This window comes from Marinoscillum sp. (genome assembly GCF_965229915.1).
Lineage (GTDB): Bacteria > Bacteroidota > Bacteroidia > Cytophagales > Cyclobacteriaceae > Marinoscillum.
The window spans coordinates 3,387,501-3,445,171 of sequence record NZ_CBDDJZ010000001.1; the positions used below are offsets into that span (position 1 = coordinate 3,387,501).

A 57,671-nucleotide genomic window follows, 5' to 3' on the forward strand; every position below is an offset into this window, starting at 1 on the left:
AAAAGTGTAACGGAGGCTTTCAAAGGTACCCTCAGCATGTTTGGTAATCATGCGTGGAGTGCAATAGCATAAGGGTGCTTGACTGTGAGACTAACAAGTCGATCAGGGTCGAAAGACGGATATAGTGATCCGGTGGTTCTGTATGGAAGGGCCATCGCTCAAAGGATAAAAGGTACTCCGGGGATAACAGGCTGATCTCCCCCAAGAGCTCACATCGACGGGGAGGTTTGGCACCTCGATGTCGGCTCGTCACATCCTGGGGCTGGAGAAGGTCCCAAGGGTTGGGCTGTTCGCCCATTAAAGTGGCACGCGAGCTGGGTTCAGAACGTCGTGAGACAGTTCGGTCCCTATCTGTTGCGAGCGTAAGAAACTTGAGAAGATCTGACTTTAGTACGAGAGGACCGAGTTGGACTAACCGCTGGTGTACCAGTTGTCTCGCCAGGGGCATTGCTGGGTAGCTATGTTGGGAAGGGATAAGCGCTGAAAGCATCTAAGCGCGAAACCCACTTCAAGATGAGGTTTCTTTAAAGGGACGTTATAGATGATGACGTTGATAGGCTGCAGGTATATAGGTAGTAATATCAGAGCTGAGCAGTACTAATTACCCGTAAGCTTTCTTGTCGAGCCCACTTTATGCAAGTGGGGATGATGAACTTGCTTCGAATTTTTCAGAGAATCTTTCACATATATATGTCAAAACCGACACTAGTCGGGAGTCAATAGTTTATAGAAGATAGACTAAGACTTAAAAATATCAAGACCATGACGCTGACTTACGTTCAGTCATGGCAGGTTTTATGGTGATTATTGCGGTGGGGTCCACCTTTTTCCATTCCGAACAAAGAAGTTAAGCCCACCAGCGCCGATGGTACTGCAGTAACATGTGGGAGAGTAGGTCGTTGCCAGTTTATTACAAACCCTGATTGGTTTTCCAGTCAGGGTTTTTTGTTTTTAAAGCTTTATTAAATTTAAACATACTACTCTTATGCACATAGCCCTGGGCGGAGCAGTCGTTTTTTGTTTTTAAAATATACCAAATAAGAACGACGATCTTCTCGCAAGAGTTGGGGTTAATTCAGTACATCATGGGTGCTATGAGTCAATATTTGCTGTCTACATTATGGATTGTAAAGTTTAACAGGTGCCGATGGTACCTCGATGTGAACTCTTTTTGTGTTTTATTCTTTTAAGTCCTACTCTTAGCAACTACCTATTAATACGTAGTAAAATACGTAATTGGTGGTATTGAGGTGGTTGGGCCTTTTCACGTGATTTGGATAAAAATCTATTATCACCATGGAAGCCAAACTATTGCTATCAACTTGTTTAGTACTACTAATCTTTGTAGGCTATGGACAATCTGGAAATTCCTATTTCGAAGAACAAGATTATTACAATGCCACTAGATACTATGAAGTAGAGGTAAAAACCGCACCATCAAAGTATTTGAATTTAGCAAAAAGCTATTTTGCTTTAAAGCAATTCGATAAAGCTGTCGACGCGTTGGATAGTTATAAATCTGAGTATTCAGGCGCAGACCTAACCTTAGCCAACAAATGGTTGGAGTTGCTTCGGCGAGATGATGACGAAATAGAAATGAGACCCATTGAGATTCTCAATTCGAATCAATATGAAATCATCCCTCAGATTACCAAAAATGGGCAACGACTTTTCTTTGTTAGTAAAAACCGACCCGATGGTAAGGGGGGTGAAGATATTTATTATTCTGACCGGCTATTAGATGGTGGTTGGTCTGAACCCCAGGGCTGGGATGTGTTCAATTCTAAAAGCCACGAGGGTGTACTGGCTATCTCAGCGGATGAAAATGTGGTTATACTCTTTGGAAACTATCCCGGGTCTTTTGGGAATGGCGATCTTTTCTATTCTATAAAAGTGGATGGGGTATGGTCATATCCTTGCAACCTTGGCGGTACCATCAATACGAACAACTGGGAAGCACAGGCAAATTTGAGTGCCGATGGACGTTTCTTATTGTTTACCAGTGATAGGGAAGGTGGACAAGGCAATGAAGATTTATATGTTACCGAATTGACTGAAGAGGATGGATGGACTACTCCTAAAAATCTTGGACCGGTTATTAACACCACTGGAACTGATCTATCTCCTTTTTTGGCGGCTGATGGTAAGACGTTATACTTTGCTTCCACTGGACATTTTGGATTTGGGGAGCGCGATATGTTTGTTTCCAAACGATTGGATGATACCTGGACCAATTGGAGCAAACCGGTGAACCTGGGAAGGTATATTAATACCCTCCACGATGATAATTATCTGACAATACCTGAGTCAGGTACAAAGGCTTACATGGTGGGTATTGGTGGGATTGAAACGGAAGGGTCGAAAGATATTTTCGAGTTTATTCTTCCCCCTTCAATGAGGCCAGAGGCGCTCTTTCATGTATATGGTACCGTACTGGATGAACAAGACTCATCGGCGAGTGTGATCATTCGATACTATGATTCAGCAGACGGTACAGAGGTTGCGAAAACTCTAAGTAGTGAAGTGGATGGTTCGTATGCAGTGTCTTTGCCTTCATTTAGAAAGTACGACGTGATCATTGACATGAAGGGCTTTTTATACTATGAAACTACTCTTGACTTAACAGACCCTAGCAAATATTTTAAGAAGAAGTCATTTAAAGAAGTAATGGGCGATGAATTTGAGTTGCTTGCAGAATCGAATGAGCGAACAGATAGATATGGTGTGACTTATGATACTTTACTTGAGGCGGATCAAGAGAAAGATATGGTGGCCAATTTTGAGCAACTCATCGCTCTATCTGGTCAATATTCAAGAGAAGGTAAAGAGATGGATCGTATCCTCCGAAATGCTCGATATAAATACTTAAGTGAATTAGAAACACAGCGTGAAGTGGTTCAAGACCATGACGTAACTCGAATAAAAGTAGGAGCCAAATTTGAGGTCAAGAATATCTTTTTTGAATTTGGCAAAGCTACTTTGACAAGTCAATCTAGGGCTGAGCTCGATAAACTTTATGACATCATGAATCGAAGCGAGATTGTAGTGGAATTTGGAGGACATACAGATAATGTTGGTTCTGAAGAAGCTAACCAAAACTTATCTCAAGAACGTGTAAATTCTGTCAAATCCTACTTGGTAGATAAAGGAATCAATACGGCTCGTATAGCTGCAGTTGGCTATGGTGAGTCGCAACCTGTGGCTACCAACGAAACTGATGAAGGTCGCCAGAAGAATAGGCGAGTTGAGCTAAAGATCACAAAGTTGAGGTTAGAAAGAGAAGGATCTGATGAGATTACTAGCAATGAAGACTTTGATGGACTCCAAGAAGAATCAGCTTTTGTTACAGGTTCTACCATCCAGGCCGACCTCCTGGAGCGATTCAGAAAGGCGGCTGAAAAAGGTGGATTGCCAAGTGGTGCAGATTGCAACGATGATGCGGAAGTCGTAACCACAAATACCACCCCAGCGAAGACCAAGGATTATTCTTCAAGTTCATTCGATTTTGAAGGATTCGACGCAATTGATGATTTAGATGATTATATCTATATGTCCTTCAATCCTTACATGAATACCTATGGTACTCCCTTTGGCGGGGCATTAGGAGCAGGTTTAGCTTTCGTTAAAGAAGAGAACCTTCGTGAGATTCACCTACAGTACAATTTTATCAACCCAGACACGGTAACATGGTCAGGCTCTGCACAGATTCTTTGGGCGATTCGACCGCTTTCACCATTTCATTTGCACTTTGGTGCCGAAATGGGCCTTTTAGGAATCAAAGACGATAGTGAAGGACTTGGGTACATCAATGTTCCGGTGGGAGCGCGATATATTTTTGATGTAGCAGGGATACAATTGGGTCCAGAATTCATGTATAGTTTTCAGGCAGTAGCGAATGATCGAATTGAATCGTTTTATGGTAAGACTAAATACATTCGTTTGGGTGTTAACGCCCGTTGGAATTTTATTCAGGGTGGAGTCTTTTTGAATAAGGGTGATTTTGTTGATTACATGGGGTTGAGAGTTGGATTTGCTTTTTAACTTATTTCCATAGTTGCTAGTTTGATTCGGGTGATTGCTTGCATTCACCCGAATTTTCAATTTTAAAAAGAAATCATGCGAGTTTTTTTCACCATTCTTAGTTTGTTCTTGACCTATTCAGCTATTGGTCAGTCTGGTGCTTTCAAAAAGGCTCAGCAGGACTACTATAACTTTCAGTATGTGAGTGCAATCGACGGATTTAAGTCATTTGTAAATGGTGCACCTAAGATTGCTGTAAAAGCCAGGCACTACTTGGCAATGTCATACTTTGAGCATGGTTATATCGATGAAGCGATTAATCATGTCATTGATGGTTCGAATCTAGCCATCGAGACTTTTGGTGAGGAATCTGCCGAAGCAGCATACGGATACATTGGTTATGGGAAGTTTTATCATGAGCGCCAGAGCTATGATACCGCCAAGATGTTTTATCAGGCGGCTTTGGCTTTAATAGATAAGAGGGATCGAATGGTTCTTGCTGAAATACATGCCAATATGGGCTATGCAATGGACTTTAATGAAGAGTTCGACTCGGCACTGATATCTTACCAAAAGGCCGCCGAGATCATGGAAGGTGAGCTTGGCTTATATCATACTTACGTTGATTGGCTGTATGGTTCTATGCCATTTGTGGCAGAGAATGCCGGCTTATATGAGCAGGGTGTAGAGGTGGCTCTGAAGAGTTTAGATATTAAAACCAAGCTCTGGGGAGAAAATAGTGAAGATCATGCTACGGCTCTACGAAGTGTAGCTGTTGCTTATGAGCATTTGGAAGACTATCAGTCAATGCAACCTTATGTTCTACAATTGTTGGAAGTTGGTCAAACAGTGTATGGGGTGACGTGTATGCAGTATGCTGATTATTTACGTATTTATGGTTCTATGAATCAAGGATTACTTCAGCATGATGTGGCCATTGAGAACTACAAAAGGGCATATGAGATTAGCAAAAAAATAGCCGGTGCTAAAGACCCTAAAACACTAAGCTATCTACATTCTATTGCTGACGGGTTGTTCGATAAAGGCGATTTTCAAGAAGCTCTAAAAGTCTATCAGCAATACTTTGGTCTTATAGATAAAACTGGTGATCAGGTGGTACTCATTGAGATTAATGAGGATGTTGCATCATGTTTTGAGGAATTGTCGGATTATCAACAAGCAGAGCGATTCTATCAGAGAGCTTTGGCTTTAAAGGAATCAGAATATCAAAACCTACTACCTTCATCATACATCAGTTTGGCACGAATTGCGGAATTTGAACAGAACTTTCAGAAGGCCCAAGGCTTACTTGATAAGGCGGCTGAAGCGAATAGTCGGTACAATGATAACGATCAGGAGACCCTTGCATTCATTTTGAACAACCGAGGTGTTTTATTTCAAAACATGTATCAATTTGATGAAGCACTTGAGGTTTTACAGCAATCATTAACCATTCGAAAAGAGCTTTTCGGCGAGAATTCCAGGCAATTTGCCCAAACTTCCAATAGCATTGGTAATGTCTATAACTACCTTGGTCAGGATGAAAAGGCACTGACCTATTTCTCAAAAACGTTGGATATAGAGTTGGAAGAATATGGAGAAACCCACCCAAATGTTGCTTCTACACTGGTGAACATGTCTAATTGTCATTCAGATCTGGACCAATACCAGAACTCACTCCAATCTTTGGAACAAGCCGAAAATATTTTAAATAGAAGTCCTCAGAGTCCTGTTTTGGTGAGCGTATATCACAATACGGCTGTCAACTATACCGAATTGGTACAATATGACAAAGCCAAGATCTATGCCATCAAGCACAAAGAATTAGTGGAAAAGCTCCATGGTAAAGGTTCTGAAGATATGGCCAACAACTGGAACTTGATGGGAATGATATTCCACAACGAGGGGCTCACATCCGATGCACTGGAGGCTTATGAACAAGCGATTTCAATTTACAAGGAGTTGGGGTTAAGCAAATCATTGGCATATGCCGGCGTATTGAATAATATAGGCTTGACTACTTTGAACTATGAGGCCTACTCGCTGGCTGATGATTACTTCCATGAGTCTCTCCGAATATATGAGGCTGTTTTGCCCTCAGGTCATCGAGATATCATTACTACCAAAATCAATCTAGGTCTGATTGAAGATGGAAAAGGCAACTATGAGAAGGCAATAAAGTACTATGAGGACGTGCTGGGTGGATTTGGGAAGAGTATGGTTGATACCTTAAGTGCGGCAACTACATATCAGAATCTTGCCATTGCACAAAATATGTTAGGGTGGTATGATGAGGCTATTGCATCGGCAAAAAGCGCATTGCAACTTTTCCAGAGTAAACTTGGAAGTCGTAATGCGACAGTGGCAGCAATATATAATAATCTAGCTATTTATTACCAGAAGGTCGGTTTGCGTAAAGAAGCTATTGAATGTTATAGTTTGGCGCTATCTAATTTTGAATCTGACAATAGTTACAACGGGATGTTGAGAGTGTATTTGGGGCTTTCTGATCTGGCAGTTGAAGCTGGAGATTATCAGCAAGCGATTGACTATGCCGATCTGGCATTAACAAGTGCGGATCAAAAGTCCGGTAGTGAGATTCTTCGATTTTGTGCCATCGTGGCAAAAGTGGATGGATACTATCTTTTGTATCAAAGGGAGAAGGACTTGTCTTACCTGGAGCAATCACTGGATTTGGTAAAAACGGGTGACTCCTATCTTAGGCAAGCTGAGCAGTTTATTGTGAATGAAGAAGATAAAGTACAGTTCGCAACATGGAAAAGTTTATTAACCATCATTGGAGTAAAAGCAAGCTATGCCATGTATCAGGAAAGCATGAATAAGGCCTATTTGGAGGAAGCGTTGTTCTATGCTGAGAAATCGAAATCTAATGTGTTGCTCCAGTCGATTAAGCAAAGTAATGTTCGTTCTTATGCGGGTATAGATCAGCAACTGGTAGAACGCGAACGTGAGATTAGAACAAATATTGAAGGGCTGGAACAGCAGGTATTTAAACTCACCGGTAAGGCAGATCAGCAAGAAAGACGAAATGCACTTTCTTCTAGATTGTTTAGTCAAAAACAGGCATATCAGTTGATTCTTGAAGAGTTACTAGTAAATCCGAAGTACAGACGGCTTAATAATACGCTTGAGATCACTACTCTTGCCCAGATTCAAAACCGGTTGCAGGATCATGAGGCTGTGATTGAATATGCACCGGGAGACTCTACCCTTTACACATTCGTTATTACCAAATCGGATATTGAGGTATTTGCTAACGATTATGGTGACAAATTTGACGGTCTGGTTACTGCACTTCGAAATGCAATTGTGTTCAAATCCGATGGTGCTTTTGAATATGTATCGCGTCAGCTATACGAACTGTCCTTGAGAGATGTTGAAAACTACTTCAAAGAACAGAGCCTCCAGATATCGAAGTTGACGATTGTGCCTGAAGGACCTTTCAATTACTTCCCATTTGAGAGCTTGAAAAGAGGTGGAAGATACTTGATTGAAGATTATGACATCAATTACTCATATTCCATGACTTTGTCTGGGGTGTTGGAAGACAGAGTGAAACAGGATAACGGTCATTTGCTTTCATTCGCTCCTGTATTTGATGATAGGAAAAACAGTCGGTTAACATCCGGAGCCTTGGATGTTTTTGAAGCATCGAGGAACATTTCCACTGAAGAAGTTAGGGGGTTTAGTGTGAACGGTGAATATATCACACCACTACCGGGAACCAAAGAAGAGGTGGAAGCATTGAGTCTGATGGCCAATAAGAATGGGAAACAAGTGGAAACATATGTATTTGACCAGGCTAAGGAAGAAGTGATTAAGTCAGGGGTGCTCAAAGATTACCAGTACATTCACTTTGCTACTCATGGATTTGTCAATGAGGCTAATCCGGCTTTCTCAGGCGTATTTATGAGTCAGAAAGATGACTCTGATGAGGATTGTGTATTATTTGCATCAGAGATTTACAATTTGACTATTAATGCTGATCTGGTCACACTCAGTGCCTGTGAGACCGGACTCGGAAGATTTGCCCATGGAGAGGGAATCGTGGGTTTAACCAGGGCATTCATGTATGCCGGTGCTAAAAGTCTGGTGGTATCTCAGTGGCAGGTCAATGATGCCAGTACCGCCAAACTCATGGTTGATTTTTATGAAGCGGTATTGTCTGGAAAGGATAAATCTTCTGCACTACGTCAGGCCAAATTGAATCTTATTTCCACTGAGGAGTTCAAACAACCGTATTATTGGGCACCATTTGTCCTGATAGGCCAGTAAAAACAAAAGCCACCCGAAGGTGGCTTTTCTGTACATTTCAATAGGAGTTTATCAACTATCTCCTTTTTTCTTTGAACCAGAGCTTCCCTTTTTCTTGCCTCCACCAGCAATCGAATCTCTCATGTCAGTATCGGCTTGGATGTTCTGGAATTTGTAGTAATCCATTACTCCTAGATTACCAGAACGGAAGGCTTCAGCAAGTGCTTTAGGAACTTCTGCTTCAGCCAGAATTACCTTCGCTCTTGCTTCCTGAGCTTTGGCTACCATCTCTTGCTCTTCGGCTACTGCCATAGCACGACGCTCCTCTGCTTTCGCTTCGGCCACTTTCAAGTCAGCAGAAGCCTGATCCGTTTGCAATTTGGCACCAATGTTGGCCCCTACATCCACATCAGCAATATCAATTGAAAGGATTTCAAATGCAGTACCAGCATCTAGACCTCTTTGCAGCACTAATTTGGAAATCTTATCCGGGTTTTCCAGTACATCTTTGTGGCTAGCCGCAGAACCAATAGAGGTTACAATACCTTCACCCACACGTGCAAGGATGGTGTCTTCACCAGCACCCCCAACTAGTTGCTGAATGTTTGCTCTTACTGTTACTCTAGCTTTGGCTACTAGTTGGATTCCATCAGCGGCCACTGCTGCTACAGATGGAGTATTGATCACCTTCGGGTTTACGGAGATCTGTACCGCTTCAAACACATCTCTACCCGCCAGATCGATAGCCGTGGCCTGCTTGAATGTGAGGTTGATATTGGCTTTGTCTGCCGAGATCAACGCTTTGATCACTTGTGGTACGTTACCTCCAGCGAGGTAGTGCGTTTCTAGTTCTTGTGTTTTTAGCGGTCTGGGTGGTGTTCCCTCTGTTTCAGGAATGGTCAAGCCAGCTTTAGTAGCTGTGATCAGTGAGTTAACAATTACAGACGGTGGCACCTTTCGGATGCGCATAAAAACAAGTTCTAATAAGCCAACCCGTACACCAGAAAAAATAGCGGTGATCCAGAGGTTAACCGGAACGAAGTAGAGGAATATGAAAAAGAGAACAATTCCTCCAATGATAAATATGACGAGCATTAGGCTGCTTCCCATGATACTTGGATTAAATAGGTTTTACAATAATTTTATTAGAATCAAGTTTTGTGATTTCGACTTGTTGATTTTCGGAAATATAGGCCCCGTTAGATTTTACTTCCACTATTTGGTCATCAAACATGGCTTTACCATATGGCTTTAGTGAAGAAATGGTCTTGCCTCTTTGAGCTAATTGAAGATTCACTACAATGCCATCGTTGTATTTGCTTCGATGTTCACCCTTTAAAGAGAAGCGTTCCCAGGCTCTTGATTTGAAGCTGTAGAAAATAACCCCAAAACCAAGCAAGACTGAAAAGACCATAATGATGGTGCCGGTAGTAGGGCCGAAGTAGTCATATCCCAGATAAATCCCAACTCCTCCGCAAACGAATCCCATGATCCCGACGATGGTTGTGCCGGGTACAAAGATCACTTCCACGACAATGAGAGCAATGCCAAGAATGATTAACGCAAGAACTGAGATCCACTCCATTTCTAGTAAGCTTTGGCGAAAAGCACTTTACCTTTTGACGGTTTGCCAGAATACATACATGTGCCTTCCTCTGAGTTTGAATTTAACGGAATACAGCGAATTGTAGCCTTGGTTTCTTCTTTTATTTTCTCTTCGGTCTCTGATGTGCCATCCCAGTGAGCGTATATAAAGCCACCTTCTTTTTCAAGTACTTTTTTGAACTCCTCATAGCTTTCAACAGTTCGTGTATTTTCTTCTTTGAATTTAGCTGCTTTGGTGTAGATATTATTTTGGATCTTTTCCAAGAGATTGACCACAAAGTCCACAGTCTCCTCTTGATTGACAAACTGTTTCTCCTTGGTGTCTCTTCTGGCTATTTCTACCGTTCCTTTCTCCAGATCCTTCGGCCCTATGGCGATTCGCACTGGAACTCCTTTTAGCTCGTATTCTGCAAATTTCCAACCTGGTTTGTGCGTGTCACGATTGTCAAACTGCACTGAGATGTTTTTATCCTGTAGCTCTTTTTTGAATTTTTCAGCCACTTCCGATATTGCAGCGAGCTCTTCGTCTTTGCGATAGATTGGAACGATTACAACCTGGATTGGAGCAAGTTTGGGAGGCAAAACTAACCCATCGTCATCTGAATGAGCCATGATCAGCGCACCCATTAGTCTGGTGGAAACACCCCATGAAGTTCCCCATACGAATTCGTCTTTGCCTTCTTTGGTGGCAAACTTCACATCAAAAGCCTTGGCGAAATTTTGTCCCAGGAAGTGTGATGTGCCTGCCTGCAGCGCTTTACCATCCTGCATCATTGCTTCTATGCAGTAAGTCTCCACAGCGCCGGCGAATCGTTCATTCTCCGTTTTCACACCCTTGGTCACTGGCACAGCCATAAACTCCTCTGCAAACTTTGCATAGACATCTAGCATCTGAGCGGTTTCTGCCTCTGCTTCTTGCTTGGTCGCATGAGCTGTGTGACCTTCTTGCCACAGAAACTCGGCTGTTCTTAGAAATAGTCGAGTTCTCATTTCCCAACGCACTACATTGGCCCACTGATTGATCAGTAGAGGTAAATCACGGTAGGACTGAATCCAGTTCTTATAAGAATCCCAAATTACCGTTTCAGAGGTTGGTCTTACGATTAACTCTTCTTCTAATTTAGCATCAGGATCGACAACCACTCCACCTTTTTCTTCATCATTTTTTAGGCGGTAGTGGGTGACCACTGCGCATTCTTTAGCAAAACCTTCCACATGATCTGCTTCCTTGCTTAGAAATGATTTAGGGATGAAAAGAGGGAAATATGCGTTGGAGTGTCCAGTGTCTTTAAACATTTTGTCCAAAGTTTGCTGCATCTTTTCCCAGATAGCAAAACCGTATGGTTTTATTACCATACAGCCCCTTACGGGCGAATTTTCAGCCAATCCCGCCTTCTTCACCAGCTCATTGTACCACAAAGAATAGTCTTCATTTCTGCTTGGAATTGCTTTACTCATGCTAGATTTATGTTTTTGGTATAGTAATTGCTTAATACTAAACTGAATTATAGGGTCACAAATATAGCCGTCCAAAGCGGAAACTAAGTGCCCAGATTCATTGTATTAATGATATAACGTAGGAATTATGGAAGCTTTAAACAAACTCAAACAACTGACAGTGTTCTTTGCACTGGTGCTGATGGTATCAACCTCCTATGCTCAGGAGTATGACGACCTTTACTTTACAAAGAAGGATCGTAAGAAAGTGGAGAAGTTGGAAGAGGCTAAGAACCAAAGTACTTCCACCTATGAGTCTTATACGAACAATACTTATTCAGATAACTACTCAACTCACGAGGTGAACCCTGAGTACATCGCCAGGTACCAATCGGATAGTGAGTATTCCAATGCCGTAGAGGAATATGAAGAGGATGGCTATGTAGAGGCTGATAATGCAAACTACTCACAGCCTTCTATGTCAAATATTTCCTACTTTGATGAAAACATGGCTTATGCTGATCAAGATCAAAATCAAGCTGTAGGGACTACAGTTATTAATAACTACTACGGAAATAATGGTTGGAATAACGGATGGAACAATGGTTGGAATAATTCTTGGGGAAACTCATTCTTTTATGACCCATGGATTGCATCTAATAATGCGTTTTTCTACGATCCATGGTTTGGATGGAATAGTGGTTTGAACATTAGCTTTGGTTTTGGTGTAGGCTGGGGCTGGGGCAACCGATGGAATAATCCTTACTGGGGTTATCCTGGCTTTGCCGGTGGGTTCTATGACCCATACTGGGGCGGACCATTTGGATATGGATATGGTTGGAATAGATGGAACAGATATAATTATGCCTATACCTCCGGCTTCTACTCTGGATACTACTACGGCTCCAATTCCGGAGTTAGCGATACTCCTAGAAGACAAGTGGTGACTGGAAGCAGAATAGCTCGTGGTGGCACAGTGGCTCAGGGGTCACGATCTGGTTCTAGTCGAGTGAACTCTGCCAATGCCTCTAGAAGTGTGGAAGCCAGAGACTATTCCAGAACACAGAATGAATATTTCAGTAGATCTCGCTCTAGTGCCAATGGACGTGTGAGTTCTACTGCATCATCCAGATATAGTGGTAGGTCGGCTTCAGATTATTCAAGCAGCAGATCATCAAGTGGAAGAACTTACAGCAATAGCAGTTACTCAAACAGCCGATCTGCGGCATCATCTTCCAGGTCTAGTGGCGTTTCATCTTCTTCGAGCCGAAGATATAATACAAGTACGTCCAGAAGCAATAGCAACTACTCTAGATCTTCTGGCAGAACCTATTCATCTGGAACTAGCAGATCGAGTTCTTCATCTAGAAGTTACTCACCTTCGAGAAGTTCTTCCAGCAGCTCCAGAAGTTATTCACCTTCACGAAGCTCCAGTGGAAGTAGTAGAAGTGGTGGGTACTCCCCATCTAGAAGTTCTTCTTCTTCCAGATCCTCTGGAGGAGGATCCAGTAGATCTTCTAGCTCTAGTAGAAGTAGTAGTTCTTCCTCCAGATCTGGTAGAGGCGGTAATTAAGAGATCAACTTAGAAGTTTAAACGAACATGAAAAAGCTAGTTTATATATTTTTCACAGGATTGCTATGTCCTTTCATAGCAATGAGTCAGGTAGCTGATGGGGCAATAGGTTACTACAACGATGCATACCTCTTTGGTCAGTCCAACTACACATTTGGAAGTACGGCAAGGATGCAGTCTCTGGGAGGAACTCAGATATCACTAGGTGCTGATATGAGCTCAGCTAGTTCCAATCCAGCTGGATTGGGCATGCTGAACCGTAGTGTGTTTTCATTTACCCCAAGTTTGAATACACACAATACAGTGGGATCCTATATGGGGGGCTCTCTGTCCACTTATCGCAATAACTTCAATTTCTCTAACCTGGGAGTTGCATTCAATACGAACAAGGGAGACTTCACCAGCGAAAAGTTTAAAGGCGGAACATTTGCCATCACGCTAAATCGTACGAATGACTTCAACAACGAATTGACTTACACAGGAAGAAATTCTAGCAATTCCATCATTGATTCATTTATCGAAGAAGCGGGCGTGACTGATCCGAATAACTTGGGTGGATTCGCTTTATCTGCCTATGAAAACTATTTGATAGACCCGCTTTATGATGACGATGATAACCTCACCGGTTATGGGTCATTGGTGTTGGGATTTCCCAATCAAACCGAGACCATTCGAAGAAGCGGAGGGCAATATGACTTGAATTTCGCCTGGGGTGGTAACTATGATGACAAAGTATACTTTGGCGCGAGTCTAGGGTTTGTTACACTCAACTACAATACTAAACGAACCTATATAGAGGACCAGTTTATTTACGATGATGAACAAGGAAATCCAACTGTTGATGATTGGATTAGCTATACGAGAATCACAGACGAATTGACTGTGAATGGAAGTGGAGTGAATGGGGCATTAGGTCTGATCATTCGTCCGGTAAATGTGGTGACCATTGGTGTTACTTATAAAACCCCAACATTCTATTCTTTGGATGAGGAAAGTGGGTTCCGACACGATACTCGGTGGAATAATGTGGAACTCAATGATGGAACCATCCTAAATGATCGCAACTATGAAAGTGATCTGTACGTGGGTCAGTATAACCTCCGTACTCCTGCAAAATTATCCGCTGGTGCATCCTTTTTCCTTGGGAAGTTTGGCTTTGTCAGTGGTGAGGTGGATTTGGTTGACTACTCAAACAGCCAGTTAAAGTCTTCTGATTTTAGCATGGTGGCTGATAATCAGTCCATATTGAATATCTATGAAAACACAATCAACTACCGAGGTGGAGCTGAATTCAGATTAGATAATTTCAGATTCAGAGGAGGGTATGCCCACTTCGGTGATCCCTTTGCTGGTGGTGATGCTGACAGAAGTAGAAGAAATATTACAGGTGGTGTTGGCTTTAGAAATAGTGACTTTTTCATAGATCTGGCAGTGGTCAATACCAAAGCACAAGAACTATATGCTCCTTACTTTATTTCCAATAATCAACCAGAAGTAAAGTTTGAGAAAAGTACCACCACTGTCTCCGCTACGGTAGGGTTTAATTTTTAAGGGACTTAATAGCATTAAGTAAAAGGTCCACTTCTCTATGTGCTATGGAGATTTGGGCCTTTTTATATATTGGCAGTCTCTTCGCCAATAGCTCATCCACTCGCTTTTCAGTATCACCCTGCACAAGTGGGCGGTGGTTTTTTTTAGCAAGTCGCTCTATTAACAAGTCACGTTTTGTTTCCAGGAATACCGTTATGCCGTGAGCATTCATGTAGTCTAGTCCATCCAAAAAACAGGGAGCCCCTCCACCAGTAGAAATAATCTGATGTTTGGATCGTTCAGAAACTTCTTTCAAGGTCAGGTTTTCAACTTCTCTAAAGTATACTTCTCCACTGTCAGCGAAAATATCTGAGATGGCCCTTCCCTCTTTCTCCTCGATCGCCTTGTCAAGGTCAATTAGTTGGTAGTCCAGTTCCTCAGACAGTTTCCTGCCGAAGAATGACTTGCCAGATCCGGGCATACCAATCAAATAGATTCTTCCTAAACTCAAGGCAATAATCTGTTGATATCTGCAGCCTCCGGTGTGTCATTTTGATGCCACTTGCCCAAAACTGTACCATTAGACAATAGCATGATGCCCGGATTAGATCGCACCATTGTTTTCAAGACAGTGGCGTCAGCATAGAAATAGGGTACAGCCAGCTGCACTTCATGTCTGAATCGCTCGAAATCTTCGTAACCCGATGCAGTAAGTACCCACGGCTCTGCTCCTTTTACTTGTGCTGCTAAAGACTTGATTTCATCAATATGGGCAGTAGATGCCTTGTCTACACTGTAGATAATAAAAAGCAGCTTGTCTCCGGTTAACAGTTGCTCCGTAAAGTCTCCATCGTCATTCCAAACGCTGAGGTCGGTTATTTTCGGTTGCGCTTCTGGGTTCACCAGGTTCATGGCTTTGAATTCAAAACTTTTGTCGGATGGGTAGGAGTCAAATGTAAATTCTTCACCCTCTTTGGTCATAACGTATTCATATTTCAGTTCTTCGGATGGCTGCATTAATGTGGGCAAGTGATTACCTATCGCATAAGCTCTGAAGTCAATGAAGGGCAGATGTCTAACCGCATAATTAGCCAATAGGGTAAATACAACAGTAGACCCAATCACTTTGATGTATCCAAATTTTTCAGAAAACCAAGGCTTGAAATTGTGACGATTAATGAAGATGGCTACAATTAATACAAGCAGAATAATATCCTTGTAGAAAGATTCCCAAGGTGTCAATTTGATGGCGTCTCCAAAGCAACCACAGTCAGTTACTTTATTGAAATAAGCAGAGTAGAATGTCAGGAATGTGAAAAATATAATCATTAGCAGTAATGCCCAGCTGGTTCGTGGCATTTTGAACCCAATGATCAGAGCAATACCAAGAACAACTTCCAGTACGCTTAGTAGAATGGCCAGGAAAAGTGCCGCTGGAACAAACCATTCGAAAAATGGTGCGAAATCATAGGCAAACACTTCAAAATATTCCTCTAGCTTGATGGCCGTACCAATGGGATCATTGATTTTGATTATCCCAGAAAAAATGAACAAGGCTCCTACCAGGTAGCGAGCTGCTTCATAAATGTATCTCATGCTTTTCCTTCTTTCAATTTGATCATGCAAAAAACCGAATAGTTAATCATGTCCTGATAATTGGCATCTATGCCCTCGGAGATGATTGTTTTGCCCGAGTTGTCTTCAATTTGTTTTACGCGGAGTAGCTTCATCAGAATAATGTCTGTGATTGAGCTTACTCTCATTTCCCGCCATGCCTCTCCATAGTCATGGTTTTTATTTTTGAGAAGCTCCAACGTATCGTTTGCGGCTTTATCGTACTTGGGTTCGAGTGTTTCGTATGGGATTTCCATTGGATCATTTTCGCTTAACTCCATTTGGATAAGCGCCATAATGCAATAATTGATGATGCCTACAAATTCTGCCGATATATCTTCCTGTACTTTTTGAGAACCTTTTTCCTGAATAGACCGGATGCGCTGAGCTTTAATAAAAATTTGATCAGTAATAGATGGCAAGCGCAGAATTCTCCAGGCGGTACCATAATCCTTGGTCTTCTTAGCGAAGATTTCTTTGCACGAAGCGATAACTTCGCGGTATTGCTCAACAGTCTGATCTTTCAACTTCAGAATTGGTTATATTGTAACTAGTGATTCCAGATGGACAAATCTAATACATTGACAGCTCATACAACCATAAACGTGAAGGGTAGACTCATTGATCTTTCTACACCTAAAGTCATGGGAGTTATCAACGTCACCCCAGATTCATTTTATGCAAGTAGTAGAAAGCAAGATGAGTCTGAGATTTTTCATCAAGTAGAAAAAATGCTGCGAGATGGTGCCACTTTTCTTGATGTGGGCGGGTATTCCTCTAGACCGGGTGCGGAAGACATCAGTGCAGAGGAGGAGTTGCGCAGGGTGATGACAGCCATATCAGGCATCCTGATGCGATTTCCAGAGGCAATCATTTCTGTGGACACGTTTCGTTCGTCAGTGGCTAGAGAAGCTGTAAATGCTGGAGCGTCTATCGTTAACGACATATCGGCAGGGCAGCTGGATAATCAGATGCTGGAAACAGTGGGTAAACTGAAGGTGCCTTACATTGCCATGCACATGCGTGGCACACCGCAGACCATGAAAGAGCAGGTTAAGTATGATGATTTATTGAGAGAGGTGACACAATATTTTTCTGAACGAATTGTTAAGGCTAAAGAATCCGGAATAAAGGATATTATTATAGATCCTGGGTTTGGGTTTGCTAAAACAATTGAGCAGAATTATTCCTTATTATATCGTGTTGACTACCTAAAGCAATTGGGTTACCCGTTGCTTGTCGGAGTGTCTCGCAAATCGATGATTTACAAGTTATTAAATGTAGCTCCCGAAGACGCTTTGAATGGTACAACTGTTTTAAATACACTAGCTTTGCTCAAGGGGGCCTCTATACTCAGAGTTCACGATGTAAAAGAGGCCTCGGAGGCAATTACACTTTTAAATCAAACAATAGCTTGATCTTAGGATTCAATATCGGATTTCTTGAAATAGGGTGGGTAGATATCATCGATATCCTGTTTGTTTCGGTATTGCTGTATCAGGTCTACAAGCTGATGAAGGGCAGTGTAGCGATCAAGGTATTTCTAGGCTTCCTGGTCCTTTATCTGATTTACCTGGTGGTGAACGCAGCACAGATGGAGCTCCTGAGTAATATTTTGGGGCAATTCATGGGTGTGGGAGTAATCGCTGCAATCATTTTGTTCCAACCAGAGATCAGAAAATTCTTACTGCTTCTCGGACGTGCACCGATCTTCAATGAGGGAAATATCTTTGAGAATTTTAAAGCAATATGGACCAATCGAGGAGGATATAAAAAGGCAGACGTCACCCCTTTGATTGAGGCAGCAAAAACACTGGGCGGTACAAATACAGGAGCATTAATTGTGATGTCCAAAAATTCTGAACTCAAATTCTTTGCGGAATCTGGTGACCGAATAGATGCTGTGATCTCCAAGAGACTGCTTATGGCTATCTTTAATAAATACAGTCCGCTGCACGATGGGGCGGTGATTATTTATGATAACAAAATCATTGCAGCTCGGTGTATTCTTCCAGTAACCGAGAGGGACGTGCCAGCACAGTTTGGCCTACGCCATAGAGCAGGTATTGGTATGTCAGAGGCCACGGATACATTGGTGATTGTGGTTTCTGAAGAAACCGGACAGATTTCAACAGTTCGGAATGGTAATATTGCTCATAATCTCTCTACCCAGGAACTGAGAAAGGCGATCAACGAATATCTGTATGAAGAGAGCAAAGAGGTTTCTTCTACCACAGATAATGTGCTGAAAAAGGCAAAAGAAGAAGGCTCCTCCAAAAAGGAAGAGCCTAAGAATTCTGATTCTAAAAAATCGGAGAAGCAATCTGCTCAGGCTAGCTGATCACTCCCAATTCCTTACCCACTTCTGTGAATGCCTGTATGGCTTTGTCAAGATGTGCTCGATCATGAACAGCAGACATCTGCACACGAATTCTGGCCTGCCCTTTTGGAACTACTGGGAAATAGAAGCCAATCACGTAAATGCCTTTATCGAGAAGTTTTTGTGCCATTTTCTGAGAAAGCACCGCATCATAGAGCATGATTGGGACGATGGCATGATCCCCTGGCTTAATGTCAAATCCAGCGGCAGTCATCTGCTCTCTGAAATATTTCGTATTCGTCTCTAGTTTATCTCTAAGCTCGGTAGTTTCAGAAAGCATATCTATCACTGCAATGGACGCACCAGTGATCGAAGGGGCTAGTGTATTCGAGAACAAATAGGGTCTCGACCTCTGCCTTAGTACTTCTATGATTTCCTTCTTACCAGAAGTAAAACCACCGGAAGCTCCGCCAAGTGCTTTGCCAAGAGTGCCAGTGATGATGTCCACGCGATCCATACAGTTTCTGTATTCGTGCACGCCACGTCCGGTTTTACCCATAAATCCTGTTGAGTGACACTCGTCAGTCATCACTACTGCATCGTATTTGTCAGCCAGGTCACAGATTTTGTCAAGTTGAGCAATGGTGCCATCCATGGAGAATACACCATCCGTAACGATTACCTTCACTTTTGCATCAGATGCTTCTTTTAGCTTGGCTTCCAGGTCATTCATGTTGTTATGCTCGTAGCGATAGCGTGAGGCTTTGCATAGCCGCACTCCATCGATGATAGAGGCATGGTTCAAGGCGTCAGAGATAATCGCATCTTCTGGACCCAGCAATGGTTCGAACACACCTCCGTTAGCATCAAATGCAGCAGCATATAAAATAGTGTCTTCAGTACCCAGAAATTCAGAAATTTTCCGTTCGAGTTCTTTGTGAATATCCTGCGTACCACAGATAAATCTGACGGAAGACATGCCAAAACCATGTGTATCAATCGTTTTTTTGGCAGCTTCAATTACTCTGGGGTGTGATGACAGTCCTAGGTAGTTATTAGCACAAAAGTTGATCACCTCTTTGCCATCATTAAGCTTGATCACGGCATCTTGTGGTGAGGTGATGATGCGCTCTTCTTTGAATAATCCAGCCTCTTTGATGTCGGCTATTTCCTTTTCTAGTTTAGACTTTAAGGAGTTGTACATGTCGTCTATTTTTTAATTTTTGGTACTATTTTGGGTTTTACTGCTTTTGGCTTCTTAATCACTTTTTCTTCTGGTTCCTTTTCCAGTTTGTATTTTCTTCTAAGCTTATTGATCAGGAAAAGTTTTTGTGATGTGAAGCTATCGGGATGCATTTGGGTAAAGAGCTTATTAAATTCTTTATATCGCTCAGGATCTCCTGATTTCATCAGATCAGGATCGATTTTTTTGCTAATTAGATAGGTTCTCAAATTCATCTGAACAAAGTTATAAGGATTGGGGATTATAAGTTGTGAGAAAGATCAAATTACTACTTTTGCAGGCATAAACGACATTACCCCATGGAGAAAATATTAGTCATTGGTGCCTGTGGACAGTTAGGTACCGAGTTAACCCTGAAACTGCGCGATCTGTTTGGAATAGAGCAGGTCATTGCTTCAGATTTAAGGGAACCTGCGGATCTCATCAAAGATGGTCCATTCGAGTCATTGGATGTGATGAATAAGGAGGCGCTGGATCAGCTTATTGCTAAGCATCAGATTACCCAGATTTATCACCTTGCAGCTATTTTATCGGCCAAAGGTGAGCAAAACCCAAAGTTTGCCTGGGATCTAAACATGACCAGTTTGCTGAATGTACTGGAGGCTGGCCGAAATGGTGTTTCAAAGATCTACTGGCCATCATCTATTGCAGTATTTGGTCCTTCTACACCAAAAGTGAAAACCCCGCAGGATACCATTATGGATCCGAATACGGTTTATGGTATCAGCAAATTGGCGGGAGAGCGCTGGTGTGACTGGTACTATCAGAAGCATGGGGTGGATGTGAGGTCTATTCGCTATCCTGGCTTAATTGGTTACAAGGCTCAGCCGGGAGGAGGTACTACTGACTATGCAGTGGACATCTTCTGGAAGGCGATATTGGAAGGTTCCTATGATTGTTTCCTAAGACAAGATGCGTTGCTGCCCATGATGTATATGGACGATGCAGTCAAAGCGACTATTGATCTTATGCAAACCGATGCAGATAAAATCAAAGTTCGTTCGAGTTACAATGTATCTGCCATTAGCTTTTCTCCTGAGATGATTTATCAAGAGATTTTAAAAAGATATCCTGATTTCAAGATCAACTATTCTCCAGATTTCAGACAGGTGATAGCTGACAGTTGGCCAAATAGTATCGATGATACCAATGCACGAGGTGACTGGGGGTGGCAGCCAGATTTTAATTTGGAAAAGATGGTTAATACCATGCTGGACAACCTTGAAAACATTTTGGTAGAAGCCAAATAAAATGAATCGAAAAGGGCCGGCAGGCAAATTTGCTATTAAATAAGAAGAGTGATTGGCCCTTAATGGTGAAAATATTTGAAATAATCTTAATTTTAATCTTTCTTTCGAGTTCATTAGAAATCCAACCTTATGGCTGACTTGCAGAATCTCTCCCTTTCTACAGAGGGTAGTATTTTAACTATCACCATCAACAGAGAGAGTAAACTCAACGCACTAAATACGGAAACACTTGCCGAATTGAAGGAGGTTTTCAACTCCATTTATGACGACAAGGATATCAAAGGAGTGATCATCACTGGAGCTGGAGAAAAGGCCTTTGTAGCTGGCGCAGATATTGGGGAGTTTTCTGAGCTCAATGAGATGAATGCTCGAAAATTCTCGGAAGAAGGTCAAGAGATTTTTCAGTTGATCGAGAACTGCCATACGCCAGTGGTAGCTGTGGTGAATGGTTTTGCGCTGGGAGGTGGATGTGAACTGGCCATGGCTTGTCACATGCGGGTGGCCAGTGCCAATGCACGCTTTGGTCAGCCTGAAGTCAATCTGGGGGTTATACCGGGGTATGGAGGCACACAGAGATTAACTCAGTTGATTGGTAAGGGAAGGGCTTTCGAATACTTGATGACAGGTGATATGATGGATGCGAATACGGCATTGAGTTTTGGCCTGATCAACTACATGGAAGCCGACAAAGAAGCGGCTCTGGCCAAAGCAGAGGCCATACTGGGAAAAATTGGAGCGAAGGCTCCCATAGCCATCGGTCTGGTGATTGATAGTGTCAATGCTGTCTTCAATCACGATGAAAACGGCTATCAGACTGAGGCAAATGCCTTTGCTAGATGCTGTGGAACGGACGACTTCACAGAAGGCGCCAAGGCATTTATGGAAAAAAGAACCCCTGAGTTTAAAGGAGAATAGTGAGCCAACTTCGGCAGCTTGCTGGCCAAACGGTGATCTACGGTGCAAGTAGTGTTCTTGGGCGCGTGCTCAACTATTTACTGGTGCCACTTTACACGTCGGTTTTTGCTCCAGAGGAATATGGGGTGGTCACTGAGCTCTACGCCTTTGTGGCCTTTCTCAACATCCTGTACACCTACGGATTTGAGACAACCTATTTTCGTTTTGCCACCAAATCGGAGTCTGGAAAGGATTATTTCCAAATAGCTCAGACATCACTTCTGATTACATCTTTGCTATTCAGTAGTACACTTATTGTCTCCTCCACGTGGATTGTTAATGCATTACATTATCCAGGCAAAGAAACTTACATAGTATGGCTTGCCATCATTCTGGCTATTGATGCCATTGTAGCAGTTCCATTTGCCCAACTGAGACTAGCGGGAAGATCGTTGATGTTTGCTGGTTTGAAGCTTGGAAACATCCTGGTCAATATAGGTCTCAATTGCTTTTTTCTGCTGTTTTGTCCGTGGTGGTTGGCAAGTCATCCAGAGTCAATCGTTGCTGGTGTATATTCCGAGTCCCTGGGAGTAGGGTACGTCTTTCTGTGCAATTTGATTGCCAATGGGCTCTATTTGCTTTTTCTTCCAAAGTCGGTATTCAATATAAGTCCTTCGCTGGGGACTGAATGGAAGCATATGCTAAAGTATGCACTACCCTTGATGCTGATGGGGTTTGCTGGAGTGACCAATGAAATGCTCAGTAGAGCCATGCTGAAATATTTATTGCCTGAGGGATTTTATGCTGGCTTTAACAATCAGCAGATACTGGGCATTTTTGGCGCATGTTATAAGCTCTCTGTATTTATGACACTTGCTGTGCAGGCTTTTCGATATGCATTCGAGCCATTTTTCTTTTCCAGATCAGTAGATAAGAATTCTCCTCAACTATTTGCCACGGTGATGCATGCTTTTGTTGTTTTCGGGGTATTGTCATGGATGATTATTTCTTTATTTCTCCCACTCATCGCTCCAATATTTCTAAGGGATCCGACATATCTCACAGGTCTTGAAATAGTACCATGGTTATTGGCTGGGGGATTACTACTTGGGATTTATTTTAACTTATCAGTTTGGTTCAAACTCACTGATCAGACTAAATATGGAGCTTGGATTTCTGTAGGAGGAGCTGCGGTTACTGTTCTTGGCAATGTCGCCCTCATCCCTCTAATAGGTTATATGGGAAGTGCGATCACCACGGTACTCAGCTACCTGTTCATGGTTATTGTCAGCTATAGATTAGGACAAAAACACTTTTATATTCCCTATTCAACAGGTAAAAGCCTTTTTTACTTGCTATTTGGTGCCCTTTCCATAGGTGCTGTATACATTTACGATTTGGATCAGATGTTGAGATACCTTCTTGCCAGTGGTTTGGTGGCGCTATTTCTGTTCTTGGTTTGGTTACTTGACTACCGCAAAGGGGCATTCAAGGTGGGTAGGTGATTAGTTTGATCTACCGGGTAACTTTACACTGTTGTTGGTGAAACTAACTATGATTCAGAACGATAGTGGCTCATTAGTAGTTAATTTAACTAACTCCCGATCAGTAATCACGTTAAGAAGGAGGGCTCTGAAGATGATTGGTCTTCAGTAGGGTAGAAAACGAAGCGATAATTTCATGAAAGGATACTTATTTGGTGTTTTGCTTTTAGTGGCATTGGGTGCTTTTGCTCAGAAAAAGAAGAAAAACCAGGAGGATTACGAGCCACTTGATGTGACTGAGCTGTCTGCAGGTGATCTGCTCAAGGCAGAAGCAATGATCATTGATGCACAGCGCGAACTGATTCTGGAGAATTATTACAAGGCCCTGGAGTTATACAAAGCAGCCTTAGAGATTACACCAGATGATCCGGTGATCAGCTTTAAAATTGCTGAAATCCTAACTAAAAACGGGGATAACTCAGGAGCACTGCTGTATGCCACCAAGGCTGCCGAATTGGAGCCTTCGAACAAGTATTACTTGCTCCTTTCGGCTGAAATTCATAAATCCCTGTCCAACTACAAAGAGGCCACTAAAATCTATCAGCGAATGATCGATACCGTGGAGGGAACAGATGAGTACCTATTTGATCTGGCTATTTTATACCAGTTCCAGGGAGAAGACCAGAAGGCTTTAGATACCTACAATCGTGCCGAGCAAGTGTTTGGAATGAATGAGATTGTGCTCAGAGAGAAGCAAAAGATCTATTTGAAAAACAAGGATTTCGATGGACTAATTGCAGACTGGGATCGGTTGATACAGGAGAACCCCGGAGAAGACCGATATACCATTGAGCTGGTAGAATTTATGATCTCACGTCAGTTACTGACGGAGGCCAGAGAGCGTTTGTCGGATATTCATAACAGCCGACAAAAAGATCTGCTTCTTAGTCAAATCGCACTTTCTGAGGGTAATGTCACTGAAGCGCTGGAGCTGGTCAAGAGTACTATGAAGGCCACAGATGTGGACTATGCAGCAAAACTGCAGATGCTAAACCGACTTCTTCAAAGTGCCATTTCAAGTGAAGACTTTGATATGATCATGTCTCTGGCAGAGATCCTGGCCGACCAGTACACCTCTACCTACGAAGTGCAGGCCTATACTGGGGATGTGATGTATCAGCTGGAAAACCGTGAGAAAGCACTCAAGTATTATTTGAATGCAGTGAGCATCGATCCGGCAAATTATGAAACCTGGCAGAACATCTTAAGTATAGAAGCCAATCTCAATCAATACGATAGCGTGATCGTGCATGCAGAAAAGGCGTTGGAGTATTTTCCTAATCAGGCACCATTGTACTACTTTGGAGGCACGGGCTACTTGATTAATAAGGAGTTCAAGCGATCTATCCAACTACTGGAGGAAGGTAAGAAATATGCCACTAATAATGAATTGAAAACCATCTTCTATGGACAGATGGGGGATGCATACAATAGTCTAAAGCAATATGACAAATCATACGATTCCTACGAGCAAGCCCTCAAGGCCAAACCAGACAACGACCATGTATTGAATAATTACAGTTATTTTCTGAGTTTGAGAAATGAGCAAATGGACAAAGCACTCACCATGTCTAGCCGTCTGGTAGAGTTGCATCCTGACAATCCCACCTACCTGGATACCCATGGCTGGGTGCTTTATACCTTAGAGAAGTATGATGAAGCGCTGGTTTATCTAAGAAAAGCCGCAAATTTGCAGGAAGATGGCACAGTGATTGAACATTATGGGGATGTGTTGTTTAAACTTGGTAAGGTAGATGAAGCAGTGGAACAGTGGAAACGCGCAAGTTTGCTTAATGACGCCTCTAAAAATATTGAGAAGAAAATTGCAGAAAGAAAGATATTCGAATAGGCTTATCAGCCTGACCCTGTTGCTGATTCTTAGTTTAACTGGGTGTAATAAAAAATTTTCAGACATTTTTGATCGTAGTGGCAACCGCCTGGTGGTAGACGATGTGCAGTTTACTTATCTCTCTGCCAAGGCTAAGGTGGACTTTGACTCTGAGAAGAACAGTCTCTCTGGGACCGCTCAGATTCGCATACAAAAGGATAGCACCATATGGGTTTCACTATCACCTGGTCTGGGAATAGAAGCTGCTCGGGTATTGATTACCAGAGACTCAGTGGCTGTCCTTAACAAACTGGACAAAGTTTACATGGATTATTCATTTGTGGAGTTGAGTAAAAAGCTGGACTTTGACTTGAATTACTCCTTGGTAGAGTCTGTGATCATTGGCAACCTGATTTACCCTTATGTAAGAGAGCGTGTAGTTAAAAATGCAGACATGTATACGTATACGCAGCAACATGGAGTTTATAAGTTTGACAATACCATAGGAGCCAAAACCATGAAGCTGGAAAAGGTGCAGGTGGTCGATACCTTGACCAATAATACTATTTCGGTAAATTACAGTGATTTTCAGTTGGTAGAGGAAGAGGTTTTCCCATTCCTGATCAAGGCGGTGTTGGCTTACAGTCAAACTGGTAAAAAGAAGACAACCATTGATCTGGAATACAAACAAACAAACATTGAAGATAAACCATTAAAATTTCCTTTTAATGTGCCGCAGAGATACGAGCGTCAGTAGTATGCTTCACCTTTTTTTATGGGCAGTCCTGCTGCTAACCTCTGCTACCACACTCCTTGGTCAGAAAACCAAATCTCAGTTGGAGCAGGAAAAGCGTGAAAACCTAAGCAAAATCGCTGAGGCTGAGAAAATCTTGAATGACACAGAGTCAGAGCGCAAAGCTACCGTAGGTCAGTTGCGAGCTCTAAATCAACAAATCAGCGCAAGAGAGGGCCTAATCAGTTCATTGAATCAAGAAATCAAACTTCTGGACGGTGAAATCACTGACCTCAACATCATTGTCACTGCGCTGCAAAGCGATCTGAGGCAGCTGAAGGCAGAATACGCTGCTATGATCTACAATAGCTACAAAGCCAATCAAGGGTATTCGCAACTTACGTTTTTGTTCTCCGCATCCACATTCAATCAATTATTCATGAGGTTGAAATACCTGGAACAATATTCAGATGCTCGCAAAATTCAGGCGGAACAGATAGAGGAGGTCTCCAAAGAACTGGATGGCCAGCGCAACGAGGTTCAAATAAAACGGGCCGAACAGCAGACCTTGCTGGATCAGCAGCTGGCAGAGAACAAAAAACTTGTCAACCTCAAAAACCGCCAGAGTAATCTGGTGCAGGAGTTGACCAAAAAAGAAAAAGAGTTAAAGCAAGAACTAGCCGAACGAAAACAAGCACTTGATCGTTTGGATAAGCTGATAGCAGAGATTGTCAGAAAGGAGTTAGAAAGGTCCAAGACATTGTCCACCAAAGCCCTGGCTGATGAGGAGGAGTTAACAGCTAATTTTGAGCAGATGAAGAGCAAACTATCCTGGCCTGTGGAATCAGGGTTTGTTTCCTCCAAGTTTGGCAAGCAACCCCACCCGGTTCTCAAAGGAATCACGGTAGACAACCGTGGGGTAGAAATACAAACAGGCAAAGATGCCACCATCAAAAGTGTGCACCAGGGCAAGGTCATTACCGTGGCTTTTGCCCCAGGTATGAACAACGTGGTGATGGTACAGCATGGAGAATATTTTACCCTTTATGCTCGCTTAAAGGAAGTTCATGTAAAAAAGGGCAGCATTGTGGGTAAAGATGATTTAATTGGGACTGTATATACTGATAATAGCGGGGTTTCGGAAGTTCATTTCGAGGTTTGGAAAAACTACGCAAAGCTTGATCCAGAAAAGTGGCTTTCTCCGAAATGATTTTTTAGTAGGAACCTTTTATAGCTATCTTTGAAACCAAATTAATTTGAATGATATGAATACGGTGTTAGCATTTGGAATGCCAGGAGGTTGGGAACTGATTGTCATTATTTTGTTCGTCATTATTTTCTTCGGTGCTAAGAAAATTCCTGAAATCGCAAGAGGTATGGGAAAAGGTATCCGTGAGTTTAAGGATGCTACCAAAGAGATTAAGAACGAGATTGACGAAGCTGGTACCAGCAAAGATTCTGGCGACAAAAAGAAATAACACTTGCAAGCTAACTCTTCATTCTCAGAAATCAGAAAAGGGCTGAATAACGGGACATTTACCTGCAGAGATGTAGTGGCTCATTACCTTGCCAACATCCAGGCTAAAAACCCCCAATTGAATGCACTGCTCTCTGTCTACGACGATGAAGCTCTCTATCAAGCAGATGTAATAGATCGCAAGATAAAAGAGGGAACTGCGGGCAAGTTGGCAGGACTAGTGGTGACCATCAAAGATGTCCTGTGTTACAAAGACCACCCACTCCAGTGTGGTAGTAAAATTCTCAATGGTTTTGAATCTCAGTTCACTGCCACTGCAGTAGAACGCCTGATCAATGAAGATGCCATCATCATCGGCAGAAACAACTGCGATGAATTTGCGATGGGCTCATCTAGTGAAAACTCTGCTTTTGATCCGGTGATCAATGCTGACGGTGATAACCGCGTTCCAGGGGGATCTTCTGGAGGGTCCGCTGTGGCAGTACAGGCAGATATGTGCGCCGTATCTTTAGGGACCGACACTGGTGGTTCGGTGCGACAGCCGGCTTCTTTCTGCGGCATACTTGGATTGAAACCTACCTACTCGCGAATTTCCAGACATGGGCTGGCAGCTTATGCAAGTACATTTGACGTCATCGGCATTTTTAGTCACACCGCAGCAGATGCTGCTCTAGTGCTGGAGGTGATCGCTGGTGAGGATGAGTATGACAGCACCGTTTCCAGAGAGCCTGTTCCGACTTATAGCGATCAGTTGACTTTAGATGGACAAAAGAAGATCTGTTATATTCAAGAAACTGTACAAAATGACTCTCTCAACGAAGAGGTAAAGCAAGCTTTCCTTGATAAAGTGGAGGAGTTAAAGGCTGCTGGTCATCAGGTAGAAGAAGTGTCTTTTCCATTGATGGAATATGCCTTACCTACTTACTATATCCTCACCACAGCGGAGGCAAGCTCTAACCTTTCCAGATATGATGGGGTTCGATTTGGACACCGCACAGCCAATCCGAAGAACCTGGAAGCGATGTATAAAAAGAGTCGGACAGAGGGGTTTGGAAATGAAGTGGCAAAGCGAATATTGCTGGGGACGGCTGTCCTTTCGGCCAGTTACCATGATGCCTACTATCTCAAAGCTCAAAAAGTACGCAGAATGATCCAGGAGCAATTAAACGGGTTGCTGGAGCACCATGATTTTGTGGTAATGCCTACAGCACCTACCACGGCATTCGAGTTGGGTTCCAAAACCGATTCTATGGAAATGTATTTGGCAGACTTGTTTACCGTTCAGGCATCGGTGGCGGGAGTACCGGCTGTTTCAGTGCCAATAGGTAGAGACTCTGATGGAATGTCTATTGGTCTTCAGGCCATTGCCAAAGCTTTTGAAGAGCATAAATTATTAGCTTTTTCCCAGTATCTTTCTGGTAATTAATTGCAAGAAGGTTCGTTATGAAAGTCATGAAGTATATAGTGACAGTGCTGACGGTCTGTGTGAGTTATTTCGCCTCAGGTCAGGGATATTTGCATTATGATCCAATTCCCGACGTTACCTACGAGGAGGTAGCCGACCGACTGTCCTGCATCGAATCGGAGGTTCCGCTGAATTTCAATGACAAGGTGAAAGGTTTTATAGACTACTTCACCATCCGGGACAGGCCATATACCAGGCAGGTACTTAGTAAGACGGACTTGTATTTCCCCATTTTCGAAGCTGCTTTGGAGCGGTATGGGTTGCCCGAGGAGCTCAAATACTTGTCTATTGTGGAATCTGGTCTACGGCCCAATGCTATTTCACGAGCCAATGCCGTGGGGTTGTGGCAGTTTGTGTCATCTACAGGGCGCATGTATGGGTTGAATAACGATTGGTATCTGGATGACCGAATGGACCCATATGCTTCCAGTGATGCTGCGGCTAGACACTTGAGAGATCTTTACAGCATGTTTGGTGATTGGGAACTGGCCCTGGCAGCTTATAACTGTGGTCCGGGAAATGTGCGCAAAGCCATCCGCAGAAGCGGATATAAAAAGGAATTTTGGGAAATCTATCGCTACTTACCTAGAGAGACTCGCTCGTATGTGCCTCAGTATGTAGCTGTGCTATATACCGTCAACTTTGCTGCTGAGCACAACTTGTTTCCGGAGCATTATGAGTTATTACCTCAATATGATACCGTGATGGTGAGTCAGTATTTTCACCTGGAAACCTTCGCTAATCAGCTAAACGTTTGCTTGGCTGACCTATTGGCGATGAACCCGAATATTAAGAGAGGAGCTATTCCAGAAGGAACCGAGGATTTTGTTTTGAGAATTCCATCTGATCTGAAGGAGTATGTAGCTGAAAATCGAAGTGTTCTCTATGATACCGCGAGCAAAGTCGGCAAAGAGCATCTCGACTACCTCGCTCGCAATACTCCTGGTAGCACTTATGGTCGGGTGCGACAAGTTTACAGGGTGCGTAGTGGCGATGTGCTCGGTTTGATCGCTGAGCGTTATCATGTGCGGGTCTCAGACATCAAGTCGTGGAATAACCTCTCCAGTAACATGATTCGTGTTGGCCAAAACTTGAATATTTGGGTAATGCCGACCTACAACAGTTCTACGAAGGATTTGTATGTGACCACCTCAGCTCGTGATGTCAATGCGGTGATTCCAGAACCTGGTCAGAAAGTTCATTATGTACAGCCTGGTGACACACTCTGGGAGATTGCCAAAAAATCTGATGTGTCCATCGAAAAGCTGAAATCCCTCAATAACCTGAAAGGAAATACCATCCAACCTGGCCAACAACTTATCATATCTTCTAAGTAATTTCGTTGGTTATATAGCCATCAATGTTAACCTTTACAATTGATCAATAACCCGAATCTGACATGAGATATTCATTTGCCGTTTTATTTTCCTTAATCATTTTTTCATTCGTTGGCTGTAACTCCAAGACCGGAGAAAACTTAAAAAAGGAGTTTATGCCACTAGCCAGGGGCGAGAATGATGAGATCATCTTAGTGATCGACTCCACACAGTGGGAAGGTCAGGTTGGAGAAAAGTTAAGAGACATCTATCAGAGGTATATCCCTATGCTGCCGCAGGATGAATACGAGTTTTCAGTCAATAAAGTGAACCCTCGCAAGCTGAACGATGTGCTGAAAAGTGCGAAGAATATGATTTTTGTGATGACACTGGATTCCAGAACATCAGAGAGCAGAGCCATCAGAGACTATTTCACTGACAGTTCCCTTAAGAAAATACAAAGAGACTCCTCAATCTATTATACCATCAGAAAGGATGAATTTGCCAAAGGTCAGATTGTATTGTTCTTGTTTGCACAGGATAGTGAAGCCCTCGTTCGTAAACTGGATGATAATGAAAGTTCACTCAGGAATCTCTTCACCTCTGCAGTACGTGATCGCACCAGAGAAGGCTTATTGGCTAAGAGTGAAAAGACCCTTGTCAATAAGATCAAGGAGGATCATCCGTATACTATTCATGTACCTTTCGGATGGGATCTGGCTAAGAACCTTCCCAATTTCATCTGGCTCAGAAAGCTAGAAGCACAGTCAGAACTCAACGTCTTTGTTTATGAAGGTGATTATAAGGATCAGGCGGTTTTCAATCATGTGGATGAGCTCCGAGAAGAAATCACAAGCACCTATTTGAGAGATTCTGAGCGGCCGGAAATCTACATTACCAGACAGCCACAAGTGCCTGTGATGACTACACGTGTTTCGTTTAAAGATATGTTTGCTGTTGAAGCAAGAGCTCTGTGGAAGATCAGTGACAATTCAGGAGGAGGACCGTTCGTGAGCTACACCTTTGTAGACGAAAAAAACCAGAAGCTTTATTATATAGAAGGCTATGTCTACTCTCCTGCCACTAAAAAGAAACACTTGATAAGAGAAGTAGAGGCAATACTGTCTACTTTTGAGCTATCAGAGGCTGCTAAGCCTAATTCGTAACATTACCTCAATTACTAACCTAACCAAACAATGGGCGCTAAAATTAGAAAGAAGGAGGCGTTGGACTTCCATGAAGTCAAACCAGCGGGAAAAATTGAAGTCACCCCTACCAAACCCTTAAGTAGCCAGCACGATTTGGCTCTGGCCTACTCTCCAGGAGTGGCAGAGCCGTGCAAGGAAATTGCCGAGGACAAAGAAAAAGTTTACAGATACACTGCAAAGGGCAACCTGGTGGGTGTGATTTCCAACGGGACCGCTGTTCTTGGTCTGGGAAATATTGGTCCAGAGGCTTCCAAGCCCGTAATGGAAGGAAAAGGGGTTCTATTCAAGAAGTTCGCCGGTATTGATGTATTTGATATTGAGATTAATGAGACCGATCCTGACAAATTCATCGAGATTGTCAAAAGCCTGGAGCCAACTTTCGGAGGTATAAACCTTGAGGATATCAAAGCACCCGAGAGTTTTAAAATTGAGCGAGAGCTTCGGGAGAAAATGAATATTCCTGTGATGCATGATGATCAGCATGGGACGGCAATTATTTCATCTGCTGCCCTGATCAATGCTTTGGAAATCAACGGGAAAAAAATTGAAGAAGTGAAGATAGTAGTCAGTGGCGCAGGTGCTGCTGCTATAGCTTGTACAGACCTTTACGTTTCGCTTGGGGCCAAGCCCGAAAACATCGTGATGACAGATAGCAAAGGCGTGGTGAAGCAGTCCAGGTCTAATCTGGATGAATCCAAAGCTAAATACGCCACGCATCGCGAAGATGTGGATACACTGGAGGAAGCCCTGGTCAATGCGGATGTGTTTTTAGGTCTTTCGATTGGGAATATCCTGAAGCCAGCTACTTTGAAAAAAATGGCTAAAGATCCGATCGTTTTTGCTTTGGCAAATCCAGATCCCGAGATCGCCTATGATGTGGCTATGAAGACGCGTAATGATATCATCATGGCCACAGGCAGATCAGATCACCCAAATCAGGTGAACAATGTGCTTGGCTTTCCATACATATTTAGAGGTGCACTGGATGTGCGATCTACAGCTATCAATGAAGAAATGAAACTGGCTGCTGTGAATGCCATCGCAGATTTAGCCAAAGAGGCCGTACCCGAGATGGTGCTCAAAGCTTATGGTCAGAACAACATGAAGTTTGGGCCGGAATACTTAATTCCCAAGCCACTGGATCCGCGTTTGATTACGGCTATTTCCCCGGCAGTAGCGAAGGCAGCAATCGAAAGCGGTGTAGCCAGAACTACTAAGATGGATTGGGACAAATACGCATTGGAGCTTCAGGAGCGGATTGGTATAGATCAGCGTTTGATTTCCAGGATTATCACCCGCGCTCGAAGAAACCCTAAGCGAGTAGTGTTTGCAGAGTCTGATGATCTGAACATCCTAAAAGCAGCACAAATGGCCTTTGATGAAGGGGTCGCTACACCAATTCTGCTGGGCAATGTAGAACGTATCAAAAAACTGATCGCTGACAATGAGCTAGATGGTCTGAAAGAATGCGATATAATTGATCCATATCAGGAAGAAGAGAAAGTAGAGGAGTATGCCAAGGCCTATTTTGAAAAGCGTCAACGCAAAGGCGTGACTATGAAAATGGCCAGAAAGTCCATGACCAGAAGTAGGAATTACTTCGGATGTATGATGGTGGAGAAAGGTGAAGCGGATGCATTTATTTCAGGACTTTCCAACGACTACCCAAAAACCGTACTTCCTGCTTTGCAGATTATTGGTGTAGAGCCTGGAGTGAACCGAGTGGCTGGAATGTACATTATCAGCAATTCGAAAGGGACTTACTTTTTCTCCGATACCACGGTCAATCTGAACCCTAATGCAGAGGAACTGGTGGACATCATCGGGCTCACTTCTCGTGTGGTTAGATTCTTTGATACCGAACCGAGAGTGGCCATGCTTTCTTACTCTAACTTCGGGTCGGCTCGAGGTGAAGTACCTGAAAAAGCTGCCAAGGCTGTGAAGCTGGCAAAGCAAAAATGGCCTGATCTGGTGATCGATGGAGACATTCAGGCAAACACGGCATTGAATAAAGAACTGCTTCAGGATAATTATCCGTTCAGTGATTTGGCAAAAAATCCTGCAAATACCCTTATCTTTCCTGATCTCGATTCTGGAAACATTGCTTACAAACTTCTCATGGAACTCGGTGGAGCAGAAGCCATCGGGCCAATACTCATGGGGATGAATAAGTCAGTGCACGTCCTCCAAGTAGGAAGTACCGTTCGGGATATCTTCAATATGGTGGCCATCTCAGTGGTAGATGCCCAGTTGAATGAAAAGAGAGAAAAGAATCAAAAAGCATGATCAATTACCTAGAGGGCAAGCTTGCTGTCAAAGACCCAACCTATGTGGTGGTAGATATCAATGGTGTGGGCTATGAAGCCAAGATCAGCCTGATTACTTATGCGGCAATCAAAAATCTGGATGCTGCTAAGCTATACACTCATTTACACATCAAAGAAGATGCCCATACTTTATATGGCTTTTCAGAACAATCTGAGAAGAGAAGATTCTTGGATCTCATTAGTATATCCGGAGTTGGTCCGAGTACTGGATTAATGATCTTGTCTTCTCTATCACCAGAAGAATTGCAACAGGCCATTCTCAGTGAAGATGTAAAGACCATTCAAGGCGTGAAGGGAATAGGACTGAAAGGTGCTCAGCGGATTGTGCTTGAGTTAAAGGACAAAATGAAGAAAGAAGGGTTGCTGGAAAAAGCTGGTGAAATTGTCCCTTCCAGTCACAATACTTTGCGAAATGAGGCGTTATCGGCCTTAACTACTTTAGGAATTGCCAAACCTGCTGCCGAGAAGAGTATCGACAACATATTGAAACAACACGGGCAGCAAATCAAACTTGAGGAGTTAATCAAACTAGCGCTCAAGAGGGCCTAACGTGTTTTTGTTTGGAGAGGAAATCTTACATACAGCTTTTAGTGAGTGTGGTGTTTTTATGCTTTGGTTTGTCCGAACTGGAGGCTAAAAAACGTCTGTTTGCTCCTACCCTTTTGTTTCAGCAGGAAAATGCGAAACAAGACACCGTCAAACGAGACACGATTCCACCTTATGAGCCAAGTAAAATCCCAACTTACCAACCCGCTTATCGATTTGGTGACCCATTCTCCAACCGCATCAGTCCGTCCCCATTACAGCTTGCAGATCCTTCGTCCATAGACCTGCAGGTGGACTATGACTCTTCCATCAACTACTCAGTGTATGAGCGTATCGGAGATGTGAATTTCCGTCCGGTGACTACCATGAGTTTTGAGGAGTATGACCGGTACAATGACCAGCAAATCCAAAAGGAATATTTCAAGCAGAAATCCGCCGGACTGGATGGTGAAAGTGCCGTAAGTGGAAGGAGCTTGATTCCAAGGTTATACATCAGCCCAATGTTCGATCGGCTATTTGGTGGAAGTTATGTAGATATTCAGCCTAATGGATTTGTGAATCTGGACTTTGGTGGTCGGTTTCAGCGCGTGGATAATCCATCCATCCCCAGACGCCAGCAGCGCAATGGTGGATTTAATTTCGATCAGCAGATTTCTTTGAATCTGGTCGGGAAGATCGGTGAGAAACTTCAAGTAACGGCCAACTTCGACAACAACAATACTTTCGACTTCCAGAACAACCTCAAAGTAGAATACACCGGATACGAAGAGGACATTGTCAAGAAAATAGAGATTGGTAACGTGAGTATGCCCGTTACCAATAGCCTCATGACAGGAGCGCAATCCTTGTTTGGAGTGAAAACGCAGCTGCAGTTTGGGAAGCTATTTGTCACCGGAGTGGTATCTCGCCAGCAGGGAAAAAGCGATGTGGTGACAGTAGAAAGCGGATTTCAGGGCAAAGAGTTTCAGGTCAGAGCATCTGATTACGATGAAAACAAGCACTTCTTCCTGGGTCAATTTTTCCGGGACAACTATGAATACTGGCATAGAAATCTGCCGCAAATTGTCTCTGGTGTAAACGTAACTCGTATTGAGGTTTATGTGATCAACCGTAACAATGACACCAAGTCTACTCGTGAGGTGCTAGGCCTGATGGATCTGGGTGAGGGTAACAGTGAGCATATCTATCGCAATGGAGCAAATGCCAATGGGTACGAAATCTCAGGAGCAAGTGGTCAGGATCCGGGATTTCCGACCAACAACCGGGCGAACAACCTGTATGCAGATCTTTTTTCTACGCCTGGTTTCAGGAGTAGCAACGACGTATCCAATATATTGGAGACTCAATTCGGCTTTGCCAGTGGAGTGGATTTTGCCAAAATTGGAACCGCCCGTCGATTGGAAGATGATGAGTTTGTCTTAAATAGTCAGCTCGGTTATGTGAGCTTACTTCGTCGCTTACAGAACGATGAGATGTTGGCTGTTTCTTACGAGTATACTTACAATGGCCGAGTGTATCAGGTAGGAGAGTTGACCGAAGATTACTCAGGCCTGTCGGATGACCAGGTGATTGTGTTGAAGATGCTTCGCCCCAACAGGATCAATGTAGAAGTACCTACATGGGATCTGATGATGAAAAACATCTATAGCTTGAATGCAAATCAGGTGGATCGAGAAGGTTTTCAGCTACGCATTCATTACCGAGATGATGCCACCGGTATTGATAACCCGTCATTGCACGAAGGTAGACTGACCAAGGATAAGCCGCTTGTCGAGCTGTTGGGACTTGACCAACTCAACCAAAACAATGACCGATCCAGAGATGGAAACTTCGACTTCATAGAAGGGGTGACAATGGACACTCGCAATGGAAATGTGATTTTTCCGGTTTTGGAACCTTTCGGAGCTACACTCGAAAGCCAGTTTGCTGAGAGTGAAAATAACCTGAAGCAAAAATATGTCTACAACGAACTCTACGAATCCACTAAAATCGATGCAGAGCAGTTGGCTTCAAAAAACAAGTTCTTTATTCAGGGAAAACTGAACGCTGGGTCTTCCAATCAGATATCACTACCAGGTATCAATATCGCTGAGAATTCCGTGGTGGTCACAGCTGGAAATACGCCGCTTACCGAAGGGTTGGACTACAGGGTAGACTACAATTTGGGTACGGTGACCATTTTAAATGAAGGGATTCTCAACTCAGGTAAAACCATCAACATTGCCTACGAAAAAGCGGATCTTTTCAACTTCCAGTCCAGATGGCTCTACGGTGCCAGGATGGATTACCGCTTCAGCGAGAACTTTAATATCGGAGCAACATTGCTCCATCTCAACGAACGTCCCGGAGGGATATCCAGATACACGATAGGAGATGAGCCAACCAGAAACACCAAGTATGGCTTTGATATTAACTATCAAGATGAGGTTCCATTCCTCACTAAGGCTATGGACTTTCTGCCTCTGATTAGCACGAAGGCACCTTCGAGTATTTCTTTCAATGCGGAATTTGCCCAGATCGTCCCGGGTACTTCCAATTTGGTGGATGGCAAGGGAACCTCATATATCGATGATTTTGAAAGTGCGGTTACGCCCATTAATCTGAGTGGAGCTATTGGCTGGAAGCTCGGAACCACACCACAGACTTCCAACAATCGCTTCAACAGTGCCACCAATGCCAATGTGCTGGGATTTAATTACAAGAAAGCCAAAATTGCCTGGTACTCTGTAGACCCGTCAGTCTTCTATCAGGCTGGACCCAGACGACCGGCCAACATCAATGAAGATGATCTGGACAATCACTATGTGCGCCCAGTACTGCCGCAGGAGATTTTTCGTCAACGAGACAGAAACGTGTTCCTGGTGCCAGAAACGATCTTTGATATTGCTTATTACCCACATGAGCGCGGACCTTATAACTATAACCCGAATCTTACCCAAGAGGGCCTATTGCCTAATCCAGAACAGAACTATGGAGCCATCTACCGAAACATCACCACTGAGACCAATTTCCGACAGAATAACGTGGAGTATTTGGAATTCTGGTTACTTGATCCATTTATTGATGGTGAAAATGGGCGCGTTTTGGATGGGTTGTTCAACCAAAATAACACGACAGGTGGTCAACTGGTGTTTAACCTCGGTGACATCTCGGAAGATTTCAACAATGACGGTCGCAAGTCATTCGAGAGTGGTTACCCTGCAGATGGCGATGAGACGAAGACCATTAGCAATGATTGGGGTAGGCAACCAGATGAACCTTTCCTGACAAACAATTTTGAGCAAACGGGACGAGGAAATCAGGATGTGGGATTTGATGGGTTAAGAGATGAAGAGGAGACTACTTTTTTCAATGATTATATCAATCAGCTCAATGTTTCTCCTGATGCCTTAAATGCCATTACAGTAGACCCTTCTGGGGACAATTTCCAGTACTTCTTGGGGGATCAGTTTGATAACAACAATGTGAAGATCCTGGAGCGATATAAGAACTTCAACGGGCTGGATGGGAATAGCCCAGTCCAAAGTGGCAACAATGTACAGTCCTACACCATCATTCCAGACAATGAAGACAGCAATACGGACGGTAACTTCGTGACTTCCGAGAGCTACAACGAGTACAAGATCAATCTGCGACCGGGCCAGTTAGAAATTGGTGAAAACTTCATCGTAGACAAAATCAGAAGTATCAACGATCAGGATTATTGGTACTTGTTTCGTATACCGATCAATACAGCGGGGACGCCAGTGAACGGCGGGATGGATATCAATACGGTGAGGAGTGTGCGAATGTACCTGACAGGTTTCCGACAACCTGTAGTACTTCGAATGGCTAAACTACAGCTAGTAGGCTCTCAGTGGAGAAAGTATAGCGAGACACCGCTTAATGAGCCAGGCCTGAATGAAGTACCTGAAACAACCTATTCGGATTTCACACTCTCTGTGGTAAATATTGAAGAGAACAGCGGTGGGGCAGACAAGATTCCATATACAGTACCTCCTGGGATCAATCGTGACAGGGACAACACTACCATTATCAACAGGCAGGTAAATGAGCAGTCCTTGCAAATATGTGTGGAAGATCTGGCCGACAAGGATGCTCGTGCCGTGTTTAAGAACACGACTATTGACCTGATCAATTACGGTCGCTTGCAGATGTTTTTCCATGCGGAAGAATATAGAGGCGACATGTTGCTGGATGATGAAATGTCAGCATTTTTACGATTGGGTACTCAAGCCAATGATCAGTACTATGAGATAGAGGTGCCTTTGAAAGTGACTCCACAAGGTACCGGGGCAGTGCCTGAGCTGGTTTGGCCAAAGGAGAACGAAATAGATCTGTCCATCAATGAGCTTCTTGGGTTGAAATCTGAAAGAAACCGTGGAGGGTTTGATGAAACGATTGCTTACTCTAGTCCATCCAATGATGGTCGTTACAAACTCACTATTAAGGGTAACCCAGATATGAGTTCCATTCAGACATTAATGATAGGAGTTCGGAACCCAGGTTCAGATGATGGTGCACCAAAGTCAGTTTGTATTTGGGCGAATGAGCTAAGAGTGACTGATTTTGACAAGAGGAGAGGCTGGGCTGCCAATGCACGTGTTAGTGCTAAACTGGCTGATGTGGCGACTGTCTCGGCATCTACCAGGTACACCTCCATCGGCTTTGGAAATATCCAGCAGACCATTCAGCAGCGAACTCGTCATGAAACTACCCAATATGATGTGTCTGCCAATGTGAATCTGGACAAATTCTTGTTGCCAGAAAAAACCGGCCTAAAAGTGCCGATGTTCGTAAGTATGGAGAAAAGTCGGACTATTCCACAATATGACCCGCTAGACCCTGATGTGCCTCTGGAGGCTTCTCTGGAAACCATTGACACTCAAGAGGAACGAGATGAATACCGCCGAATCGTTGAAGACCGATCGGAAAGACGAAGCATCAATTTTACAAACGTTCGGAAAGAAAAAACCAACCCAGAGGCTAACGATCACTTCTTTGATATAGAAAACCTTTCAGTTTCCTATGCTTACTCAGATATTGTCACCAGCAATGTCAATACCGAAACTTATATTCAAAAAAATGTCAGTGGTGGAGTGGCCTATAATTATGCGCCAAGACCTTTGGTCATAGAGCCTTTTGCCAAGTCTGAAGCATTCAGCAGTCCCTATCTGAAACTCATAAAAGACGCAAACCTTTCACTATCTCCTAGCAATATATCAGTGAGGGCCGATTTAGCTAGGAGTTTCCGAATGACGCGATTATATGACGAACAATTGCAACCTCAGTATGGTAATGAATTTTATGAGCGCTTATTTACTTTCAACAGGACTTACGGTCTCCGATGGAACATTTTTAAGAGTTTGAGTCTGGATTATTCTGCTAAGGCGAATGCAGTAATTGATGAAATTGAAGACACCACACCGATTGAAGGTGATATCGATTCTGAAGAGGAACGTCAGTACATCTGGAATGAGATCAAGAGTCTGGGTCGATTGAAGAATTTTACCCAAGATGTTTCTGCCACCTATAAGTTGCCATTTGACAAATTTCCAATCACAGACTGGGTGAGTGGAGATATCCGATACGCTGTTGGTTACAATTGGACTGCTGGATCATTGGGACAAAATGATGATAGCGGAGACTTTTTTGGGCACACTTTGCAGAACAGAAGAGACCGGGGGCTAACTGGTAAAATCGACATGGTGAAACTGTACAATAAGGTTACTTTCTTGAAGAACATCAATCAACCAACCCGCAAGCGATCCAAGGATGACGAAGAGCAAACCGGACCTAATCTTGGCAAAACTTTTTTAAGAATGATGATGTCTCTGCGTAGCATTAACGTCACCTACAATATCCGGGAGACTACCTCTCTGGCTGGCTTTGTCAAGCAGCCATTTTTGCTGGGAATGGACAGTAGCTGGAATGCACCGGGCTGGGGCTTCATTCTAGGAGAGCAAGATCCAGAAATTCGGTACAGAGCAGCCCAAAATGGCTGGCTAACCAGAAGTCAGAGTTTGACGACTCCATTCATGCAGACCTATACCAATGACCTGTCATTACGAGCCAACATAGAGCCGGCTGCTGATATTAAGATACAGCTGGATGCACAGAGGACCAATAACGCTTCATTTCAAGAAATCTACAGGTATGATACACTAGACGGAGTCTCGGGATTCAAGTCTCTGACGCCTTCCAGGAAGGGAAGCTACAATCTGAGTTTTAACACGATCAGGACCGCTTTTGACAATAAGGGGGCCAATAACTCTTCGGAAGCTTTCGATACGTTTGCGTCTAATATTTCGGCCATTCAAAATCGGCAGAACTCCTTAATCAACGCAAGTGATGGTTTCTATGACACACTCTCACAGGATGTGTTGATACCAGCTTTCATAGCTGCCTACTCTGGACAGTCTGCTGGAGATGTGGGTTTAACGCCTTTTCCAAAAATTCCGTTACCTGGCTGGCGAGTAGATTACAATGGACTATCAAAAATCCCAGCGCTCGCAGAGGTATTCTCCTCCATCACCATCTCACATGGCTATCGCTCCGCCTACAATGTGAATGACTACAATTTCAACATTGAAGCGTATGCCAACAACCCAAACAACAATTTTGGAGTGACGCTGGATAACAATGTGCTGGATTATCCTAGAGCTACCGTACCCAATGACTCCAATAGATTGGTTCCTGTCTATGTGATTTCTCAGGTCACTATTGCCGAGCAGTTTGCACCATTGCTGGGCATCAATATCCGAACCAAGAACAATCTGTCCACAAGGTTAGAGTACAAGAAGGATCGAAGCTTATCACTGAATATGTCCAATGCTCAGGTGACTGAAACTACCAGTAATGACTTCACTATGGATCTTGGTTTGACTAAGGATGAATTCAAACTACCATTTAAAGTCAAGGGGCGTACCATCACGCTGGACAATGCCATTACCATGCGGGTGAGTATGACGCTAAGAGACTCAGAAACAATCCAGCGAAAAATTGATGGAGAGAGCAAGATCACCAATGGTAATACGAATTTTCAGCTACGACCATCCATGACTTACAAACTAAACAAGAGTCTTGATCTCACTATGTATTTTGAACGTAGTGTAAACGAACCGAAAATCAGTTCCTTCAAAACGGCTACCACTGCTTTCGGAACTCAGCTAAGATTTAGCCTGGCTCAGTAGCTCCAAACTCATTCTTTTGCCTATTTTTGGCAGCAAATTGGCCGGAGGTGATTGTTCCTCTCCAATACGCGTTCAGATAAACAAATAGACTATGAATATTCCTGAAAATTTGCTTTACACCGAAGATCACGAATGGGTAAGAATCGAAGGTGATGAAGCGTACATTGGTATCACTGACTTTGCACAAGGCGAGCTTGGAGACATTGTATATGTAGAAGTAGAAACCGAAGGTGAAGAGCTCGAAAAAGGAACTGTATTTGGTACAGTGGAGGCTGTCAAAACGGTTTCTGATCTTTTCATGCCATTGTCTGGTGAGGTGATCGAATTCAATTCTGAACTAGAATCAAGTCCAGAGCTGGTTAATTCTGACCCTTATGGAGAAGGTTGGATGATCAAAGTAAAGGTGTCTGATCAGGGAGATTTACTATCACCAGAAGCCTACAAAGAACTTATTGGACAATAAGCCATTCGTACATATCAGTCGTTGGTTACTGATCCTCTGGACAGGAGGCATGCTCTATCTTTTTTTTAATACCAACAATCCAGATTTAGGTATTGAGTGGTTTGAAGGGCAGGACAAGGTAGCACACTTTGGACTATTTGGGATCTGGTCAGCTTTAGTCTATGTCGGGTTTTCAAATTATTTCCAAAGGCCTATATGGTGGGTGTTAATATTAGCATTTGGATTTGCGGTTGCTACGGAGTTAGCTCAGTACTATATCCCTGGTCGTTCGTCGGACTGGCTTGATGCTGGGGCCGACCTGTTGGGTAGTTTGATTGCTGTTTTCACTGCACATTTTCTTAAAAAGGAACTAATCCGTATGGGAAAACAGTTTTATTAGTGATATATTTGGAATCACTCTTGTAGTAAAGGTCAAAAAACAATTTTATGGAACCAAAGAAGAACCCTAAAGTAGATCTTGCAAGAAAATCTGGGATGTTCATGAACATCGGATTTTCAGTGAGTTTACTATTGTGCATCGTTGCATTCGAGTGGAGAACTTACGACCAGTCAGATATCGTAGACTTGGGACAGGTGCAAGATGACTTTGAAGACATCATGGAGATTCCGCCAACGGAGCAACCACCTCCCCCACCACCAAAAATCCAACTACCTGAGATCATAGAGGTTCCGGATGAGGAGGAAATCGAGGAGGAAATCGAAGTAGAACTTGATGTGGAGGTTACAGAAGAGACTGTGATCGAGGATATCGTGTTTGAAGAAGCTCCTGAAGAGGAAGTAGTAGAAGAGGTTTTCACCATTGTGGAGGACCAGCCAGAGTTTCCAGGAGGAATGGCAGCATTCTACAAGTATGTTGGTGACAACATGGATTACCCATCTCAAGCAAGAAGAATGGGTATCGAAGGACGTGTTTATGTTCAGTTCGTTGTTGACAAGGACGGTACAGTTACTGAAGTAACTTCTGTAAAAGGTATCGGCGCTGGATGTGATGAAGAGGCTGAGCGAGTACTACGAGAGGCACCGAAGTTCAAGCCTGGTAAGCAAAGAGGTAGAGCGGTAAAAGTACGAATGGTACTTCCAATCATCTTTAAGCTAAGCAACTAAGAAATAATCTTATTCTTAAATAGAAAAACCCTGATAAGCCATGCTTGTCAGGGTTTTTTGTTTCCTAGGGTGTGTTATCCTTCGATTAATGACTGCAGAATCTCCTCATTCACCAGATTTGGTAGAGTCACCTTCAGCTGCGGTGTACGATTCATTTCTCTTTTGATGGCGAACAGAGCCTCGTCATTTCTGGCCCAGCTGCGTCGCGCAATACCATTATTCACATCAAAGAACAGCATGTTCTGGATGTTCTTATCAGCGGTTTCTGAACCATCCAGTAGCATTCCAAAGCCGCCATTGATCACTTCTCCCCAGCCAACACCTCCACCGTTGTGAATGCTTACCCAGGTGGCGCCTCGGAACCCGTCACCAATCACGTTGTGGATGGCCATGTCCGCTGTGAATTGTGAGCCATCATAGATATTGGAGGTCTCCCGATACGGAGAATCGGTGCCACTCACATCATGGTGGTCTCGACCCAAAACCACAGGTGCACTTATTCGGCCCTCTCTAATGGCTTGATTAAATGCCAAGGCAAGCCTGGTTCTCCCTTCGGCATCAGAGTATAGAATTCGTGCCTGCGAGCCGACTACCAGTTGATTGGATTCAGCTTCTTCAATCCATTGGATGTTGTCTTGCATTTGCTGCTGAATTTGCTCTGGTGCGTCAGCAGCTATTTCTTTGAGGACTTGAGCGGCCAATTGATCCGTTGCTCGAAGGTCCTCTGGTTTACCGGATGTGCACACCCATCTAAAGGGTCCAAAGCCCAGATCAAAACACATGGGACCAAGAATGTCCTGCACATAAGAGAGATATTTAAAGTCTTTGCCATTTGTGGCCATCACATCCGCACCAGCTCTGGAGGCTTCCAGTAAGAAGGCGTTTCCATAATCGAAAAAGTAAGTTCCTCGTTGTGCATGTGCATTGACTGCTGCTACATGTCTTACTAATGAATCCTGAACCCTCGCCATGAATGTCTGAGGATCGGCCGCCATGAGTTCTTTCGATTCTTCGAAGGTTAGACCAGCCGGATAGTAACCCCCAGACCATGGATTGTGAAGTGATGTCTGATCCGACCCGACAGCTACCTGAATGTCTTCTTTTAAAAAGCTTTCCCATACGTCTACTACATTCCCAATAAAGGCAATGGATACGGTTTTCTGCTGTGACTGAACATTCTTTACGGTTTTCACCAGCTCCTCCATGTCTTCAATCAGCAGGTCCACCCAGCCTTGTTCATGTCGTTTGCGAGCGGCGGATGGGTTCACTTCAGCGCATACGGTCACACAGCCTACTATATTACCAGCCTTTGGCTGGGCGCCACTCATCCCTCCAAGACCGGCTGTAAGAAATACCTGCCCGGCAGGAGATGCATTATTTCCAAGCTTTTTGCGGAAAGCATTCATCAAGGTAATGGTGGTGCCATGAACGATCCCCTGCGGTCCGATGTACATATAGGAGCCTGCGGTCATTTGCCCGTATTGGGTAACTCCCAGTGCATTGTACTTTTCCCAGTCGTCCGGTTTGGAATAGTTGGGGATCATCATACCATTTGTCACTACTACGCGTGGTGCTGAAGGAGAGGAGGGAAACAACCCCATGGGATGTCCGGAATACATGTGCAGGGATTGGTTTTCATCCATTTCGGAGAGGTACTTCATGGTGAGCAGGTACTGCGCCCAGTTTTGGAATACGGCTCCATTACCTCCATAGGTGATCAGTTCCTCTGGATGCTGAGCTACTCGGGGATCCAGGTTGTTTTGGATCATGAGCATGATGGATGCGGCCGCTTCGCATTTGGCTGGGTATTCATGAATGGGTCGAGCATGCATTTCATATTCCGGCATGAAGCGATACATGTAGATCCGTCCAAATTCCATGAGCTCATTCATGAACTCGGGAGCTAGTACCTTGTGCCAGTCATTAGGGAAATACCGCAGCGCATTTTTAACTGCGAGCAGTTTTTCCTCCTTTGAAAGAATGTCTTTTCGTTTAGGCGCATGACTCAGTTCAGCGCTTGGCTTTTTAGGCTGTGGCAATTCTGAGGGGATGCCTTGTTGGATCAATTCCTGAAAGTTCATAATGCGTTTCTTTAATTGTTGAATTGGCCAGTTGGATCAGTACTTGTCAAAGTCTTCGTGATGATCTGCAGATTCAGCCAGATCATGAACTACGCGCGTCAATTCACCCGACTTGACCAGTTCTTTGGTGGCGTCCATGAACTCCGTCATGATCTGGTCCTTTTCTATATGAGGTACATTGGCTCTAACCAAAGCATGAATTTCTTCCATTTTGGCTCCAGACTTCAAGGGTCTGTGGTAGTCCATGGCCTGAGCAGCACACATTAGCTCAATACCCAGGATTTGCTCGGTATTGCCAATGACTTTCAAGGCTTTCCGCCCGCCTATGGAACCCATGCTCACGTGATCTTCCTGACCAAGTGAGGTAGGAATGCTGTCGGCACTTGCCGGAAAGCACATGCCTTTGTTTTCACTGGCCAATGCTGCCGCTGTGTATTGCACAATCATAAATCCTGAATTAGTACCGGTTTCTTTCATGAGTAGCTTCGGTACACCTGGAGTATCTCCTTCGAGAGACAGGTAGATTCTGCGATCGGAGATGTTGCCAATTTCAGCAGCTGCCAAACAAGCATAGTCTATTGGTAGGGCCATCGGCTGACCGTGAAAGTTTCCACCGCTGATCGTGTGTTCATCGCTTAGGACAATTGGATTGTCAGTTACGGAATTCAGCTCAATTTCCAGCATATCGCGTAAGTGTTTCCAGCTACTTCTACTAGCTCCATGCACCTGAGGCATGCACCGGAGACTGTACGGGTCCTGGACGCGCGCGCATCCAATATGTGAGTAAACCACTTCTGACTCGTGAAGCAAAGTCCGAATGCGTTCTGCTACATATTGATTACCTGGGAAAGGTCTTAAATTATGAAGTTCAGGACTAAAGGGTTTTACAGATCCTTTTAATCCTTCGATCATCATGGCTCCTGTAATGTCCGCACATGTCAGTACATTATGCAGTTGCTCCACCATTTGCACGGCATGTGCCGCAATGAATTGGGTGCCATTGATGAGAGCGAGTCCCTCTTTGGGAGATAGCTGAATCGGTTCCACTCCGAGCTTTGATAGCACAGCTCCGGCATCTTGAATCTCGCCCTGATAGTGGACTTTACCCATTCCAATCAGTGGGAGGAATAGATGAGACAAGGGAGCCAGATCACCAGAGGCACCAACAGAACCCTGAGCGGGAACCACTGGAGTAACCTCCTCTTCCAACATCCAGATTATTCGCTCCAGGGTTTTCAGTGCTATTCCAGAGAATCCTTGAGTCAGGGCTTGCAGCTTTAGCACGATCATTAGCCTGACCTGTTCATTGGTCAGGAGCTCTCCAACACCTACCGCATGACTCATCAGAATATTGGTTTGTAGCTGGACCAGATCTTGTGCGGATACTCTGGTGGTGCAAAGTGGACCAAAGCCGGTATTGATGCCGTACACTGCACGCTCACCGGAGGCAATTTTGGCAACATCCTGAAAGCTCTTGTTGACTTTTTCTTTTACAGTTTCGGTGATTATTCCTTTGCAATGTCCTCTGGCTATTGCCAGCGCAGTGCTTGCTGTAAGATGCTGAGCGCCATATTCAAAAGTCGTTTCCATATCTATCGCAGGTTTGATCTTTTTTTCAAAGTTATCGGGTAGTTTTAATATCTCTAAATACCATTTTTGTCAACAGATAATAACCATGAGTTATCAAATAGAGCTAAGGCACCTTCGCTATTTCCAGGTTTTAGCGGAAGAATTGAACTTTAGAAAGGCATCTGAGCGGTTGTTTATTGCCCAGCCAGGGCTGAGTAGGCAGATCAAGCAACTGGAAGAAATTTTGGAAGCACAGCTCTTTGCCCGAACGAAGCGGTCTGTCCGATTGACTCCTGCTGGAGAATTTTTCAAAATGGAGATAGATCGGCTGCTCAATCAACTGGACCAGACCAGGAAACAAGTCGGCTTAATCCATCAGGGGGATTTTGGGGAGATACGAATTGGCTTTGTTGGGTCTGCCATTCATCATGTCTTGCCCCGATTGATTACCGGTATTAATAGAAAGTATCCCAATATCCATACTTCTCTAGACGAGCTTCCAAATCATGCGCAGGTTTCAATGATTCAGAAAGATCAATTGGACTTAGGGTTTGTTCGGGTGACCTCCTTACCAGGAGGCTTGGAATCACGTAGGGTGCATGAAGATTCCTTTTCGATTGTACTGCCTGAAAATCATCCCATGACGGTGGAGCAATTTGAGAATATCGGTCAGCTCAGAGAGGAAAAATTCATTCTATTTTCCAGTGAGTACAGCTCAGAGTATTATGACAAAGTTGTCAGCATTTGCAGAGATCAGGGATTTGAACCAACGGTTTCGCACAAGTCGATTCATGCTTTTACTATATTCAAACTCGTCGAGAATGGACTAGGGATTGCGATAGTGCCTACGTCATTAGTGGATGGATACGAGTTGAGGATTAAGTCCATACCTCTGACTAACATTCCACAGCGTACACAACTATCCGCCATTTGGAAGAATAGTAATCGTAATACTTCCTTGAAGAAAGCTTTAGAATTTCTCTTCGAAAAGGAATTGGATTAATTCCAGCTGTCCGTTGCAACTTCTGTTTTTAATTGCTGTGCTTTGGCTTGAAATTCATTGTAATCAAGTGTGCTCATCATACGCTCCAGCTCTACCAGCATCCCTTCAGCATACTTGGGCAGGCCTGTTCGGATAGCTGTGAGCACATATTGCTTTCTAAGAGGAACACTGCTCTTATTGATATCTACACATTCCACCAATAGTTGATAAGCGGCGGATTCGTCTTTGGCCTGAAGGTAGTTAGCCACAGCGAGCACGAGTGGTTCATTGTAAGCATTCCTACCTACCAACTGAGCAATCTGACTGAATTGGCTACTATCCTGAACTTGTAACAACTGGCTTACCGGATGGTTGGATGGCTGAGGTGTCTTGCCTTGATTCAATTGTACGATCATATCTGGTTCAATAAACAACTCGGGATTCAGGTATTCCTGAAAAATGGTCCGGTATTTTTGGTATCTCATTGGGTCTTCACTCAGGAGAGATTCTCTTGAAATTTTGGTCCAAATACTGAGCAGATAGGCATCATCTGCGGTAGCAAGAGCGGAGCTGATTTCTGCAGTCGTATAATTCTCGTAGAAATAATAAAGCCGCATTTTCTGTAAATCAGCAGAAAGACCTTCTGGAGATCGGATAGCGTTGAGGTCCTGATTGAGTTGCGCGAAGCTAGAATCAATCGACATGAGGTATTCTGACCAGCTGATGGCTTCATCCAGGTCATGTTTTTCAAGTAGACAAGCAGCTTTGTTCAGAAAGGCTGCTTCATTTCCTTCGGCAATTGCTTGTTCAAAGAACCTCAGCGCCTCATCAATGGTGTGTTGGGATAGTGCAATGAGCCCCATTTGGTTCATGATTCGTGCCTTTTGTGCTCCTCGAGATTCAGCCACTAGTTGATCCATTGTTCTTAGGGCATCATTGATTTGCCCAAGGCCAAATTGGGACATACCTGCTGCAATCTTAGCTCGCCAATAGACATCTTCATTTACCGGGACGCTTAGTGCTTTATAGATGGCTTGTGGAATATTGGGATCCTGAAAATACCAACTGGCATTGATCAGAAAAGCCATTCGGTGCAGAGGATAAGAAGGGTAGAGATCCGCAGTGTCGAACTCTAGCGGTACTTCCTGACGTGTTTTGAGCAAACTGTGCAATACATTCGCTTTTACGGCCAGGTTACCGTTTTCAAAATCAGACTGAGCTTGCTCTGCATTTTGCTGCAGTTTCCAGAGGTTGACCAGATTGGCATTGGTCCATTCTCCTGAAAGATCTGCCTGAGACAGCAGGTCAATTGCCTCTTTCGTTTTGCCCTGATCTGCATAGGTCAGGCCCAGATTGTTTTGCAGCTGTGGATTGGACGGAAACTCGCGAAGGCCTTCTTTCAATGACACCAGTGAGGGAGTGGCTTCTGACATTACCGCGTAAGTGCTCGATTTGTTGATAAAGGACTGTGGAGATGGGTACCTGGTAGCTGCTCTTGAAAAGCGAAAATTGGCTTCTTGCGTATCACCTTTTTGTAATTCGCGATAACCCAGTTTGTAATTGGAGTAGTGGTTATCATGACCGAAGATGGCTCCTTGCCGGTAATATTCTCCCGCCAGAAGAGATTCACCCTTTGCTTCTGTTTGTGCTCCGATGTAATTGAAACGACCAGCCTGTAGGAGCTGTAAAGCTTCTTTGTTGGCAAGAAAAAAGAAAGCCGCAATAGCTACTAGTCCACCCAGACGAGCGCTTGTATAAGGAAAGTTTTGTGATTTGTAGACGACTTTATAGACAATGAGTCCTTCGATTAGCGGGGTTAAGAAATTGACTAAAATGTAGATAAAGAAGAACGCCCCAAAACCCAGATGGGCATAAATGATCAGGTAATGAAAGCTTTCATAAACGGCATCATTTCCCCGATACATGGCTAGCGATAGCAATCCAAGAGTCACAACCCCAAGGGCGGCCAATAACATTCGGGCATTACCGACTGAAAGCAAATTGCCAAAGAGCTCGTTTTTAAAAGTAACCGTCCACAGAGAAACGATACCACTAATGGTCAGAAGGATAAATGGGTCAAAGAAGGCTACTTCTGTTTGCAGAATGCCAGATTTTTTACCATAGTAAAGCCCGATAATCCCTAGATAGACCAGCGAAAACACGATGAAATGGAGGTGGTTGTTTTTACCACCTTTGGACTTGGTGATCAAGAAAAGAATGGCAAATACATTCTCCTCAGCGATGAGAAATAAAAATAGCAGACCAATAATGGCTAAGCCAAAGTGACTGCCTACGGTAAATTGATCTACAAGAGCTTGCTGTGGGACACCTCCAAAATAGGCAATACCCGCACTGAGCAATGCAAATACTACGAACCGAATGCTCAGAGAAACCTCTGTGAAAAAAGCATGAAAGAGGTATGCCGGTACGACAAATAGGATCAGCAGAATGATCATGGTCGTACTGGTGTTGCTGGATAGTCCAAACAAGCCTACTTCGTCCAGGTTCAGGCTGATGATGAAGAAGATGAACAGGGCCATCACGCCAGTGAATAGCCATCTGGGCAAGGAGCTGACTGTTGCTAGAATCAAGCAAAGACCGATCAGAATAAGCGCTAAAAAGCCCGTTTCCGCATTGATGTCTCGCACGATTGGCCCAGCTGCGAATGATTCTGCCAGTGAGTAAGCTTCTCCCTTGAAGCTAAACTGGAACGGGCCTTTGGTAAAAGGGTAGGCTGCAAACTCAGTCGTTTCAGCAGAGGTGGTTACATAATACTCGATGCTATCGTCATAGCCCCTTTGGTATCTGTAGAGCAGTAAGATCAATGCTCCGATGAAGAGCCCTATGACCAGTCGGGAAAAGTAGTTGTTCATGCTTACTCCAATACTTTGGGCACTCTGAAGTGATCTTCATCATGTTTTGGTGCGTTTTTCAGGGCACGGTCATGTTCCAGTGTGTTATCCACCTCATCATGGCGAAAAGCGTTCACCTCAAAAGACATGTTGGTGAGAGGCTCTACACCTTCGGTATCCAGCTCGTTGAGCTTTTCCACCCAGGTAAGTACCTCTTCCAGATCTTTGATGTAGGCATCTTCCTTTTTCGGGTCCAGCTCCAGGCGAGCCAGGTGCGCAATTTTATGAAGTGTTTCCTTATCTATTTTCATAGTCTTTCACGTCTGCCAACAAAATTAACCTTCTGATTGGATTTTATGGAGGTGAAGGGGGAGAAGTTCTTTTTCTACTGACGTCATTCCCGCGTAGGCGGGAATCTCATGTAAGGGGTCGTTGATAATGCACCCTTTCCTTTTTAATTCCTTTTTAAGGGAATGGTGGTCATTTCACCCGCTCTGGATGATGCTTTAGTAGTTCCTCCTGGATTACATCAAACGTTCGTTTTTTAAGCGCAGGAATCTGCCGTTCGCCCGAGTCATCTGGATAGATCGGGTCATGAATGATCACCTTGCACTTGTGTGGATGAAAGCGTAGTGGCTTTTCGTCGGGCAAGATGAGGAAATTATAAGGCATGGTAATGGGCACAATCGGAATGTTTTTCTCCACGGCTACTTTGAATGCTCCATCCTTGAACGGGTTCATGTAGGGAAGATTATCGCCACCGACAATAATTCCTCCCTCAGGATAAAAGGATACGCTATATCCCAGGTCGATGGCTTCCTTGGTTTTCTGCAGGCTCATGCCTCTGCTTTTGGAACTTTCCCTGGTCACCGGGATGTGGATTTTTCGAAAGAAATAACCGAAAACAGGAATTTTGGTCAAGGAGCTTTTGCCGATGAATTTTGCTGGATAGACCAGGTAGAAGGCGGCTATATCCAGATAAGAAAAGTGGTTTGCACAGAAGATGTATTGACCCTGTTTTTTGAGTTTTTCCTTGCCAATCACTTCCACAGGCATCACAATGGTGAAAAACGCTTTGGCCCAAACTAAATGAAGCTTTAATGCCGCTTGGTGCCACTTGCTGTTAGTGGCCATAATCGCCAAAGACGGAACAATGACTGCCGAAATGATTAAAAAAATGAACACCGCATAGGAGGTGTATAAAAACAGCTTTAATTTCACCAGATGATGAGTTGTGAGAATTAACCTTGATTTTTTCTGAGATCAAGTGTAATAAATTCAACCAATATCAGACTAATCAACCGTAACTAAATTTTATTCGACTTGGAACTACTACGTATCGACGACATTAGTAAATCCTACAGTAATCACCAGGCCTTAAGCAATGTGAGCATGACCATACCGAAGGGAAGTATCTTTGGTTTGCTCGGACCTAATGGCGCTGGTAAGACTACTTTGATCAGGATTATCACCCGAATTATCGAGCAGGACAGTGGTGAAGCTTTTCTGAACGGCGAAAAAATCACACCGGAGCTGGTTCGCAAAATTGGTTATTTACCTGAAGAGCGCGGCCTCTACAAAAAAATGAAGGTAGGAGAGCAGTTGCTCTATCTCGCCCGGTTGAAAGGCCTGAGCCGACCTGAGGCAGTGAGCCGCATCAAGTCCTGGCTCAAGCGTCTGGACTTAACCGAATGGCAGGGTAAAGCCATAGAAGATCTATCGAAAGGGATGGCACAGAAAGTGCAGTTTATTGCTACTGTACTACATGAGCCTGATCTGATCATCCTGGATGAGCCATTCTCTGGATTTGACCCGGTCAATGCCAACCTGATCAAAGACGAAATATTCAAATTGCGTGATGATGGAGCAACCATTATTTTCTCCACACACCGCATGGAGTCCGTAGAGGAACTTTGCGATCACATTGCCCTGATCAACAAATCCCAAAAGATTCTGGATGGCAAGAAATTGGACATCAAAAACGATCACAAGGACGGTACATTTATTGTCACGCATGAAGGTGTACTGGCCAATTCGGAGCATTATGAACTCTTAGGATCCAGCAAGACCGAAATTGGTCTGACAGAATCGGTGCTGAAGGATAAGACCGCTGGCGGACCGAATAACCTGGTCAAGGAATTGATCAAGGAAGTGGAGATCCATTCCTTCATCGAGAAAGTACCAACCATCAATGAAATTTTCATCAGCAAAGTGAAAGGAGGCAGTCATGAATAATATTGGATTAATCATTTCCAGAGAATACTTATCTAGAGTAAAGAAGAAGTCATTCATCATCATGACTTTGTTGGCGCCTATTTTATTCGGCGGATTCTTGTTCATCGTTGGCTGGACAGCTAGTAAAGGCAGCGATGAGAAAAATATACAGGTAGTAGACGAAAGCGGTATGTTCTCAGAGGTGTTTATTGACTCTGATGACAATGTGTTTGACTACACCACCAATTCATTGGATGACGCCAAGGCAAAAGTTCTTAACGGAGATTATGATGGCCTGCTTTATATTCCAAAGCTTGACGTTGACAGTCCCAATGGAGTGATCTATTATGCTCCGAACAATCCAAGTATCGGGATGGTATCTGGCTTGAGCCGAAAGATCGAAGGGGAAATTGAGAATATCAAACTCCGCAGGTCTGGCCTTGATAAGGAAGTGCTGGAAAGCTTGAAAGCAGATGTTGATATCAATACGATCAACCTGACAGAGTCTGGTGATGAAAAAGAGAGTAGTTCTATAGGTGCTACTGCAGTGGGATACGTGGCAGCCTTCTTGATTTACATGTTCATCTTCGTTTATGGTGCCATGTGCATGCGCGGTGTGGTAGAAGAAAAGACCAGCAGGATTATTGAGGTGGTGATCGCTTCTGTGAAGCCTTTCCAGCTGATGATGGGCAAGGTGATTGGTATCGCTAGCGTGGGACTGACCCAATTCATTTTATGGATCTTATTAACGATCACCATCAGCACTGTAGCAGGTGCTGCGTTTATGGATGGTCGGGCAGACCTGAATAAGCAACAAACCGAGCAGATGGAGGCAATGGACATTCCTCAAGGTGATATGCAGGATATGCCACAAAATGATCCAAATATCATGGAGAAATTAACTGGTGCCATCGAGTCCATTAACCTACCGATGGTAGTGGTTTCGTTCTTGTTTTACTTCCTGACCGGGTATTTGTTGTACGGTGCCTTGTTCGCAGCTATTGGCTCTGCTGTGGATAGCGATGCAGATGCGCAGCAGTTTATGTTTCCAGTCACCGTACCGCTCATCTTCGCCATAGTCATGTTGAGTGCCGTGCTAAATGACCCGAATGGATCGTTGGCATTTTGGCTTTCGATGATCCCTTTCACCTCGCCGGTTATTATGATGATGCGTGTCCCATTTGGCGTGCCTGTTTGGGAGTTGGCGGTTTCGATGGTTTTGATGATCGGAGGCTTCTTATTCACCATCTGGCTGGCTAGTAGGATTTATCGAATCGGAATATTGATGCACGGTACCAAGGTAAATTATAAGACGCTCGGTAAGTGGATCATGATGAAAAACTGACCTGACCATTTTCATAGAATAACTAACTTACTGCCTGAAACAGTCAAACGTTTCAGGCAGTGAGCTTTAAAGAGACCCCTACATTCAACCTATATTCTGAGCGATCCAGTTTTAAGTGGATCGTGCTAGCCGTATCTGTGGTGATCAGTGCTAGTTCTATCGTATATACCAGCCAGCTGGTGCAGAAAATCCGCGATCGGGAGAGCAAGCAAATTGCGCTATACGCCAAGACTCTAGAGTACCTCACCAATGATGGCGAACTGTCCAATGCGGTATTTATCCTGGAAGAAATTGTGGATGCCAACAACACCATTCCTGTGATCGTGGCGGATGAGTATGGCGAGGCAGATTACTACAAGAATCTACCTGCGGCAGATGCGATCAAAGACAGTACACGACGCAGGGACTTTCTATACGCTGAGATCCAGCGTATGCGGGAGGAGCACGAGCCCATTTTGGTCACCCTTTCAGACAATGGACAGATTTATGGGTATAAGACCATTTATTATAAGAATTCGCTGCTACTTACTCAGCTCAAATACTATCCGTACATCCAGCTATCGGTCATTGCCATCTTTGCGCTGATCACCTTTGCCGTATTCAACTACTCCCGAACAGCCGAGCAGAATAGGGTGTGGGTAGGGATGGCCAAAGAAACAGCCCATCAATTGGGAACGCCATTGTCATCATTGCTGGCCTGGACAGAATACTTCAAAGAGCAATTTCCTGAGCATCAAGACATTTTTCTGGAGTTGGAAAAGGATGTGGACCGTCTGGAAATGATCACAGAGCGCTTTTCCAATATCGGTAGTGTACCTCAGCTACGCGAAGAGAATGTTCCTGAGGTAATCAATGAAGTGGTTAAGTACTTGCAAAAACGTATTTCCCGGAAGGTGGTCATGGAAATCGAGGCATTTCCGTCAGATGAAATCCTGGGAGCACTGAATAAGCCCTTGTTTGCCTGGGTGATTGAAAACATCATTAAAAATGCAGTAGATGCGATGGGAGGAGTCGGCAGGATCAACATCAAAATCATGAAGGTCAACGAAGGTCAAGTCTCCATTGATATTGCTGATACAGGTAAGGGAATCGCTAAAAACAGGATCAAGCAGGTGTTCCAACCGGGATTTACTACCAAGAAACGTGGGTGGGGACTTGGTTTGACGTTAACCAAAAGAATAGTAGAGAATTATCACGGAGGAAAGATCTTTGTGAAGTCTTCAGAAGTGGATAAAGGGACTACATTTAGAATATTGCTGAAAACATAGCAGTTTTCAACAGCTTACTTTTTCTCTTAATCAATTTTAGATTAATTTCGCAACCGATTCGAGATACGCTGATTTAAATCAATAAATAATGGCTAATACAGGTAAAATTACCCAGGTTATCGGTCCAGTTGTCGATGTTAGTTTTGAAGCTGAAGGCTCAAAGCTCCCAAACATCATGGACGCATTAAAGATCACAAAAAACGATGGTACTGTTGTAATTCTTGAGGTACAGCAGCACTTAGGAGAAGATACCGTGCGTACCATTGCGATGGATGCAACTGACGGTATGATGAGAGGAATGGAAGTTGAGGACTTGGGTAGCCCAATTCAGATGCCTATTGGAGAAGATGTAAAAGGACGTCTTTTCAACGTGGTAGGTGAGGCTATTGACGGTATTCCGCAGCCAACTACAACCAAAGGTCTGCCGATTCACAGGCATGCACCGAAGTATGAAGACCTATCTACTTCTACTGAAGTACTTTACACAGGGATCAAGGTGATTGACCTCATTGAGCCATATGCGAAAGGTGGTAAAATTGGATTGTTCGGTGGTGCTGGTGTTGGTAAAACCGTATTGATCCAGGAGTTGATCAACAACATTGCAAAAGCTTACTCTGGTCTTTCTGTATTCGCTGGTGTAGGTGAGCGTACTCGAGAAGGAAACGACTTGCTTCGTGAGATGATCGAAGCTGGGATCGTTAACTACGGCGAAGATTTTAAACATTCAATGGAAGAAGGTGGATGGGATCTTTCTAAAGTGAAAACTGAAGATCTGAAAGAATCCAAAGCAACCTTCGTATTCGGACAGATGAACGAGCCTCCAGGGGCACGTGCTCGAGTGGCACTTTCTGGTCTGACCATTGCAGAATATTTCCGTGACGGAGATGGTGAAGGACAGGGAAGAGATATCCTTTTCTTCGTAGATAACATCTTCCGATTCACTCAGGCTGGTTCTGAGGTGTCTGCACTTCTTGGACGTATGCCATCAGCGGTGGGTTACCAACCTACTTTGGCTACTGAGATGGGTGCTATGCAGGAGCGTATTACTTCTACTAAGCATGGATCCATTACTTCCGTACAGGCCGTTTACGTACCTGCGGATGACTTGACAGACCCTGCTCCAGCGACAACTTTCTCTCACCTGGATGCTACAACCGTACTTTCTCGTAAGATTGCTGAGCTAGGTATTTATCCGGCGGTAGATCCATTGGATTCTACATCCAGAATTCTTTCTGCTGAGATCCTTGGCGATGAGCACTACAACTGTGCACAGCGAGTAAAAGAGCTTCTACAACGATACAAAGAACTTCAGGATATCATTGCCATCCTTGGTATGGACGAATTGTCTGACGAGGATAAGCAAGTAGTACATCGTGCCAGAAGGGTGCAAAGATTCTTGTCACAGCCATTCCACGTAGCAGAGCAGTTTACCGGTCTGAAAGGTGTGTTGGTTGATATCAAAGACACCATCAAAGGGTTCAATGAAATCATGGATGGTAAATTTGACCACCTTCCTGAGGCAGCATTCAACCTGGTAGGTACTATCGAGGAAGCTGTAACAAAAGGTGAAAAGCTAATGGCTGAGGCAAACGCATAAGTTGCTAAGCGAAAGCCGATATTGAAAAAACGATCATTTCATTAACCTTCAGAAGCACCCAAGTGGTTTTGAAGCCTGAAATACCGAAATATGTTTTTAGAAATAGTAACACCAGACGAGAAGGTTTTTGAAGGAGAGGTAGCCAACGCTTCTTTCCCGGGTAGTGATGGTTCATTCCAGGTACTGGAAAACCACGCGGCAATGATCTCGACTTTAGGTGATGGTGACATCACTTATGTGAGAATGAAAGAGAAAAAGCCGGTGGAAACCCACATTCATGTGAGTGGCGGAGTGGTTGAAGTGCTTAATAATAAGGTGACAGTGCTGGCAGAGAAGATTGTATCTGAATAAAGTTTATTTCAAAAATAAAATACATGAAAAAAGGGGCTTTTGGCCCCTTTTTTTATTCCTCTTTCAGGTAATCCACCGGATTGATTTTGGAAGCCTTGATGGTTTGGAAGCTCGTGGTGACTATCGCGATAAGGACCATAAGAATTCCTGCTCCAAGAATGGTGAGCAGTGAGATGTCCGTCCTCAGTTCAAAGTTCTCAATCCATTTGTTCATTAAAAACCACGTGACAGGTGCCGATATCACAAAACCTACCACGAGTAGCTTGCCAAAGTCAGAAGACAACATCACCCAAATATTCAAGATGGTCGCTCCCAGTACTTTTCGTACACCTATTTCTTTGTTCCTTTTTTCTACTACAAATGCCACTAGCCCAATTAAACCCAGACAGGCTATGATGACTGCCATGATGGCAAAAGCGGTTAGGATCTTGCCAAAATTGATCGTCT

Annotated in this window: 42 protein-coding genes and 2 rRNA genes (2 of these 44 cut by a window edge); 30 read left to right on the forward strand and 14 right to left on the reverse strand. The window is 43.8% G+C overall.

The genetic code is table 11. The features are described 5' to 3' along the window. The 4 genes from ACO067_RS14460 to ACO067_RS14475 form a co-directional block, all read left to right on the forward strand. Positions 1-621 (forward strand): 23S ribosomal RNA (locus ACO067_RS14460) (it extends 2,248 nt beyond the left edge of the window). A gap of 175 nt (positions 622-796) precedes the next feature. Next, a 5S ribosomal RNA gene (gene rrf, locus ACO067_RS14465) occupies positions 797-908 on the forward strand. 388 nt (positions 909-1,296) lie between these two features. After that, positions 1,297-4,041 carry an OmpA family protein gene (locus ACO067_RS14470; protein WP_421875163.1) on the forward strand — a complete coding sequence of 915 codons (2,745 nt, stop codon included), beginning with the start codon at positions 1,297-1,299 and terminating at the stop codon, positions 4,039-4,041. A gap of 75 nt (positions 4,042-4,116) precedes the next feature. After that, a complete protein-coding gene (locus ACO067_RS14475; protein WP_421875165.1) occupies positions 4,117-8,316 on the forward strand; it encodes a CHAT domain-containing protein in 4,200 nt (1,399 codons plus the stop codon). Between the two features lie 51 nt (positions 8,317-8,367). Here ACO067_RS14475 and floA read toward each other — a convergent pair whose 3' ends face one another. From floA to proS, 3 genes are read right to left on the reverse strand one after another with little or no spacing between them, the layout of a single operon-like run. After that, a complete protein-coding gene (floA, locus tag ACO067_RS14480; RefSeq protein WP_421875167.1) occupies positions 8,368-9,405 on the reverse strand; it encodes a flotillin-like protein FloA in 1,038 nt (345 codons plus the stop codon). Between the two features lie 10 nt (positions 9,406-9,415). After that, positions 9,416-9,880 (reverse strand): NfeD family protein, encoded by a 465-nt coding sequence (locus ACO067_RS14485; protein WP_421875169.1) that lies wholly within the window; start codon positions 9,878-9,880, stop codon positions 9,416-9,418. A gap of 2 nt (positions 9,881-9,882) precedes the next feature. Then, positions 9,883-11,358 (reverse strand): proline--tRNA ligase, encoded by a 1,476-nt coding sequence (proS, locus tag ACO067_RS14490; protein ID WP_421875171.1) that lies wholly within the window; start codon positions 11,356-11,358, stop codon positions 9,883-9,885. Between the two features lie 127 nt (positions 11,359-11,485). Between proS and ACO067_RS14495 the strand changes: the two genes are divergently transcribed. Beyond that, on the forward strand, positions 11,486-12,910 hold the full coding sequence (locus tag ACO067_RS14495; RefSeq protein ID WP_421875173.1) for a hypothetical protein: 1,425 nt from the start codon (positions 11,486-11,488) through the stop codon (positions 12,908-12,910). A gap of 27 nt (positions 12,911-12,937) precedes the next feature. Continuing rightward, on the forward strand, positions 12,938-14,461 hold the full coding sequence (locus tag ACO067_RS14500; RefSeq protein WP_421875175.1) for an OmpP1/FadL family transporter: 1,524 nt from the start codon (positions 12,938-12,940) through the stop codon (positions 14,459-14,461). On the opposite strand, the gene ACO067_RS14505 is transcribed toward ACO067_RS14500, so the two are convergent. Genes ACO067_RS14505 through ACO067_RS14515 form a run of 3 tightly spaced genes read right to left on the reverse strand, consistent with a single transcriptional unit; the run spans position 14,451 to position 16,581 of the window. Beyond that, on the reverse strand, positions 14,451-14,951 hold the full coding sequence (locus ACO067_RS14505; RefSeq protein WP_421875177.1) for a shikimate kinase: 501 nt from the start codon (positions 14,949-14,951) through the stop codon (positions 14,451-14,453). The two genes, ACO067_RS14500 and ACO067_RS14505, sit on opposite strands and share 11 nt — an antisense overlap. Next, entirely contained in the window at positions 14,948-16,036 is a 1,089-nt protein-coding gene (locus ACO067_RS14510; RefSeq protein ID WP_421875179.1) for a BT_3928 family protein, read from the reverse strand. Before ACO067_RS14510 ends, ACO067_RS14505 begins: the two co-directional genes overlap by 4 nt. Then, a complete protein-coding gene (locus ACO067_RS14515; RefSeq protein WP_421875181.1) occupies positions 16,033-16,581 on the reverse strand; it encodes a DUF1599 domain-containing protein in 549 nt (182 codons plus the stop codon). Before ACO067_RS14515 ends, ACO067_RS14510 begins: the two co-directional genes overlap by 4 nt. Positions 16,582-16,617: 36 nt before the next feature. Here ACO067_RS14515 and folP point away from each other — a divergent pair, with 36 nt between their 5' ends. Then, complete coding sequence (gene folP, locus ACO067_RS14520; RefSeq protein ID WP_421875183.1) at positions 16,618-17,472, forward strand: dihydropteroate synthase; 855 nt, start codon at positions 16,618-16,620, stop codon at positions 17,470-17,472. Beyond that, a complete protein-coding gene (cdaA, locus tag ACO067_RS14525) occupies positions 17,469-18,395 on the forward strand; it encodes a diadenylate cyclase CdaA (RefSeq protein WP_421875185.1) in 927 nt (308 codons plus the stop codon). Before folP ends, cdaA begins: the two co-directional genes overlap by 4 nt. Here the strand turns inward: cdaA and kbl are convergent. After that, entirely contained in the window at positions 18,388-19,578 is a 1,191-nt protein-coding gene (gene kbl / locus ACO067_RS14530) for a glycine C-acetyltransferase (protein WP_421875187.1), read from the reverse strand. The genes cdaA and kbl overlap by 8 nt on opposite strands. A gap of 5 nt (positions 19,579-19,583) precedes the next feature. Beyond that, positions 19,584-19,832 carry a hypothetical protein gene (locus tag ACO067_RS14535; RefSeq protein WP_421875189.1) on the reverse strand — a complete coding sequence of 83 codons (249 nt, stop codon included), beginning with the start codon at positions 19,830-19,832 and terminating at the stop codon, positions 19,584-19,586. A gap of 84 nt (positions 19,833-19,916) precedes the next feature. Between ACO067_RS14535 and ACO067_RS14540 the strand changes: the two genes are divergently transcribed. The 16 genes from ACO067_RS14540 to ACO067_RS14615 all read left to right on the forward strand — a co-directional run bounded on the left by ACO067_RS14540 (position 19,917) and on the right by ACO067_RS14615 (position 42,965). Then, the gene (locus tag ACO067_RS14540) at positions 19,917-20,867 is read left to right on the forward strand and encodes an NAD-dependent epimerase/dehydratase family protein (protein WP_421875191.1); all 951 of its coding nucleotides are present in this window, start codon (positions 19,917-19,919) and stop codon (positions 20,865-20,867) included. Positions 20,868-20,996: 129 nt separating this feature from the next. Continuing rightward, positions 20,997-21,782 carry an enoyl-CoA hydratase-related protein gene (locus tag ACO067_RS14545; protein ID WP_421875193.1) on the forward strand — a complete coding sequence of 262 codons (786 nt, stop codon included), beginning with the start codon at positions 20,997-20,999 and terminating at the stop codon, positions 21,780-21,782. Further along, on the forward strand, positions 21,782-23,266 hold the full coding sequence (locus tag ACO067_RS14550; protein WP_421875195.1) for a polysaccharide biosynthesis C-terminal domain-containing protein: 1,485 nt from the start codon (positions 21,782-21,784) through the stop codon (positions 23,264-23,266). Before ACO067_RS14545 ends, ACO067_RS14550 begins: the two co-directional genes overlap by 1 nt. 175 nt (positions 23,267-23,441) lie before the next feature. Then, positions 23,442-25,154 carry a CDC27 family protein gene (locus ACO067_RS14555; RefSeq protein ID WP_421875197.1) on the forward strand — a complete coding sequence of 571 codons (1,713 nt, stop codon included), beginning with the start codon at positions 23,442-23,444 and terminating at the stop codon, positions 25,152-25,154. Further along, on the forward strand, positions 25,129-25,890 hold the full coding sequence (locus tag ACO067_RS14560; RefSeq protein ID WP_421875199.1) for a DUF4292 domain-containing protein: 762 nt from the start codon (positions 25,129-25,131) through the stop codon (positions 25,888-25,890). The genes ACO067_RS14555 and ACO067_RS14560 overlap by 26 nt, the downstream gene beginning before the upstream one ends. Continuing rightward, positions 25,862-27,076 (forward strand): murein hydrolase activator EnvC family protein, encoded by a 1,215-nt coding sequence (locus tag ACO067_RS14565; RefSeq protein ID WP_421875201.1) that lies wholly within the window; start codon positions 25,862-25,864, stop codon positions 27,074-27,076. The genes ACO067_RS14560 and ACO067_RS14565 overlap by 29 nt, the downstream gene beginning before the upstream one ends. 55 nt (positions 27,077-27,131) lie before the next feature. Then, positions 27,132-27,344, forward strand: a complete 213-nt coding sequence (locus ACO067_RS14570; RefSeq protein WP_421875203.1) for a Sec-independent protein translocase subunit TatA/TatB — start codon at positions 27,132-27,134, stop codon at positions 27,342-27,344. Between the two features lie 3 nt (positions 27,345-27,347). After that, positions 27,348-28,769, forward strand: a complete 1,422-nt coding sequence (gene gatA / locus ACO067_RS14575) for an Asp-tRNA(Asn)/Glu-tRNA(Gln) amidotransferase subunit GatA (RefSeq protein WP_421875205.1) — start codon at positions 27,348-27,350, stop codon at positions 28,767-28,769. Between the two features lie 17 nt (positions 28,770-28,786). Then, positions 28,787-30,145 carry a LysM peptidoglycan-binding domain-containing protein gene (locus ACO067_RS14580; protein WP_421875207.1) on the forward strand — a complete coding sequence of 453 codons (1,359 nt, stop codon included), beginning with the start codon at positions 28,787-28,789 and terminating at the stop codon, positions 30,143-30,145. A 62-nt stretch (positions 30,146-30,207) separates the two neighbouring features. Beyond that, positions 30,208-31,290, forward strand: a complete 1,083-nt coding sequence (locus tag ACO067_RS14585) for a DUF4837 family protein (RefSeq protein WP_421875209.1) — start codon at positions 30,208-30,210, stop codon at positions 31,288-31,290. 30 nt (positions 31,291-31,320) lie between these two features. Then, positions 31,321-33,618 carry an NADP-dependent malic enzyme gene (locus ACO067_RS14590; protein WP_421875211.1) on the forward strand — a complete coding sequence of 766 codons (2,298 nt, stop codon included), beginning with the start codon at positions 31,321-31,323 and terminating at the stop codon, positions 33,616-33,618. Continuing rightward, positions 33,615-34,208, forward strand: coding sequence for a Holliday junction branch migration protein RuvA (gene ruvA, locus ACO067_RS14595; protein WP_421875213.1), 594 nt, complete (start codon positions 33,615-33,617; stop codon positions 34,206-34,208). The genes ACO067_RS14590 and ruvA overlap by 4 nt, the downstream gene beginning before the upstream one ends. An 11-nt stretch (positions 34,209-34,219) precedes the next feature. Continuing rightward, positions 34,220-41,398 carry a cell surface protein SprA gene (gene sprA / locus ACO067_RS14600; protein WP_421875215.1) on the forward strand — a complete coding sequence of 2,393 codons (7,179 nt, stop codon included), beginning with the start codon at positions 34,220-34,222 and terminating at the stop codon, positions 41,396-41,398. 91 nt (positions 41,399-41,489) lie between these two features. Beyond that, positions 41,490-41,861: a glycine cleavage system protein GcvH gene (gcvH, locus tag ACO067_RS14605; protein ID WP_421875217.1), complete on the forward strand. Its 372-nt coding sequence runs from the start codon at positions 41,490-41,492 to the stop codon at positions 41,859-41,861. 49 nt (positions 41,862-41,910) lie between these two features. Then, positions 41,911-42,240: a VanZ family protein gene (locus ACO067_RS14610; protein WP_421875220.1), complete on the forward strand. Its 330-nt coding sequence runs from the start codon at positions 41,911-41,913 to the stop codon at positions 42,238-42,240. Between the two features lie 47 nt (positions 42,241-42,287). Beyond that, positions 42,288-42,965, forward strand: coding sequence for an energy transducer TonB (locus ACO067_RS14615; protein WP_421875222.1), 678 nt, complete (start codon positions 42,288-42,290; stop codon positions 42,963-42,965). A gap of 74 nt (positions 42,966-43,039) precedes the next feature. Here ACO067_RS14615 and ACO067_RS14620 read toward each other — a convergent pair whose 3' ends face one another. Together ACO067_RS14620 and hutH are read right to left on the reverse strand one after the other, a co-directional pair. Continuing rightward, on the reverse strand, positions 43,040-45,046 hold the full coding sequence (locus tag ACO067_RS14620; protein WP_421875224.1) for a urocanate hydratase: 2,007 nt from the start codon (positions 45,044-45,046) through the stop codon (positions 43,040-43,042). Between the two features lie 36 nt (positions 45,047-45,082). Then, positions 45,083-46,636, reverse strand: coding sequence for a histidine ammonia-lyase (gene hutH / locus ACO067_RS14625; protein ID WP_421875227.1), 1,554 nt, complete (start codon positions 46,634-46,636; stop codon positions 45,083-45,085). Positions 46,637-46,721: 85 nt separating this feature from the next. Between hutH and ACO067_RS14630 the strand changes: the two genes are divergently transcribed. Beyond that, a complete protein-coding gene (locus ACO067_RS14630) occupies positions 46,722-47,618 on the forward strand; it encodes a LysR family transcriptional regulator (protein ID WP_421875230.1) in 897 nt (298 codons plus the stop codon). On the opposite strand, the gene ACO067_RS14635 is transcribed toward ACO067_RS14630, so the two are convergent. From ACO067_RS14635 to ACO067_RS14645, 3 genes are all read right to left on the reverse strand, one after another. Beyond that, the gene (locus ACO067_RS14635) at positions 47,615-50,470 is read right to left on the reverse strand and encodes a tetratricopeptide repeat protein (RefSeq protein WP_421875232.1); all 2,856 of its coding nucleotides are present in this window, start codon (positions 50,468-50,470) and stop codon (positions 47,615-47,617) included. The genes ACO067_RS14630 and ACO067_RS14635 overlap by 4 nt on opposite strands. 2 nt (positions 50,471-50,472) lie before the next feature. Beyond that, positions 50,473-50,760, reverse strand: a complete 288-nt coding sequence (gene gatC, locus ACO067_RS14640) for an Asp-tRNA(Asn)/Glu-tRNA(Gln) amidotransferase subunit GatC (protein WP_421875234.1) — start codon at positions 50,758-50,760, stop codon at positions 50,473-50,475. A gap of 169 nt (positions 50,761-50,929) precedes the next feature. After that, positions 50,930-51,670 (reverse strand): lysophospholipid acyltransferase family protein, encoded by a 741-nt coding sequence (locus tag ACO067_RS14645; RefSeq protein WP_421875236.1) that lies wholly within the window; start codon positions 51,668-51,670, stop codon positions 50,930-50,932. A 102-nt stretch (positions 51,671-51,772) separates the two neighbouring features. Between ACO067_RS14645 and ACO067_RS14650 the strand changes: the two genes are divergently transcribed. The 5 genes from ACO067_RS14650 to atpC all read left to right on the forward strand — a co-directional run bounded on the left by ACO067_RS14650 (position 51,773) and on the right by atpC (position 57,224). Then, positions 51,773-52,684, forward strand: coding sequence for an ABC transporter ATP-binding protein (locus ACO067_RS14650; RefSeq protein ID WP_421875237.1), 912 nt, complete (start codon positions 51,773-51,775; stop codon positions 52,682-52,684). Continuing rightward, complete coding sequence (locus tag ACO067_RS14655) at positions 52,677-54,008, forward strand: ABC transporter permease (RefSeq protein ID WP_421875239.1); 1,332 nt, start codon at positions 52,677-52,679, stop codon at positions 54,006-54,008. Before ACO067_RS14650 ends, ACO067_RS14655 begins: the two co-directional genes overlap by 8 nt. Before the next feature lie 59 nt (positions 54,009-54,067). Then, positions 54,068-55,276, forward strand: a complete 1,209-nt coding sequence (locus ACO067_RS14660; protein ID WP_421875241.1) for a sensor histidine kinase — start codon at positions 54,068-54,070, stop codon at positions 55,274-55,276. An 88-nt stretch (positions 55,277-55,364) separates the two neighbouring features. Further along, the gene (gene atpD / locus ACO067_RS14665) at positions 55,365-56,873 is read left to right on the forward strand and encodes a F0F1 ATP synthase subunit beta (RefSeq protein WP_421875243.1); all 1,509 of its coding nucleotides are present in this window, start codon (positions 55,365-55,367) and stop codon (positions 56,871-56,873) included. Positions 56,874-56,963: 90 nt separating this feature from the next. Next, positions 56,964-57,224 (forward strand): ATP synthase F1 subunit epsilon, encoded by a 261-nt coding sequence (atpC, locus tag ACO067_RS14670; protein WP_421875245.1) that lies wholly within the window; start codon positions 56,964-56,966, stop codon positions 57,222-57,224. A gap of 52 nt (positions 57,225-57,276) precedes the next feature. Here the strand turns inward: atpC and ACO067_RS14675 are convergent, their stop codons facing one another. Further along, on the reverse strand, positions 57,277-57,671 hold the final stretch of the coding sequence (locus ACO067_RS14675) for an ABC transporter permease (protein WP_421875248.1). 2,062 nt of this gene lie beyond the right edge of the window; 395 of the gene's 2,457 nt are visible here — the last part of the coding sequence; its start codon lies beyond the right edge, outside the window; the stop codon is at positions 57,277-57,279.

Excerpts from the sequence above, each read along its gene's own strand:
- ACO067_RS14470 (WP_421875163.1), top strand. The coding sequence starts at position 1,297 with ATGGAAGCCAAACTATTGCTATCAACTTGTTTAGTACTACTAATCTTT.
- ACO067_RS14590 (WP_421875211.1), top strand. The coding sequence starts at position 31,321 with ATGGGCGCTAAAATTAGAAAGAAGGAGGCGTTGGACTTCCATGAAGTC.
- ACO067_RS14620 (WP_421875224.1), bottom strand. The coding sequence starts at position 45,046 with ATGAACTTTCAGGAATTGATCCAACAAGGCATCCCCTCAGAATTGCCA.
- ACO067_RS14655 (WP_421875239.1), top strand. The coding sequence starts at position 52,677 with ATGAATAATATTGGATTAATCATTTCCAGAGAATACTTATCTAGAGTA.
- gcvH (WP_421875217.1), top strand. The coding sequence starts at position 41,490 with ATGAATATTCCTGAAAATTTGCTTTACACCGAAGATCACGAATGGGTA.
- ACO067_RS14630 (WP_421875230.1), top strand. The coding sequence starts at position 46,722 with ATGAGTTATCAAATAGAGCTAAGGCACCTTCGCTATTTCCAGGTTTTA.
- ACO067_RS14475 (WP_421875165.1), top strand. The coding sequence starts at position 4,117 with ATGCGAGTTTTTTTCACCATTCTTAGTTTGTTCTTGACCTATTCAGCT.
- gatC (WP_421875234.1), bottom strand. The coding sequence starts at position 50,760 with ATGAAAATAGATAAGGAAACACTTCATAAAATTGCGCACCTGGCTCGC.
- ACO067_RS14570 (WP_421875203.1), top strand. The coding sequence starts at position 27,132 with ATGAATACGGTGTTAGCATTTGGAATGCCAGGAGGTTGGGAACTGATT.
- floA (WP_421875167.1), bottom strand. The coding sequence starts at position 9,405 with ATGGGAAGCAGCCTAATGCTCGTCATATTTATCATTGGAGGAATTGTT.
- ACO067_RS14495 (WP_421875173.1), top strand. The coding sequence starts at position 11,486 with ATGGAAGCTTTAAACAAACTCAAACAACTGACAGTGTTCTTTGCACTG.
- ACO067_RS14585 (WP_421875209.1), top strand. The coding sequence starts at position 30,208 with ATGAGATATTCATTTGCCGTTTTATTTTCCTTAATCATTTTTTCATTC.
- ACO067_RS14535 (WP_421875189.1), bottom strand. The coding sequence starts at position 19,832 with ATGAATTTGAGAACCTATCTAATTAGCAAAAAAATCGATCCTGATCTG.
- ACO067_RS14545 (WP_421875193.1), top strand. The coding sequence starts at position 20,997 with ATGGCTGACTTGCAGAATCTCTCCCTTTCTACAGAGGGTAGTATTTTA.
- atpC (WP_421875245.1), top strand. The coding sequence starts at position 56,964 with ATGTTTTTAGAAATAGTAACACCAGACGAGAAGGTTTTTGAAGGAGAG.
- ACO067_RS14635 (WP_421875232.1), bottom strand. The coding sequence starts at position 50,470 with ATGAACAACTACTTTTCCCGACTGGTCATAGGGCTCTTCATCGGAGCA.
- atpD (WP_421875243.1), top strand. The coding sequence starts at position 55,365 with ATGGCTAATACAGGTAAAATTACCCAGGTTATCGGTCCAGTTGTCGAT.
- ACO067_RS14580 (WP_421875207.1), top strand. The coding sequence starts at position 28,787 with ATGAAAGTCATGAAGTATATAGTGACAGTGCTGACGGTCTGTGTGAGT.
- ACO067_RS14500 (WP_421875175.1), top strand. The coding sequence starts at position 12,938 with ATGAAAAAGCTAGTTTATATATTTTTCACAGGATTGCTATGTCCTTTC.
- ACO067_RS14610 (WP_421875220.1), top strand. The coding sequence starts at position 41,911 with ATGCTCTATCTTTTTTTTAATACCAACAATCCAGATTTAGGTATTGAG.
- ruvA (WP_421875213.1), top strand. The coding sequence starts at position 33,615 with ATGATCAATTACCTAGAGGGCAAGCTTGCTGTCAAAGACCCAACCTAT.
- ACO067_RS14615 (WP_421875222.1), top strand. The coding sequence starts at position 42,288 with ATGGAACCAAAGAAGAACCCTAAAGTAGATCTTGCAAGAAAATCTGGG.
- proS (WP_421875171.1), bottom strand. The coding sequence starts at position 11,358 with ATGAGTAAAGCAATTCCAAGCAGAAATGAAGACTATTCTTTGTGGTAC.
- kbl (WP_421875187.1), bottom strand. The coding sequence starts at position 19,578 with ATGTACAACTCCTTAAAGTCTAAACTAGAAAAGGAAATAGCCGACATC.
- ACO067_RS14485 (WP_421875169.1), bottom strand. The coding sequence starts at position 9,880 with ATGGAGTGGATCTCAGTTCTTGCGTTAATCATTCTTGGCATTGCTCTC.
- ACO067_RS14555 (WP_421875197.1), top strand. The coding sequence starts at position 23,442 with ATGAAAGGATACTTATTTGGTGTTTTGCTTTTAGTGGCATTGGGTGCT.
- folP (WP_421875183.1), top strand. The coding sequence starts at position 16,618 with ATGGACAAATCTAATACATTGACAGCTCATACAACCATAAACGTGAAG.
- hutH (WP_421875227.1), bottom strand. The coding sequence starts at position 46,636 with ATGGAAACGACTTTTGAATATGGCGCTCAGCATCTTACAGCAAGCACT.
- ACO067_RS14565 (WP_421875201.1), top strand. The coding sequence starts at position 25,862 with ATGTGCCGCAGAGATACGAGCGTCAGTAGTATGCTTCACCTTTTTTTA.
- ACO067_RS14540 (WP_421875191.1), top strand. The coding sequence starts at position 19,917 with ATGGAGAAAATATTAGTCATTGGTGCCTGTGGACAGTTAGGTACCGAG.
- ACO067_RS14510 (WP_421875179.1), bottom strand. The coding sequence starts at position 16,036 with ATGAGATACATTTATGAAGCAGCTCGCTACCTGGTAGGAGCCTTGTTC.